This is a genomic window from Propylenella binzhouense (genome assembly GCF_009866965.1).
Lineage (GTDB): Bacteria > Pseudomonadota > Alphaproteobacteria > Rhizobiales > Afifellaceae > Propylenella > Propylenella binzhouense.
Genome location: NZ_SPKJ01000011.1, coordinates 1 through 56942, shown reverse-complemented (window position 1 = coordinate 56942; position 56942 = coordinate 1). Strand labels below are relative to the sequence as shown.

The following is a 56942-nucleotide window of genomic DNA, read 5'->3' as shown; positions in this document are numbered from 1 at the left end:
TCGACGAGCCCGACGATCCGGTCCGTCTCGTCCTGGATGATGCGGGTGAGCGCGCGGTCGCCGGGGTCGGCATCCGCCTCGAGGAGCTCGGCGGCGCCTCTTATGCCGGAGAGCGGGTTCTTGATCTCGTGGGCGAGCATCGCGGCGAGGCCGGTGACCGTGCGCGCGGCGCCGCGATGGGTGAGCTGGCGGTCGATCTTCTCGGTGACCGAGCGCGGCAGGAACATCATGGCGACGTGGCCCGGATGCTCCGCGACGGGCGAAGCGTAGATGTCCACCACGCGGTCCGAGCCGATGCGCGGCGAGCTGATGTCGACGCGGTACTCGGAGACCGCCGCGCCGCGCTCGCGCACCTGGTCGAGAAGGTTGAGGAGCGGACTGCCGAACGGCGCATAGCGCTCGAGATCGTGCCGGGAGAGCACCGCCGCACTGGCCTGGAAGAAGTCCTCGGCGGCCTGGTTCGCGCCCACGATCCGGCCGGCCGGATCGACGAGCAGCACCGGATGAGGCAGCGCATCGAGAACCGCCGGCGCCGTCTCCTCCCAAACGGAGCGGCCCGTTCCCGCCAGCGATTGCGAGGAGGGCTTGGACTGGGCCATCAGGCTGCCTCCAGGTAGCTCGTGCCGAGCGCGTCGGCGAGGATCCGGGCAACCTCGTCCCCGCACTCCGAGGTGAGCGCGGCGCGGCGCATGTCCGGCGCGACCGGCTGCGGCAGGCGGTCGAAGTACCAGCCGATATGCTTGCGTGCCGCCCGGACGCCGACGCGCGCGCCGTAATGCGACAGGATCGCCCGATAATGTCCGACCACGAGATCCGCGCGTTCCGGCCCGGTCGGAGCGGGGCGCGGCGGCCGGCCGGCGAGCGCCGCGCCGATCTGCCCGACGATCCAGGGCCGGCCGCAGGCGCCGCGGCCGATCATCACGCCGTCCGCCCCGGACGCCGCGATCATCGCCTTGGCGTCGACGAGGCTCGCGGCATCGCCGTTCGCGATCACCGGGATCGAGACTGCCTCCTTGACGGCCCTTATCGCCCGCCAGTCCGCCCTGCCCTCGTAGAACTGGCAGCGGGTCCGGCCGTGCACCGTCACCAGCGCGATGCCGGCGGCCTCGGCGCGGGCCGCGAGTTCCGGCGCGTTGATGCTCGCCTCGTCCCATCCGAGCCGCATCTTCAGGGTCACCGGCACGGAGGCGGCGCCGACCACGGCGTCGATGATCCGGAGAGCGCGGTCCATGTCGCGCATCAGCGCCGACCCGGCGTAGCCGGTCGTCACCCGCTTGGCCGGGCAGCCCATGTTGATGTCGACGATCCGGGCGCCGGAAGCCTCCGCCACCCGCACCCCCTCGGCCATCGCCTCGGGCTCGCGGCCGGAGAGCTGCACCACGTGGACCGCAATTCCCTCGCCTTCGGCGCGCAAACGTGCTTCCTCCGTGAGGCGGCCGGATGCCTCGCAAGCCACCATCTCCGAAATGACGAGGCCGGCCCCGTACCGCGCCGCAATCCGCCGGAGCGGGAGGTCCGTCACGCCGGACATCGGCGCGAGGAAGGCTCGGTTTGGCACCTCGACCGTGCCGATCCGAAGCGGTTCCTTAAAGTTCGATGGGCCCACTGAACAAAACTTCATCAACTACCGTTCTGCTCATATTATCATCAGTCGCGCTGTTCAAGCCACCGCGACGATCTTCCTTGCATATGGTATCGGGGCGCCGTGTCGCAGATGCCCTCCCCTGATCGCGAATCCGACGTCGTGGCCCTGGTCGTCGCGGCGGGGCGCGGCCTGCGCTCGGGCCAGCCGGTCCCCAAGCAATACGCGCAGCTCGCCGGCACGACGGTGCTTCGGCGGACCTTGCAGGCGCTTTCGGCGACCGGCCGGTTCTCGCGGATCGCGGTGGTCATCCATCCCGACGACCGGCTCGTCTACGAGGAGGCCGCGTCGGGTCTTCCCGGAATGACGCCGCCGGTCGAGGGCGGGCCGACCAGGCAGGATTCCGTTCGCCTGGGCCTCGAGGCGCTGGCGAGCGACCCGCCCGGGCTCGTTTTCATCCACGATGCCGCGCGGCCGCTGGTCTCCGCCGCCCTCGTCGCCCGGATCCTCAACGCCGCAGGGCCGTCTCACGGCGTCGTTCCGGCGCTTCCCGTCTCCGAGACCCTCAAGCGGGTACACTCGAACACGATTGCGGAGGACGTCGCGCGCGAGGGGATCTGGGCCGTCCAGACACCGCAGGCATTTCCGTTCGGCGCGATCCTCGAGGCCCATCGCGAAGCGCAGGCCTTCGGCCGCTCGAACCTCACCGACGATGCCGCGGTCGCCGATCTCGCGGGCCTGCCCACCCACGTGGTCGCCGGCGACAGGCTCAACATCAAGCTGACCACGCCGGCAGACTTCCGGATGGCGGAGCTGCTCCTGGAGAGACTGATGGAGACCCGGATCGGGCACGGCTACGACGTCCACGCCTTTGCGGTCGGAAGCGCCGTCACGCTGTGCGGGATCAGCATTTCCCACGAGGCGAAGCTGCACGGTCATTCCGACGCGGATGTCGGCCTGCACGCGCTCACGGATGCCGTGCTCGGCGCGGTCGCCGAGGGCGACATCGGCGACCATTTTCCCCCGAGCGACCCGCGATGGAAGGACGCGCCATCCGCGCAGTTCCTCGCCTTTGCGGTCGAGCGGGTGCGCAGCCGCGGGGCGCGGCTCGTCAACCTCGACCTCACCATCGTGTGCGAGGCGCCGAAGATCGCGCCGCATCGCGCCGCGATGCGGCAGAGGGTCGCCGAGATCGCGGGGCTCTGCACCGACCGCGTCAGCGTGAAGGCGACGACGAGCGAGCGCCTCGGCTTCACGGGACGAAGAGAGGGGATCGCCGCCTTCGCGACCGCGACGGTGCAGGTGCCCGCAGGCGAACCTCCGGAGGTTCCCGCATGACCTACGACGAGATCGTCTCGCAGGCCGCCGAGTTCCTCGGCGAGCTCCGCAGCAGGACGCTCCGGATCGTCACCGCCGAATCCTGCACCGGCGGCCTGATCGCAGCCGCCCTGACGGAGACCGCCGGTTCGTCCGACGTCTTCGAGCGCGGCTTCGTCACTTATTCCAACGAGGCGAAGACGGAGCTTCTCGGGGTTCCGGCCGCTCTCGTCGCGCGCGAAGGGGCCGTCAGCGAAGCGGTTGCCCGCGCCATGGCGGAAGGCGCGCTCGCGCATTCGCGCGCGGATCTTTCCGTGGCCGTGACGGGAGTGGCGGGCCCGGGCGGCGGGACGGCGGCGAAGCCCGTCGGTCTCGTCCATATCGCGGCGGCGCGGAGCGGGGGAGCGACCGTCCACCGGGAATGCCGGTTCGGGGATATCGGCCGCCGCCCCGTCCGGCTCGCGACCGCAGAGGCCGCGCTCGCGCTCGTGCGGCGGCTGGCCGGCTGACCGGCGGTTCGCATCAGGCGCCGCTCGCCGCGGACGCGCCGCCATAGACGGCATCCGCCCGTGCCTCGAAGGCATGCGCGAAGGTGCGGAACACGCGCTCGAACATCGTGCCCATCAGGAGCGCCAGCGTGCGGCTGCGGAACTCGTACTCGATGCAGAAACTGATCAGCGATCCGCCCTCGGGATGCGGCTCGAAGGTCCACCGGTTCTCCATGGACCGGAACGGGCCGTCCAGATAGTCGGCCCTGATCTGGAGGGCGGGCCGGTCGAGCGTGACCTTGCTCGTGAAGGTCTCGCGGACGAGCTTGTAGCCCACCGTCATGTCGGCGACGAGGATCTCGCACCCGCCGTCGCGGCGCCGCGCCCGCACGTCGAGCCGCTCGCAGAAGGGCACGAATTCCGGATAGCGCTCGACGTCGGCGACGAGCTCGAACATCTGCTCGGGCGGATGCGGGACACGGCGGGTCGTCCTGAACTCGGGCACGGGATCAGCCGCGGCTCGCGCGCGCGGCCTTCAGCCGGGCGAAATCCTCGCCGGCATGGTGCGACGAGCGTGTGAGCGGGCTCGCGGAGACGAGGGAAAAGCCCTTGGCGTAGGCGATCGTCTCGTAGGACTTGAAGGCCTCCGGCGTCACGAATTCCCGCACGGGATGGTGCTTGCGGGTCGGCTGCAGGTACTGCCCGATGGTCAGGAAGTCGACATCGGCGGTCCTGAGATCGTCCATGAGCTGCAGCACCTCGTTCCGCGCCTCACCCAGGCCGACCATGATCCCGGACTTCGTGAACATCTGCGGATCGAGTTCCTTCACCCGCTGGAGCAGGCGGAGCGAATGGAAGTAGCGGGCGCCGGGCCGGACCGTCAGGTAGAGCGAGGGGACCGTCTCCAGATTGTGGTTGAAGACGTCCGGCCGCGCCTCCACGACGGTTTCGAGCGCGCCGGGCTTGCGCAGGAAGTCCGGCGTGAGCACCTCGACCGTCGTTGCCGGCGCGCGGGCGCGGATCGCCCGGATGACGGCCGCGAAATGCCCTGCCCCGCCGTCCGGCAGGTCGTCGCGATCGACCGAGGTCACCACCACATGGGCGAGCCCCATCTTCGCCACCGCTTCGGCGACATGCTCCGGCTCGGCCTCGTCGACCGCGCCGGGAAGGCCCGTGCGCACGTTGCAGAAGGCGCAGGCCCGCGTGCAGGTATCGCCGAGGATCATGAAGGAGGCATGCTTCTTCGACCAGCACTCGCCGATATTCGGGCAGCCGGCCTCCTCGCACACGGTCACGAGCTTGTTCTCGCGGACGATGTCGCGCGTCTCGCGCCATTCCGGAGAGCCCGGAGCCCGAACGCGGATCCAGGCAGGCTTGCGGAGGACCTCCGTGTCCGGTCGGTGCGCCTTTTCGGGATGGCGTGGCCGGCTCTCGCCGGCCACCGGGCGAAGCGTGTCGATCAGCGTGACCAGGACAATCTCCTTATGCGCGGCCCCGGATCGCCCGCCATGCGAAGATGAGTATGCAGGCGCCGATGATGGCGATGATGCTCTGGGCGATCCAGCCGCCGGGCGGGATCACGTTCAGGGCCCGCAGGATCCAGTTGAGGACCACGGCGCCCAGGATGCCTAGGATGATGTTCGTGAGAAGGCCGTGTTCGGCCCGCATGATCTTCTCTGCGACCCACCCGGCGAGTCCGCCGAGGATGATCGTCATGATCCAGCCCACACCTTCCATTCACCCGCTCCTAAGCTGAGCCCCGCGCGACCCCCCGATCGCAGTTGAGAACGTGGATAAGGCGGCGAGGACCGTCAAGGAGAGTCTGGCCGGGCGCAGGTGGACCTTCGCGCCGGCGAGGTCAAGCGGCAGCCCGCATGGCAGGGCCGACGCGCCGGCATGCCTCCTCAAGCCCGCGCCTCGATCGCGGCGGTCGGCCGGAGCCGCCGCTTGGCGGCGAGCACCAGCGCGCCCGTGCCGAAGACGAGCGCGATCGCGACGAGCCAGCCGCCGGCGACCGGAACGAGCGACAGCAGGGCGAGGATCAGCGCGCCGAGCACGAGCCGCAGCACGGCCCCGCCGGCTCCGATTCCGTCGCCGAAGGAGCTGCCGCCGATGGCGATCGCGGCCGCGGCGAGCCCTCCGGCGAGGAGGAACGGCAGGAGGAGCAGGACGCCGAAACCGACCGGCAGCCCGACGATGGTCGCCATCAGGATCGCGCCAAGGATCGGCAGGAGCACCAAGGTCGCGATGCCGGCACCGAGACTCGCGAGCGGGCGGGCCCGCACGGCCGCCGCCGCCTGCTTCGCCGTCCCGTTCGCAAAGAGCATGAGGGCTAACCCGCTGAGGAGGACCGACCCGGCGAGCAGGGCAGCGAAGCCTATGCGCCGTGCCCAGGGCGGCAGGCGTCGCCAGCCGTGCGGCTCCGCAACCCTGACCGTGCCGGCCACCTGCGCACCGGGCCGGATCTCCGGCTCGGGACCCGCTTGAACCACGATGTCGCCGGAGACGATGGCGCCCGGAGCGAGCACGGTGCGACGGGTGGAGAGGATGAGGTCGCCGTCGATCCGGCCGGTGATGGTGGCGGTTCCCGCCATGAGGGAGGCGTTGCGCGCGACATGGCCCGCAACCTCGACCACGACGCCGCCCACCCAGAGCGATCCGCCGACATCCGTGCCCGGCGCGACCGTCACCGTGGCGCCGGCCGCCCGGAGATTGCCGCCGGTCGCCACGCTCGCGGTCACGACCGCGCCCGCGAGGCTGGCATCGCCGCCGATCCGGGCCGTGACGTCGATCGTCGCGCCGGCAGCGCGGAGCGCCCGACCGATGGCGCCCGCGACCGAGACCTTCGCTCCGGCGACCCGGACGCTCCGTTCCACCTCGCCGCGGACGCTCACCAGGGCGCCGGCGGCGCGGACATCGCGCGCCCGACCGGTGATCGCCACGCTCGCCGCCGTGACGGAGGCGTCGCCGCCCTGCGGATCGAAATCGAGGACCTGGCCGGACCGCGCCCGGTTCTCCTCCGGGCCGGGCATGTCCGACTGGGCGGGGGCCGCAGAGGCGCCAAAGACCAGCATCGCCGCAATGGCGAAGCCGATCGCGCGCCGCAGCAACGCATGGGGTTTGTCCATCGGCCCCCTCTCCCTCTCACGGAGACGCACAGGCGCGGCTCTCGCCCCCAATCCGGCCAAGAGCGTCCTAGACGTGGATCACCCGGCCGTAGGCATCGAGCACGCTCTCGTGCATCGTCTCGGAGAGCGTCGGATGGGGGAAGACCGCCTGGATCAGCTCCTCCTCCGTCGTCTCCAGATTCATCGCGATCACGAAGCCCTGGACGAGTTCCGTCACCTCCGCCCCGACCATGTGGGCGCCGAGAAGCTGGCCCGTCTTCGCGTCGAACACCGTCTTCACCAGGCCCTCCGGCTCCCCGAGGGCGATCGCCTTGCCGTTTCCGACGAACGGGAAGCGGCCGACCTTCACCTCGTGGCCCGCCTCCCTGGCCTTGGCCTCGGTGAGGCCGACGGAGGCGATCTGCGGGTTGCAATAGGTGCAGCCCGGGATCTTCGCCTTGTCCATGGCATGCGGATGGAGGCCCTTGATCGCCTCGACGCAGACGACGCCCTCGTGCTCGGCCTTGTGCGCGAGCATCGGCGGACCGGCGACGTCGCCGATCGCATAGACGCCTTCCACGCTGGTCCGGCCGAACGGATCGGCCAGGATGATCCCGCGTTCGGTCCTGACGCCGAGTTCCTCGAGGCCGAGCCCCTCGACATTGCCGACCACCCCGACGGCCGAGATGACGCGGTCGACCTTCAGCGCCTCGGTCTTGCCGTCCTTCAGCTCGATCGTCGCGGTGACGTCGTTCGCGCCCTTGTCGAGCTTCGCGACCTTCGCCTCGGTCAGGATGCGGATGCCCTGCTTCTCGAAGCGCTTGCGGGCATGCGCCGCGATCTCGGCATCCTCGACCGGGAGGATCTGCGGCAGGATCTCGACCACCGTCACCTCGGCGCCGAGCGTGCGGTAGAAGGATGCGAACTCGATCCCGATCGCGCCGGAGCCGATGACAAGCAGCGATTTCGGCATCGCGTCGGGCGCCATCGCCTCGAAATAGGTCCAGACGAGCTTCCCGTCGGGCTCGAGCCCGGGCAGCGCGCGCGGCCGCGCTCCGGTGGCGAGGATGACGTGCTTCGCCTCGTAATCGCCGCCGCCGAGCGCACCCTTCGGCGCGTTCTCCGCCGCGGCGACCTGCACCCGGCCCTTGCCGGCGAGCCTGGCGGTGCCCCAGATCACGTCGATCTTGTTCTTCCGCATGAGGAAGCCGACGCCCTGGCTGAGCTGGCCGGCGACGCCGCGCGACCGCTTCACGACCGCGCCGATGTCGAAGCCGATCCCGGAGGCGGAAAGGCCGAATTCCTTCGCGTGGCTCATCAGGCCGTAGACTTCGGCGGAGCGCAGCAGGGCCTTGGTCGGGATGCAGCCCCAATTGAGGCAGATGCCGCCGAGATGCGACTTCTCGACGATGGCGGTGCGAAACCCGAGCTGCGCCGACCGGATGGCCGTCACATAGCCGCCCGGGCCGGCTCCGATCACGATGACGTCGTAGCCCCTTTCGGCCATGCGCTTCCCCCGCTTGTCTGCTGGCGGTCTCTTACCGCGATCGCAGGTCCGGCGCTACCGAAGCGGCGCACATGCCAGCCATGACGGGGCGAAATCGGCGGGACCGGCCCGCGCCAGGAGCGCGGGCCGGCTCTCGTCTGCCCCTCCGGGCGGAGGTCAGGTCGAGGCGGGCTCCGCCTCGCCCGGAGCGAAGCGCAGGGCGACGCCGTTCAGGCAGTGGCGCTTGCCGGTCGGCGGCGGACCGTCGTCGAAGATGTGGCCGAAATGGCCTCCGCAGCGGCGGCAATGGACCTCGGTCCGGCGCATGAAGAAGCTGTTGTCCTCCTTCGTGCCGATCGCGTTCGGCAGCGATTCCCAGAAGCTCGGCCAGCCGGTGCCGCTCTCGTATTTCGTCTTCGAGGAATAGACCGGAAGGTCGCAGCCGGCGCAGTGGAAGATGCCGGCACGCTTTTCGTTGTTGAGCGGGCTGGTGCCGGCGCGCTCCGTTCCTTCCTCGCGCAGCACGTAATATTGCTCGGGCGTCAGAAGGCGCTTCCATTCCGCGTCGGATCTCGCGATCTCGAAGGTCTCGGCCGACGCGCTGTCGGCGATCCGGCCGCGGCCGATAAGGCCGGCGGCAGCGGCGCCGAGGCCGGCGAGACCCGCTCCCAGGAACAGGCGCTTGCTCATCATGGTCCCCTCCATCGGAGATTTCGGCTCATCGACTACGCCCCATATGGTGGCCGGGTCGAGGCCCGTTGAGCGGACTCACGCACATGTCACCGATTGGGAAGTCGCGCTCCGCGATCCGTGAGGGCGGAAGGGCACGCGTGCGGCCGCGGCAGCGCCGATCCGGTTCCGCCGCGAAGCGGAAATTCTCCCCTGCGGTCCGCATTGGCGGCAGGAACACTTGCGTATGCGCGGCATTGTGCTTGAACTTTGGCCAATTGACCAAGGGCGAGGCCGAGATGGGTCTGGCGATAGCGCCGTCGCAGGTTCACGGCGACGGATGTTTCAGCACGCGGTGCGCGGACCCGGGCGAGTTGATCGCCGAGTGTCCCATCCTGATCCTGTCGCCGGACGAGATGGAGATCGTCCGGCGCACCTCCATGAAGGATTACGTCTTCTATCTTCGCGACGACGAAGCCGGATCCCAGGTGCCGTGGTGCGCGCTCGCGATCGGGCCCATCTCCTTCATCAACCACGACAGCGATCCGACCTGCGACTTCGCCCTCGACGAAGCGCGCGGTACCATCCGGCTCTTCGCCCGCCGCCCGATCCGGGCGCGCGAGGAGCTGACGATCGACTACGGCGACTACGCAGACGAGATCATCTAGGCCGCGGCGGCCGCGAAGCAGCGCCGCCTGCCGGCCGCGGCCGGTGCCAGCTCGGCAGGCCTCGCTCAGGCCGTCCGGCGCGCCCGTGCCAGCCCGTGCTCCACCAGCCGGTCGATGATCTCGGCATAGCCGACGCCGCTCGCCGCCATCGCCTTCGGATACATGCTGATATCGGTGAAACCGGGAATCGTGTTGATCTCGTTGACGAGGACCCGCATGTCGGCCGTCACGAAGAAGTCGACGCGCGCCATGCCGTCGCAGCCGGCCGCCCTGAAGGCCCTTCCGGCCATCTCCCTGACCAGGCCCTCGACCGCCTCCGGCAGATCGGCCGGGACTTTCAGGGCCGCGCCGGCCGCATCGACATATTTCGCATCGTAGCTGTAGAAGCCGTGGCTCTCGGCGGGGACGATCTCGCCGGGGCGCGAAACGAACAGGCCGCCCGCAACGTCCTCGAGCACGGCGCATTCGATCTCGCGGCCGCGGACAAACTCTTCGGCGAGCAGCTTGCGGTCGTGCCTGAAGCCTTCCGCGAGCGCCTTCCGGAATTCGCCGGGCCCGGCGACCTTGCTGACCCCGACTGAGGAGCCTTGCCGCGCCGGCTTGATGAAGACCGGCAGCCCGAGCGCCCGCTCGACCTCGGCGAAGCCGGGCGGGCTCGCCGCCTCGATGGTCACGGAGCGCGCGGTGGCGAGGCCCGCCTCCCTGAGGAGCCGCTTCGCAATGTCCTTGTCGAGCGCCACGGCCGAGCCGAGGATCCCGCATCCGGCGAGCGGCACGCGCGCGACCTCGGCCAGCCCCTGGACCGATCCGTCCTCGCCGTGGAGCCCGTGCAGCACGGGAAACAGCATGTCGATCTTCGGCAGGTCGCGGGCCGGCGCGCCTTCCGGAAGGGCAAGCATCCGGCCGCGCCCGCCGGGCACCAGGCAGACCTCCGTTCCGCGCTCCGGCCTCGACAGCGCCCCGCCCTCGAACGAGCTCAGGAGCCAGACGCCCTCGCGCGTGATGTAGACCGGCACCGCGTCGTAGCGCGCCGGCGCCAGCGCGCGCATCACGTTCGTCGCCGACATCAGCGAAACGTCATGCTCGGCCGAGCGTCCGCCGAAGAGCACGGCGACGCGCAGCTTCGTCTTCACTGGGGCGCGGGTCATGCGGGCTCCGGGGCGGTGCCGCGTCGGCACATCGTTGACGCCGAAGGCTCTACCGCGATTCGCTTGCCGGCGCGCATGCGCGTCCGGTCTCTAAAGGTCCATGGCGGTCGACACGTCGGACCGCATTTCCGGCTCCTCGCCGCCGGCCCAGCCGCCGAAGGCGGCGGAGAGCAAAGCCCGCGTATAGCCGTCGCGCGGATGCTCGAAGATGTCGTCGGCCGGCCCGTGCTCGACCACCCGCCCGTTCCGCATCACGATCACGTCGTCGGCAAGGGCGCGCACGACGGCGAGATCGTGGCTGATGAAGAGGTAGGAAAGGTCGTGCACGCGCTGGAGCTCCCGCAGCAGGTCGACGATCTCCTTCTGCACCGAGCGGTCGAGCGCGGAGGTCGGCTCGTCGAGCACCACGACGCGCGGCTTCAGGATCATCGTCCGGGCAATGGCGATCCGCTGCCTCTGACCGCCCGAAAATTCGTGCGGATAGCGGTCGCGCATCGCCGGATCGAGGCGCACCTCCTCGAGCGCCGCGATGGCGCGCCTGTCGCGCTCCGCCCGCGAGAGGCCGGGCTCGTGGACGAGGAGCCCCTCCGTCACGATCTGCCCGACCGTCAGTCGCGGCGAAAGGGAGCCGTAGGGATCCTGGAACACGATCTGGAGCTCGCGGCGGATCTCCGGATTTCGCCTGAGGTCGATCGACCGGAGGTCGCGGCCTTCGAACCGGATCGTTCCTTCGGACTCCATCAGGCGGAGAAGCGCACGGCCGAGGGTGGACTTGCCCGACCCCGATTCCCCGACGATCCCGATCGTCTGGCCCTGGCGGAGGGCGAGCGTCACCCGGTCGACCGCCTTGAGCTCGAAGGCCGAGCGGCCGAACCAGCCGGCCGGGATATGGAACGAGACGGCGAGGTTGCGCGCCTCGAGGAGGATGGGCGCGCCGGGCGGCACGGGATTCTTGCGTCCCGTCGGCTCGGCCGCCAGAAGCATCTTCGTATAGGCCGCCTTCGGGTCGGCGAAGATCGGCTCGACCCGGCCCGTCTCCACCACCTCGCCCGCCCGCATCACGCAGACGCGGTCCGCGAAGCGCCGGACGATCCCGAGATCGTGGGTGATGAAGACGATCGCCATGCCGAGCCTGGCCTGGAGATCCTTGAGGAGTTCGAGGATCTGCGCCTGGATCGTCACGTCGAGCGCGGTCGTGGGCTCGTCGGCGATCAATATGTCCGGGTCGTTCGCGAGCGCCATCGCGATCATCACCCGCTGGCGCTGCCCGCCCGAAAGCTCGTGCGGATAGGCATCGATGCGCCGTTCCGGATGCGGCATCCTGACGAGACGGAGAAGCTCGATCGCCCGCGCGCGAGCCGCCCTTGCGCCGAGGCCGCGGTGATGGATCATCGGCTCGGCGATCTGCCGCCCGATCCTGTAGAGCGGATCGAGCGAGGTCATCGGCTCCTGGAAGATCATCGTGATCCGGTCGCCTCGGATGCGGTCGAGCCGGCGCGGACCGAGCTTCAGGAGGTCCTCGCCGCGATAGAGGATGCGGCCGGCCGCCTTTCCGTTTGATGCGAGAAGCCCCATCGCGGCCATCGCCGTCTGGCTCTTGCCTGAGCCGGACTCCCCCACGATCGCGACCGTCTCGCCCGCTTGCACGTCGAGATCGACGCCGCGCACGGCATGAACCTCGCCGCTCGCCAGCGCGAACCTGACATGCAGGTCGCGCACCGACAGGATCGGGTCGCCGCTCATCTCAGCGTTCCTTCGGGTCGAGCGCGTCGCGCAGGCCGTCGCCGATGAAGTTGAGCGCGAAGAGGATGAGCGCGAGCGCGACCGAGGGATAGAGAAGCAGCCAGCGGGCGCCCTGGATGTTGCGGGCTCCTTCCGCAATGAGCACGCCGAGGCTCGTGAGCGGCTCCTGGACCCCGAGGCCGAGAAAGGAGAGGAAGCTCTCGAGCAGGATCACCTTCGGAACGAGCAGCGTCATGTAGACGGCGACCGGTCCGAGCGTGTTCGGAATGATGTGGCGCAGGACGATCGCCCGGTTGGAGACGCCGAGCGCCTCCGCCGCCTGGACGAATTCCCGGCGCTTCAGCGAAAGCGTCTGCCCGCGCACGATGCGCGCCATGTCGAGCCATTCGATCGCGCCGACGGCGATGAACATCAGCACGAAGTTCCGGCCGAAGAACACGACGAGGAGGATCACGAAGAAGATGAACGGGAGCGAATAGAGGATGTCGACCACGCGCATCATCACGTTGTCGACGCGGCCGCCGAGAAAGCCCGCCGTCGCGCCGTAGGCGACGCCGATGAGAAGCGCGACGAAGGTCGCGAGCAGCCCGATCGTGAGCGAGATGCGGATCGCGATGAGGATCCGGGCGAAGAGGTCCCGCCCGTTCGCGTCGGTGCCGGCGATGAAGCGCAGCCGGGCGACATCCGCCTCGATCACTGCGGACTTGCCGTCGGCGCTCGTCCCGGCGATCCGGGGATTCGAGAAGAGGTCGTTGCGCGCCACGTAGCGGGTGATGCGCGGGTCGATGCCGCGCTCGGAGGCGATCTCCGCGCGCACCCCGCTATCGGTCATCTCGACGGCGATGACGTCGACGCGGCCGCGCTTCAGGGTCTGCTCCAGCTCGGGCAGGACCCGCTCCTCGCGCGGATAGGGTTCGAGGCTCGCCGGCATCCGCACATATTGCGGGTAGACCCGGTCGTAGGGATGCGGCCACAGCCACGGTCCGACGATGCTCGCGAGCGCCATCACGAGAAGGATGGCGGCGCTCCCGACGGCGGCCTTGTTCCGCTTGAGCCTCGCCCAGGCGTCCTGCCAGAGCGAGCGGCCCCGGACCGGGGCGTCGAGCGGAATGGGCTCGAGAGCGATCGACACCGGCTTCAGTCGTAGCGGACACGCGGGTCGAGCACCGCATAGAGGAGATCGACCAGCAGGTTGAAGAGGACGACGAAGATGGAGACGACCACGACAGTGCCCATCACGAGCGTATAGTCGCGGTTGAGCGCCGCCTGCACGAAATAGCGGCCGATGCCGGGAATGCCGAAGATCGTCTCCACCACGATCGAGCCCGTCAGCAGGGCCGCCGCCGCCGGACCGAGATAGGACACGACCGGCAGGACGGCCGCGCGGAGCGCATGCACGACCACGACGACGCGGGTCGGCAGCCCGTAGGCCCGCGCGGTGCGGACATGGTCGGAGCGGAGCGCCTCGATCGTGGCGCCGCGGATGAGCCGCGCCACGATCGCGATCTGCGGCAGCGCGAGCGTGATGACCGGCAGCACCTTGTTCGCGAGCGCGCCGTTGCCCCAGCCGCCCGCCGGCAGCCAGCCGAGCATCACGCCGAAGACCAGCGAGAGGATCGGCGCGACCACGAAGGGCGGAATCGTGATCCCGAACGTGGCGACGCCGACGACGAGATAATCGAGCGGCGAGTTCTGCCTGAGCGCCGCGAAGGCGCCGAGCGCGGTGCCGACGAGGAGCGCGAGCAGGAGGGCGGCGGCGCCGATCTGGATCGAGACGGGAAGGCCGTTCGCGAAGAGGTCGCCGACCGAGAAGTCGCGGTAGACGAAGCTCGGGCCGAGATCGCCGCGGGCGAGATTGCGCAGATAGAGCAGGTATTGCTGCCAGAGCGGCTTGTCGAGATTGTAGATGCGGTTGAGGTTCTCCATCACCTTCGCCTCGAGCGGCCGCTCGAGATTGAACGGGCCGCCCGGCGCGATGCGCATGAGGAAGAACGAGACGGTGATGATGATGAAGAGCGTGGGGACCGCACTTCCCATCCGGCGGAGGACATAGCGGAGCATCAGCCGCCCTCGCCCCGCCCCGCCGCAGCGGGTCCGCCGATCCGCGATGCTGTCCGCTTTCCGTCCATCGCAGGAGGCCGGGAGGGCGAGCCTCCCGGCGCGGCCGCTACTGCGAGAGGCTCATCCAGCGTGTGGCATGCGCGTTCTGGATGTTGTCCTCCCACCCCGTCAGCCTGTCGGAGACGAGGCTCAGCGAGGAATAATAGAGGAGGGGGATATAGGGCAGGTCGCGCATGAAGATCGCTTCCGCCTGCTTCAGGATCCCGGCGCGCTTCTGCAAATCGGTGGTGGTCGCCGCCTCGTCCATCAGCTTGTCGTATTCGGGGTTCTTGTAGTTCGCGTAGTTGAAGCCGGTATTGTCGCTCTCGACCAGGAACAGGAAGTTCTGCGGGTCGGAATAGTCGCCGATCCACCCGGCGCGCGCGATGTCGAAATCGCCCTTGTCGCGCAGATAGGCGTAATGGGTGGCGCCGTCCACGTTGACGAAGCTGGTCTCGACGCCGATCGTCTTCCACATGTCGGCGATCGCGGTCGCCGTGTTCTTGTGGTTCTCGCCGGTATTGTAGCGGATCTCGACCCGGAGCGGCTTGCCGGGGCCGTAGCCGGCCTCCTCGAGCAGCTTCTTCGCCTCGTCCTCGCGGTCGAGCTGGTCCATGTCCTTGTAGTCGGCATAGGCCGGCTCGCCGTAATTGCCGATGCCGGGCGGGACGAAGGAATAGGCCGGCAGCATGGCGCCCGCCCAGATCTCGTCGGCGACGAACTCGCGGTCGATCGCCATGGAGAGCGCCCGGCGCACCCGCAGGTCGCTGAACTTATCCTTGTCCGCCTTGATCGCGTAGTAATACGTGCCGAGATAGGGCGCGATGTGCACCTGGTCGCCGAGCTTCTCCTTCACGTAGTCCATCTGCTCGGCCGGAATGTCGGAGCAGGACTGCACCTCGCCCGCCTCGAAGCGGCGGAGGCAGGCCGAGCGGTCCTCGAACGGGATGAAGACGACCTTGTCGATCTTGACGTCCGCCGCGTCGTGGAATTCCTTGTTCTTCACGAGCACGATCTTGTCGTTCGGCGTGAACTCCTGGAGCGTGTAGGCGCCGTTCGTGACGATGTTCCCGGCCTTCACGAAGTCCGTGCCGAACTTCTCGACCGCCGCCTTGTTCACCGGCAGCCCGGTCTGGTGCGTCAGGAGTTCCAGGAAGTAGGGCGTCGGGTTCTCGAGCACGATCTCGAGCGTGTGGTCGTCGACCGCCCTCACCCCGAGTTCCTCAGGCTTCGCCTCGCCCTTGTTCAGCTTCTCCGCATTCTTGATGGGATAGAGGATGTTGGCGTACTTGGCGCCGGTCTCAGCGTTCATGATCCGCTGCAGCGAGAAGACGAAGTCCCCGGCGGTGACCGGATCGCCGTTCGACCATTTGGCGTCGGTGCGGAGCTTGAAGGTATAGGTGAGGCCGTCATCCGATACGGTCCAGCTCTCCGCGACCCCCGGCACCACCTTCGCCTTCGCGTCGTAGACCACGAGCCCCTCGTACATGTCCCTGAGGACGTTCGCCTCCGAGATGGTCGAGGTCTTGTGCTGGTCGAGGGTTTCGGGATCGGCGTCGTTGCCCCGCGTGTAGACCACCTCCGCGGAGGCGGCCGACGTCATCAGGACCGCCAAAGCGAGCCCGGCGAGCGGCTTCAGAAGATGGTGTCGCATGAGGACCTCCTTGCTCCGCCGGGTCACGACCGGACCGGCGTGCCAAACCGCAGAGTAGTTCGGCCTTTCCGCATTGCGCAATCACTTCGCACGCCGGCGTTCCGCCCGGCGCGACCGGAAGAATTTCGGAACCGCCGGGCGGCAAGCCAGTTGAATCCCGCCCTGGCTTCGCTCATCTAGGTGCACTGACGCGACCGTATCGGCTTGGTTCGCCTCCCCGGGTGGCCGCAGTAAGCGCTTACCTCCACTACCGAAAGTCTTCCCGGCGCTGCAGCCCGAAATGGTCGACCAATCCCCCATCCTGAGGACCGGAACGGCGGCGGATCTCGATTCGCTCGAGGCGATCGAGACGGCCGCCTTCCAGTCCGACCGGCTTTCCCGCAGAAGCCTGAAGCGCCATCTGGCGAACCGAAGCGCACGGCTTGTGGTCGCCGAAGACGACGGCGTCATAGCCGGTTACGCGCTCATCCTGACACGGCGCACGAGCCCGCTTGCGCGGCTGCACTCGATCGCAGTCGGGCCCGGCCACGCCGGCCGCGGGATCGGCGGACTTCTCCTCGCGGCGGCCGAGCATGCCGCGCGCCACGCGGGCAAGGCGGGCCTCCGGCTCGAGGTGCGGCCGGACAATCCGCGCGCCATCGGCCTCTACGAGCGCCGAGGCTACCAGCGGACGGGCGTCCGGCCCGCGTTCTACGCCGACGGGGCTCCGGCGTTGCTCTACCGGCGTGCCTTCGGCGAGGATGCCCTCCCCGCCTCATCGCCGATCGCGGCCTGAGATGGACAGCTGGGTCATCGTCCTCGGTCAGCGGCGCGATCTCGCCGCGCGCGACGTCCAGCACGTCGTCATCTCGACCGAGGACTACGTGACGCGCCCCTTCATGTTCGCCGGCGCGCGGCAGAAGGTGATCAATCTCGCCCGTTCCTACAATTATCAGACCGAGGGCTATTATTGCTCGCTGCTCGCCGAGGCGCGCGGCCATCGCGTGCTCCCGAGCGTGGAGACGATCCTCGACCTGCGCAGCCGGACGCACTACGCCCATGCGATCCCGGAGCTCGAGGAGTGCCTCAACCAGGCTTTGAGGAATGCCGGCGAAGACGTTCCGAAAGCTCTGTTCGTCGCCTTCGGCCGAACGGAGGATCCACGCCTCTCCGCCTTCGGGCAGCTGATCTTCGACTGGTTCCGCGCGCCCGCGCTGACGGTCACACTGAAACCCGGCGAATGGCAGCGGATCCAGAAGATCGAGCTGACGCCGGTCGGCAAGTTCAAGGCGGAGCAGAAGGCGCTCTTCAGCGACGCGCTCAAGACCTACACGGCGCGCAAGTGGCGGGCGCCGAAGGCGCGCAACACGCCACGCTATTCCGTCGCGGTCCTCTACGACCCGAAGGAGCAGCTGCCGCCCAGCAATGCGGAGACGCTGCGCTATTGGGCCAAGGTCGCGGCGCCGCTCGGCGTGGAGGTCGAGCCGATCACGCGGAAGGATCTCGCGAGGATCGCCGAGTTCGACGCCCTCTTCATCCGCGAGACGACCTCGATCCGCAACCACACCTACCGCTTTGCCCGGCGCGCCGCACAGGAGGGCATGCCGGTCATCGACGATCCCGTCTCGATGATCCGCTGCACCAACAAGGTCTATCTGTGGGAACGCCTCACCCATGCGGGATTGCCCGTCCCGGAAACCATGGTGATCCAGGAGGACGGCGACCTCGAGCAGGTCGCGGACCAGATGGGCTTCCCGGTCGTCGTGAAGATCCCGGACGGCTCGTTCAGCCGCGGCGTCCGCAAGGCGGATTCCATGGCGGAGCTGCGCGCCATCGTCTCGGAATTCTTCAAGGAGACCGATCTCCTGCTCGCGCAGAAATTCGTCCCCACCCAGTTCGACTGGCGCGTCGGCGTGCTCGCCGGGCAGCCGCTCTTCGTCTGCCAGTACAAGATGGCGAAGAAGCACTGGCAGATCGTCCACCACCGCGCCGACGGCACCGCGGAGGAAGGCCGGTTCCGGACCTTCGCGCTCGACAAGGTGCCGCCGGAGGTGCTCGATGCCGGCGTGCGCGCTGCGAGCCTCATCGGCGACGGCCTCTATGGCGTCGATCTCAAGGAGACCGAGAACGGCGTCTACGTCATCGAGATCAACGACAATCCCAATCTCGAGCACGGCATCGAAGACCAGGTCGGGAAGAACGACGTGTGGAACCGCCTGACGCGCTGGTTCACGAGCCGGATCGACCGCTAGCGGCACGGCACCCGGGACAGGCCGCATTCCCCGGCCCGTGCGACGTCCGCCAAGAAGCGAGGGTCCGAGCCGATACGGATCGCGAATGTCACCAACGCCGGCCCTTTCGCGCGCCGCCTCGGGAGCGGAGGATTCCGCGCATCATGATGCGCTTGACGGCCGCTCCGATCCGCGTAGACTCAAGTCATTCCGATGAAAGGAGGTCTACGAAAATGAATCCTCCGGAGGAGATCGGGCCGATTGGGTAGAGTTCGAGTCGGGCTCGCTCGATCGGCCAGACACGGCACCACAATCGAATACCAATTCTGCCTGCAGAACGTCGAACGAAGTGCTGCGAGCAAGAGGAGGTTTGAGCGCTCTCTTCGAGAGCTCAGCGCTGAATTCTGCGGACTGCGGATGTTTGATTTGAACCCGCACGGGTCGTGACCGACTCTTTGAATGGGCCCAGAAGCCACCGGGCTCCTTGCAATGGTGGGAGTCGAACAAACCCGAAGACCCGTATAGAGGCGGCTCGAAAGCATCGACCAGGCTTTGGAGCCGCCTTCTTGCGTCCCGGACCCGCCCTGCCGTCAAGCTCTGGCCCCCCGCTCCTGGCCGACCGCCCTCCGCATGTCGGCCGCCGATTTGCGCCTCCGGGTGGACCTTCATCCCTGCAGCCTCTATGCATCACGCGGCGCCGGCCTGGAACAAAGGCCGAACCACGGTCGTCTTCCGAGCGCCGGCATGTCACACTGAACCTCTGATTCGGACTTCCCACCTGGGCCCGATGGACAGATCGGACGACCTCTTCTCGGCCCCCGAGGCCGCATCGCAACCGGCCCGCAGCAAGCCGGCACGCCGCGCCGAGCGGGCGTCCGCGCCCGCGGCCGAGGCTTACACGGCGGCGGACATCGAGGTTCTCGAAGGGCTGGAGCCGGTGCGGCGCCGGCCCGGAATGTACATAGGCGGCACCGACGAGAAGGCGCTCCACCATCTCTTCGCCGAGGTGATCGACAATTCGATGGACGAGGCGGTGGCCGGCCACGCCTCGTGGATCGAGGTCGAGCTCGAAGGGGACGGCACGCTCTCGGTGACCGACAACGGGCGCGGCATCCCGGTCGACCCGCATCCGAAGTTCAAGGACAAGTCCGCCCTGGAGGTCATCATGACCACCCTCCATGCCGGCGGAAAGTTCGATTCCAAGGTCTACGAGACCTCCGGCGGCCTCCACGGCGTCGGCGTCTCGGTGGTGAACGCGCTCTCCGAATGGCTCGAGGTGGAAGTGGCGCGCGACCGCAAGCTCTACCGGCAGGTCTTCTCGCGCGGCAAGCCGGCCTCCGGGCTCGAACTGGCGGGCGAGGTGCAGAACCGCCGCGGCACGCGCATCCGCTTCAGGCCCGATGCCGCGATCTTCGGCGAAGGCGCGGCCTTCGATCCGGAGCGCCTGTTCCGCGCGGCGCGTTCCAAGGCCTATCTCTTCGGCGGCGTCGAGATCCGCTGGTCGTGCGCGCCGACGCTCGTCCAGGGCAAGCCGGCCGTGCCGCAGAAGGCCGTGTTCCGCTTTCCGGGCGGCCTCAAGGACTATCTCGAGGCGGAGCTCGCCGGCGAGACGCTGATCGGAAGCGAGATCTTCGCCGGCCGCACCAAGCAGCAGAGCGGGCACGGCGCCGTCGAATGGGCGATCGCCTGGTATCCCGGCGACGGCTTCCTCCGCTCCTATTGCAACACCATCCCGACGCCGGACGGCGGCACGCACGAAGCGGGGCTGCGGAGCGCGCTCCTGCGCGGCTTCAAGACCTATGCCGAGATGATCGGCAACAAGCGGGCCGCCCAGATCACCTCCGACGACATCCTGGTCGCCTGCGCCGGCATGCTCTCCGTCTTCATCCGGGAGCCGGAGTTCGTCGGCCAGACGAAGGACCGGCTCGCGACAGGCGAGGCCGGCCGCATCGTGGAGAATGCCATCCGCGATTCCTTCGAGCACTGGCTCACCGCCTCGCCGAGCCAGGCCGGCCAGCTGCTCGACTGGGTCATCGAGCGCGCGGACGAGCGGCTGGCCCGGCGCCGCGAAAAGGAGGTCGCCCGCAAGACCGCGACGCAGAAGCTCCGGCTTCCGGGCAAGCTCGCCGATTGCAGCGCGAGCGCGCGCGACGAAACCGAGCTCTTCATCGTGGAAGGCGATTCCGCCGGCGGCTCGGCGAAGCAGGCGCGCGACCGGCGCACGCAGGCGGTGCTGCCGCTGCGCGGCAAGATCCTCAATGTCGCGAATGCCGGCCGCGACAAGGTGGTCCAGAACCAGCAGCTCGCGGATCTCGTCCAGGCGCTCGGCTGCGGAACCGGCTCCCGCTACCGGGAGGGCGACCTCCGCTACGGCAAGGTCGTCATCATGACCGACGCCGATGTCGACGGCGCCCACATCGCCTCGCTCCTCATCACGTTCTTCTACCGCGAGATGCCGGAGCTCGTCCGCGAGGGCCATCTCTTCCTCGCCGTCCCGCCGCTCTTCCGGATCGCGCAGGGCGCGAAGGTGCTCTATGCCCGCGACGACGCCCACCGCGATGCGCTGATCGCGAACGAATTCGACGGCCGCGGCAAGATCGAGATCAGCCGCTTCAAGGGTCTCGGCGAGATGCCGATGCAGCAGCTCAAGGACACGACGATGGATCCGAAGAAGCGCACGCTGCTCCGGGTCGACATCGTGGACGGCGAGATCCAGCTGACGAAGGACACCGTGACCCGGCTGATGGGCAACAAGCCCGAAGACCGCTTCGCCTTCATCCAGGAGCGCGCGGCTTTCGCCCACGACCTCGACATCTGAAGTTCGGAGCGGGAAAAGGCCGGGACGGCTGGCCGAACCGGCACATTTTCGTGCCGGATCGGGCGGAATGCGGTCGGTGCGCCTTGACTCGGCGCCTTCCGTCCCTATTTTCCGCGCAAGTTCGAACTCGCGCCGCGGCGATGATCTTCCGCCCGCGCCAACCCATCTTCAGATGAGCTTCGACGATCTAGGATTAAGCGACAAGGTCGTATCGGCCGTCAAGGCGGTCGGCTACACCACCCCCACTCCCATCCAGGAGCAGGCGATCCCGCACGTGCTCGCACGGCGCGACGTGCTCGGGCTGGCGCAGACGGGGACCGGCAAGACGGCCTCCTTCACGCTGCCGATGCTCACGATCCTCGAGCAGGGGCGTGCCCGCGCGCGCATGCCGCGCACCCTGGTGCTGGAGCCGACCCGCGAGCTCGCCGCCCAGGTGCAGGAGAGCTTCGACCGCTACGGCGTGAACCACAAGCTCAACGTGGCGCTCCTCATCGGCGGCGTCTCGTTCGATGAGCAGGACAAGAAGATCACGCGCGGCGCGGACGTCCTGATTGCGACGCCGGGCCGGCTGCTCGACCATTTCGAGCGTGGGCGGCTGCTCCTGACCGGGGTCGAGTTCCTCGTCATCGACGAGGCGGACCGCATGCTCGACATGGGCTTCATCCCGGATATCGAGCGGATCGTGAAGCTGCTGCCGCCGACGCGCCAGACCATGCTGTTCTCCGCGACCATGCCGGCGGCGATCGGCGAACTCGCCGCCAAGTTCCTGCGTGATCCGGTTCGCATCGAGGTCTCCAAGGCGTCCTCCACGGCCGAGAACATCACGCAGAAGCTCATCGCTTCGGGCTCCAAGCCGCACGACAAGCGGGCGACGCTCCGCCGCCTCATCGACGGCGCCGAGAACCTCAAGAACGCGATCGTCTTCTGCAACCGCAAGCGCGACGTGGCGACGCTCCACCGCTCGCTCGAGCGCCATGGCTACTCGGCCGGGGCGCTGCACGGCGACATGGACCAGCACGCCCGCCTGAGGACGCTCGACGCCTTCCGCGACGGCCAGATCGCGATCCTCGTCGCAAGCGATGTCGCCGCGCGCGGGCTCGACATCCCGGCCGTGAGCCACGTCTTCAACTTCGACGTCCCCACGCATGCCGAGGACTATGTCCACCGCATCGGCCGCACCGGGCGCGCCGGACGCTCCGGCGAGTCGCTGACGATCGTCACGAAGCCCGAGACGAAATATGTCCAGGCCATCGAGAAGCTGATCGGGCAGGAAATCCCCTGGGGCGAAACGGACTTCTCCGGGTCGGCCGGGGAAGAGGAGGACGTGCCGCGCGGTCGTGGCCGCAGCCGCGGCAAGCCCGCCGGGGACGAACTCTCGGCCGACGGCGAGGGGCGGAAGTCCCGCCGCCGCCGCAGGAGCGGCAAGTCCGAGGCGGGCGAGGACGAAGCAGCGGTCGCAACGGCTGCGGAGCCGAAGGCGGAGAAGCCGCGCGCGCGCTCCGACGAGAAGCCGAGCCGGAATCGGCGCGGCGAGCGCCGGCGCGAGCGCGAGGAGGATCTCGAGGATGCCTCGCGGGCCGTTGGCTTCGCCGACCACGTGCCGGCCTTCCTGCTGCGCCCGGTGAAGCTGCCGCGCAACGTGGAGACGACAGAGGACGCCTGAAGGCGCAGGCGCCTTTCCGCCTCCTCTTACACCTCACGCTTCGGCTTGCGCCCCTTCCCTGCCTGCGCCCGCAGCGCGGCCTCGAGGCCGAGGCCGGCATAGCGCGCCATCGCGTCCGGATCGTCGAGCGCCTCTGCCGGCAGGAGCCAGTAGGACGTCTCGACCCGGCGCTCCTTCGCCATATAGGCGAACGGGTACGAGCCCGCCGCCTCGAAGATCGCGCGGCTCGCCGCATCGGCCTTCACATAGATCTCGCCGCCTGTTGCCAGCGCGAACATGAGGCCGTCCCGGTAGACGCCGAAGCCGCCGAACATCCGGCGGACGGAAACGTCGGCGAAGGGGGCGAACAGGTCCCTGATGAAGTCGCGGTCCATGGTGGTTCAGTCCGCACCCGTGAGGCCCATCTGCCAGAAGTCGGCCTCGAGCCGGCAAGCCTGGCCGAAGAGCTTCAGGAGGTCGGGGAACCGGGCCTCGGTCAGCGCGCGCTCGGCCAGACGGTCGAGATCGGCACGCGCGGCGGCCGCGACATCCTGGTAAGCCGGCCCGGCATATTCGTCGATCCAGACGCGGTAGGGATTGCCCTCCCCGCTCGCCGAGCCCGCCAGATCGCGCGCGATCTCCGCATAGCCGACCACGCAGGGCGCAAGCGCAACGTGAAGGTCCAGGAGATCGCCGCGCAACCCCGCCTCCAGCACGAAGCGCGTATAGGCCATCGTCGCGCGCGCCTCTGGCGCGGCCTCGAGATCTCCCGCAGTGATGCCCCAGGAGGCCGCAAGCCGGACATGGAGGCCCATCTCCACGTCGAGAATGGCCTTCAGCCCCTCATGCGCCCCGCGCATCTCCGCGAGCGAGCGACCCTTGTAGACGGCCAGCGCGTAGGCGCGCGCGAAATGGATCAGGAACAGATAGTCCTGCACGAGATAGTGGCGGAACGCGCTTTCCGGCAGCGTGCCGGTCCCCATCCCGCGGACGAATTCGTGCCGTGTATAGGCCCGCCACTCGGCTTCGGCCCCCGTGCGCAGCCGATCGAAGAGATCCATCCGGCCGGGCGAGCCGCGCGCCTAGGCCTGCTGCGCCTGGAGCGCGGATGGATCGGCCGCCCTCAGCGTCACCGATTCGCCGCAGCCGCAGGCCGAGACCTGGTTCGGATTGTTGAAGACGAAGCCCGACCGGAGCTTGGTCTCCTCGTAATCCATCTCGGTGCCGAGCAGGAACAAGGTGGCGGCGGGATCGACGAACACCTTGGCGGTGCCGAGGTCGACGACATCGTCGCCCTTGGCGGCCTCTTCGGCGAGCTTGACCGTGTATTCCATGCCGGCGCAGCCGCCGTTCTTCACGCCGATGCGGATGCCGGCCGTCGCACCGCCCGCGTTGGCGACGATCTCTCGCACGCGCACGGCCGCCGCGTCGGTGAGGCGTATGACCTGGAATCTGCCTGGAAGTGCCATGGCGGAAATCTATGAACTGAGCGACAGGAAATCCAGTACGGCGGAAGGGTGCGTCGTCACCACCATCCGATCGCCGTCTTCGCCTCCTCGGACATGCGGTCCGGCGACCAGGGGGGATCGAAGACGATGTTCGCCCTGACGCCCGAGACGCCGGCGACGGCACCGACCGCGTCTTCGACCCAGCTCGGCATCTCGCCCGCGACGGGGCAGCCCGGCGCGGTCAGCGTCATGTCGATGTTGACCTGGCGGTCGTCGTCGATGTCGACCTTGTAGATGAGCCCGAGCTCGTAGATGTCGGCCGGAATCTCCGGATCGTAGACGGTCTTCAGCGCGCCCACGATGTCGGAGGTGAGCCGTTCCAGCTCGTCGGTCGGAATGCTGCCGCCCTCGACCGCGATCGCGTTCGGTGCAGCTTCCTCGGCCTCGGGGGCCGCGGTCGTCTCGGTGCTGTCGATCATGCCGTTCTCGTCACGCGAAGAAAGAATGGGCCTTGCTCAGCCCCTTCACAAGGGTATCGACTTCTTCCCGGGTATTATAGAGCCCGAACGAGGCGCGGCAGGTCGAGGTCACGCCGAAGCGGGCGAGGAGCGGCTGAGCGCAATGCGTGCCGGCGCGCACCGCGATTCCTTCCCGATCGATGATCGTCGCGACGTCATGGGCGTGCGCGCCCTGCATCTCGAAGGCGATGATCGCTCCCTTCCCCGGCGCATGGCCGAAGATGCGGATGAAGTTCATCGCCTCGAGCCGCTCGTGGGCATAGCGCGCAAGGTCCGCCTCGTGCGCCGCGATCGCCTCGCGACCGACCGATTCCATGTACTGCAGCGCCGCGCCCAGCCCGATCGCCTGCACGATCGGCGGCGTTCCGGCCTCGAATTTTTGCGGAGGATCGCCGTAGGTGACCCAGTCCTCGGTCACGTCGCGGATCATCTCGCCGCCGCCGAGAAAGGGCGGCATCGCCTCGAGATGCTCCCGCCTGGCCCACAGCACGCCGATGCCGGTCGGGCCGTAGGTCTTGTGCCCGGTGAAGACGAAGAAGTCGCAGCCGAGCGCCTGCACGTCGATCGGCAGGTGGACCGCCGACTGGCTGCCGTCGACGAGGACCGGGATGCCGCGCTCATGCGCGAGCCGGCAGATCTCCGCCACGGGCACGATCGTCCCGGTCACGTTCGACATGTGCGTCACCGCGACCATTCTGGTGCGCGGCCCGAGGAGGCGCTCGAACGCCTCCATGTCGAGCGAGCCGTCGTCGTGGACGGGGATCCACCTGATGACGGCGCCGCGGCGCTCCCGGAAGAAGTGCCAGGGCACGATGTTGGAATGGTGCTCGAGGAGCGAGATCACGATCTCGTCGCCCTCGCCGATCCGCATGCCCCCGAAGGACTGCGCGACGAGGTTGATCGCCTCGGTCGAGGAGCGCGTGAAGACGATCTCGTCGGCGGACGGCGCGTTCAGGAAGCCGCGCACGATTCCGCGCGCGTTCTCATAGGCTTCCGTCGCGGCGTTCGAAAGGAAATGGAGCCCGCGATGGACGTTCGCATATTCCTGCGTGTAGGCGCGGGTGACCGCATCGAGCACCGCCAGCGGCTTCTGGGCCGACGCGCCGCTGTCGAGATAGACGAGCGGCTTGCCGTAGACCGTGCGCGACAGGATCGGAAAGTCGCGGCGGATCGCCTCGACGTCGTAGGCGCCGTTCGGGGTCACGCTGAGAGAACCTCCTGCTCGGCCCCGAGCCAGTGCCGGGTGCGGGCCTCGAGCGCCGAGACCACGGCCTCCTCGCCGATCTCCTCGATCGCCTCCGCCAGGAACGCCTGGATCAGCAGGCGTTCCGCCTCGGATTTGTCGATGCCGCGCGAGCGCAGGAAGAAGAGCATGTCCTCGTCGATCTGCCCGCAGGTGGCGCCGTGGCCGCAGATGACGTCGTCGGCGAAGATCTCGAGCTCGGGCTTGTTGGAGAACTCCGCCCCGTCGGAGAGGAGCAGCGCCTGGCTCATCATCTGGCCGTCCGTCTTCTGCGCATCGGGCCTGACGATGATCTTGCCCTGGAAGACGCCCTTCGCCTCGCCGCCTATGGCCGCCTTGAAGAGTTCCTTGCTCGTGCAGTTCGGCAGTGCGTGGTCGACGATCAGCGTCGCGTCGAGGTGCTGGCGGCCGCGCGCGACCGCAATGCCGCGAATCCCTGCGGAGGCGGCCTCCCCCTCGAAGGCGAGCCGGATTTCCGCCCGGGCCACCCTGGCGCCGGTCGCGAAGTTGAACGGGTCGAACACCGCCCGGTCGGCGATCCGCGGGATCAGCATGTGGAGGTGGATGGCCTCGGCGCCCTCCTCCTGCGCGACGACCCAGCGGACCCTGGCGTCGGCGTCGACCTGGACCTCGGTCACCGCGTTGGTCTGGTAGGCCACGCCGTCGGGGCCGGAGAAGGTCTCCAGGATGGTGGCCTCCGCGCCCCGGCCGATCCGGACCTGGTGGCGCATCGTCTGGAGCCCCGGCTTCCCCCCGGCGAAGACGTTCGCGATCTCGACGGCGCGGGAGAGCTTCGCGCCGTCCTTCACGCGCAGGATCGCGCCGTCGCGGACGAAGGCGCTGTTGAGCGCGAGGATCGGCGACTCGCCCGGATCGGTTCCCGCGAAGCGATCGAGGACCGCGCCGCCGCGGGCGAGAAAGGCGTTGAGCGACGCGAACTCGATGTCGCCAGCGACCCCCGCCATGTCGGAGAGGCTCGGCATGAAGACGCCGTTCACGAACACGAGGCGCGCACGGTCGACGCCATCGAAGACGTCCGCTCCGGCGAGCGCCGCCCTGGCGTCGTCGATGCCGGCCGGAACGGCCGGTCCCGGCGCCTCGCGCATGAGGTTGCGCAGGTCCGTATACTTCCAGTCCTCGATCCGCCGGTGCGGCAGGCCCTTCGAAAGGAACGCGTCGAACGCGGTCGCCCGGATCTCCCGGATCGGGTCGTCGCCGTCGAGCGCGGCGAAATGGTTCGCCAGCGCCTCTTCGGCCTTGGTGCGGATGCGGGTCGGCTCGGCCATCAGGCAGCCTCCTCCACATAGTCGGCATAGCCCTTCTCCTCGAGCTCGAGGGCGAGCTCGGGACCGCCGGTCCGCACGATCCGGCCGCGCGACATCACGTGCACCACGTCCGGCACGATGTGGTTGAGGAGGCGCTGGTAGTGCGTGATGACGACGAAGGAGCGGTTCGGCGCGCGCAGCGCGTTGACCCCTTCGGCGACGATCCTGAGCGCATCGATGTCGAGGCCGGAATCGGTCTCGTCCATGACGCAGAGGGTCGGCGCGAGGAGCGCCATCTGCAGGATCTCGTTGCGCTTCTTCTCGCCGCCGGAGAATCCGACATTGAGCGGCCGCTTCAGCATCTCGGAGGAGATGTTGAGCCGCTGGGCGGCCTCGCGCACGAGCCGCATGAATTCCGGCGTCGAGAGTTCGCCCTCGCCGCGCGCCTTGCGCTGCGCATTGAGCGCGGTGCGCAGGAAGGTCATCGTGCCGACGCCCGGGATCTCGATCGGATACTGGAAGGCCAGGAACACGCCCGCCGCGGCCCGCTCGTCCGGCTCCATCTCGAGGAGGTTCCGTCCGTTGAAGAGCACCTCGCCGGCCGTCACCTCGTACTCCTCCTTGCCGGCGAGCACGTAGGAGAGCGTCGACTTGCCCGAGCCGTTCGGGCCCATGATGGCGTGCACCGTGCCGTCCTCGACGGAGAGGTCGATCCCGCGGAGGATCTCCTTGCCCTCGACTTCGACGTGCAGGTTCTTGATCTCGAGCATCTTTTCCAATCCTTGGCGGCCGCCGCGCGGCCGGTTCGTCAACAGGCGCGGCTTCCGCGCGATTCGTGAACTTGCGAGCGCGCCTTCAGGCGGTTCGGCACTGCGCGGAGGCGCCGCTCATGGTCCCGTTCCGGTCCGCCGTCCCGCCCGCGCGGCCGCGCACGGCCCGAAGACGCCCCGGAACCGGTTCCTCCGGTTCCGCCGTCACCCGACGCTGCCCTCGAGGCTGATGCCGATCAGCTTCTGCGTCTCGGCCATGAACTCCATCGGCAGCTGCTGCAGCACGTCGCGGACGAAGCCATTGACGATGAGCGCCACCGCCTCCTCCTCGCTCATGCCGCGCTGCAGGCAGTAGAACATCTGGTCGTCGGAGATCTTGGAGGTCGTCGCCTCGTGCTCGAAGACCGCGCTCGCGTTCTTCGATTCGATGTAGGGCACGGTATGGGCGCCGCACTTGTCGCCGATGAGAAGCGAGTCGCACTGCGTGAAGTTGCGCGCGTTGGACGCCTTGCGGTGCGCCGAGACGAGCCCGCGATAGGTGTTGTCGGAGCGGCCGGCGGCGATGCCCTTCGAGATGATGCGGCTCGACGTGTTCTTGCCGAGATGGATCATCTTGGTGCCGGAATCGACCTGCTGGCGGCCGTTTGAGATCGCGATCGAGTAGAACTCGCCGCGCGACCCGTCGCCGCGCAGGATGCAGGATGGATATTTCCAGGTGATGGCGGAGCCGGTTTCGACCTGCGTCCACGAGATCTTGGCGTTCCTGCCGCGGCAGTCGCCGCGCTTCGTCACGAAATTGTAGACGCCGCCCCGGCCCTCGGCGTCGCCCGGATACCAGTTCTGGACGGTGGAATACTTGATCTCCGCGTCGTCGAGCGCGACGAGCTCGACGACCGCCGCATGCAGCTGGTGCTCGTCCCGGACGGGCGCCGTGCAGCCTTCCAGGTAGCTCACATAGGAGCCCTCGTCGGCGATGATCAGCGTGCGCTCGAACTGGCCGGTCTTCCGCTCGTTGATGCGGAAATAGGTCGAGAGCTCCATCGGGCAGCGGACGCCCTTCGGGATGTAGACGAACGAGCCGTCGGAGAAGACCGCGGAGTTCAGCGTCGCGAAGAAATTGTCGCTGACCGGGACCACCGAGCCGAGATATTTCCGCACGAGCTCGGGATGCTCGCGGATCGCCTCCGAGATCGGCATGAAGATGACGCCGGCCTTGGCGAGCTCCTTCTTGAAGGTGGTCACCACGGAGACGGAATCGAACACGGCATCGACCGCGACGCGCCCGCTGCCATATTCCCCGCCGCCTTCGCCGTCGAGGCCGTCGCCCGTCTCGGCGTTGCGGACGCCCGCCAGAATCTCCTGCTCCTTCAGCGGAATTCCGAGCTTCTCGTAGGTGGCGAGGATCTCGGGGTCGACCTCGTCAAGGCTCCTCGGCCCGCTCATCGACTTCGGCGCCGCGTAATAGTGCAACTCCTGGTAGTCGATCTTCGGGTAGTGGACGCGCGCCCATTGCGGCTCCGACATGGTCTGCCAGCGCCGGAACGCCTCGAGCCGCCAGTCCGTCATCCATTCCGGCTCGCCCTTCTTGGCCGAGATAAGACGGACGGTCTCCTCGTTCAGGCCCTTCGGCGCGAGGTCGGATTCGATCTGCGTCTCGAAGCCGTACTTGTACTTGTCGACATCGAGCGCGCGGACCTGCTCGATGGTTTCCTGAACGGCTGGCATACGCCTCTCCTTGTATTCCTCTCAAGCGGCCCGGACGGGCCGCAGGCGCGCATGGATCGCGCCCCAGATTCCAACGAATTCATCCACCTCCGCCTGGCCCGCCGCAAATGGCAGGCTGACGCGGATGCCGGCCCGCGCAAGCTCCGGGTCGAAGCCCATGGCGCGGAGAACATGGCTCTCGGCGACCTTGCCCGAAGAGCATGCGGCGCCCGCCGACACCGCGACCCCTTCGAGGTCGAACGCGATCACCGCCGTCTCGGCCGCGATCCCCGGAACCGCGAAGAGGGTGGTGTTCGGGATGCGCTCGGCAGTCTCGCCCATGATCAGCGCGCCCGGCGCGACGGTCCGCAGCCCGGCCTCGAGCCTGCTCCTCAGTGAAGCGATGCGACCGGCCTCCGAGATGTGGTGTCGCGCGTGCTGCGCCGCAACGCCGAAGCCGGCGACCGCGGCGACATTTTCCGTACCGGCGCGGCGCCGCCGCTCCTGCCCGCCGCCGCTCAGGAGCGGCGCGGGGCGCACTGCCTCGTCGGCGAGCACGAGCGCGCCCGCGCCCTGCGGACCGCCGATCTTGTGGGCCGAGATCGTCAGGAAATCGGCGCCGAGCGCGCGGATGTCGAGGTGCAGGCGGCCGGCCCCCTGCACCGCGTCGCAGAGGAGATAGCCGCCGTACCGCTTCACGATCGCAGCCGCCTCCGCGATGGGATGCACGACCCCGGTCTCGTTGTTGGCGAGCATCAGGGCGACGAGCGGCACGCCCGCTTCCGCGCCATGGTCGCGGAGCATCGCCTCGAGCGCGGCGAGATCCGCCACACCCGACCGGTCGACGGGAACGGTCCGGGTGGCGCCGCGCGCGATACGGCCGCCGGCAAGGACGCAAGGGTGCTCCGTGGCGCCGACATAGAGCGCGCCGACCCGGGACTCCCGGCTGCCGTCGAGAATGACCGGTGCAAGCGCATGGACGGCGGCCTCCGTCGCACCGCTCGTGAAGGTCACCGCGTCGGGCCGGGCGCCCGCGAGCGCGGCCACCGCCGACCGCGCCTGCTCCACCAGGTGGCGCGCACTGCGCCCCTCGGCATGGACGGACGACGGATTGCAGACACCGAGCGCAGCAATCACGGCCGAGCGCGCCTCCTCGGTGAGAGGCACCCCGGCATTCGCGTCGAAATAGATGCGCGCCTCACGCATGCCAGCTCTCTCGCCACCCGAAAAACTTGAATCCGCTCCGCGCTTTGGTGTTTACATAGCGGCCTTGCGGCGCCGGCCGGGCGAACCCACCTAGTTTTGAACAATTCCAAACTGGGTGTAGGCGCGAGGCCGAGGCGTGTCAAGGAATCCCCCGACGCGCGCGCAGTTCGTTAGACAGGATCGAAGATATGCCAGAGGTCATCTTCGCCGGACCGGAAGGCCGGCTTGAAGGCCGATACCAGCCCGCAAAGAAGAAGACTGCGCCGATCGCACTGATTCTTCATCCGCATCCCCGCTTCGGCGGCACGATGAACAATCAGATCGTCTACCGGCTCTTCTACATGTTCCAGGAGCGTGGCTTCACGACGCTCCGGTTCAACTTCCGGGGAGTCGGCCGCAGCCAGGGCTATTTTGATCATGGCGTGGGTGAGCTTTCGGACGCGGCCTCCGCGCTCGACTGGGTGCAGAGCCTGCACCCGGATTCGCGCGGCGTCTGGATCGCCGGCTTCTCGTTCGGCGCCTGGATCGGCATGCAGCTGCTGATGCGCCGGCCCGAGGTCGAGGGATTCATGTCGATCGCGCCGCAGCCGAACCTCTACGACTTCTCGTTCCTTGCCCCCTGCCCGTCCTCGGGCCTCATCATTGCGGGCGATCAGGACAAGGTCGCGCCCGCCGACGCGGTGCAGGGTCTCGTCGACAAGCTGAAGGCGCAGAAGGGCATCGTGATCGACCACGCCGTGGTTCCGGGCGCGAACCATTTCTTCGAAAGCAAGACGGACGAGCTGATCGAGACCTGCTCGCACTATCTCGACATGCGGCTCGCCAAGATCGCCGCGGCGGTCTGACGCGAACGGCCAGGCTCAGGCCGGGCGCGGATCGCTGCGGACGCCGCCCGGCATCGGCCGTGGCACGCCGGTGGTCTGCGGAAACGTGATCGGCTCGCCCCGCGCCGCCCGCACTGCGAGGAAGCCGAAGGCCTGCGCCTCGACGGCATCGCCGTCGAAGCCGATCGCCTCGGCGGGGCTGACCGGGCATGCGAGGCGCTCGCCGAGCGCGCGCATGAGGTAGGGGTTGCGGCGTCCGCCGCCGCAGACGATCCAGGCGCGCGGTGGTTCCGGAAGGTGAATCGTCGCGGCCGCCAGCGCGGCGGCGGTGACATGGGCGAGCGTCGCAGCGCCGTCCGCCGTCTCGAGATCGCCGAGAGCCGCAAGGTCGAAATGAGCGCGGTCGAGCGACTTCGGCGGTGCGAGGGCGAAGAACGGGTCGGTCAGGAAGAGCCGGACGAGCTCCTCGTGCGGCGTGCCGCCCGCGGCCACCCTGCCGTCGCGGTCGACCGGCTCGCCGGTCCGCGCCAGCATCCAGTCGTCGATGAGCGCGTTGCCCGGGCCCGCGTCGAAGGCGAGGAGCGTGCCGTCGCCGCCCACGAACGTGACGTTCGAGACGCCGCCGATATTCGCCACCACGACCGGGCCTGCGAGGCCCGAACGCGCGACCAGCGCGCGGTGGAAGACCGGCACGAGCGGCGCCCCCTGCCCGCCCGCCGCGACGTCCGCCGCGCGCATGTCCCAGACCACGGGGATCCGGGTGCGATCGGCGAGTGCCTGCCCGTCGCCGATCTGGATCGTGAGGCCGCGGCCCGGATCGTGCAGCACGGTCTGGCCGTGGAAGCCGATGATGTCGACCCGGCCCTTTCGCCCGGATTCCGCGAGGAAGGCGGCGACCGCTTCGGCGTGCCGGTCCGTGACGAGCCGTTCGGCCTCGGCAAGCTCCGGAGGACGATCGTTCCGGTCCGTCGCGCCCGGAGCGGCGTCGAGCGCCCGCTTCAGGCATGCCCGATCGGAAGCGGAATAGGGATAGGTTCGCGCGGGACCGAGCTCGGCGATCCGCTCTCCGTCGGTCGCGATCAGCGCCACGTCGACGCCGTCGAGCGAGGTGCCGCTCATCAGTCCGATCGCGGTTTGCATTTCCGCCATGTGCCTAAGCCAGTGCCGTGCCGCCTTGGCCGTGGTAAGAGCCCGCCCGAACGTGCGCTGGGCACGACCAGAAACGCAAGCGTCTCGCCATGGCTTTCCGATCCGAATTTCTCACGATCCTGCAGGAGCGCGGCTTCATCCACCAGTGCTCCGAGCCGGACGATCTCGACGCCCTCCTGTCGCGGGGCTCGGTGACCGCCTATGTCGGCTTCGACTGTACGGGCCCCAGCCTCCATGTCGGCCACCTGCTCTCGATCATGATGCTGCGCTGGTTCCAGAGATGCGGCCATCGGCCGATCGCGCTGATGGGCGGCGGAACCACGCGTGTGGGCGATCCGTCAGGGCGCGACGAGACCCGTCAGATCCTGACGCCCGAGACGATCGAAGCGAACAAGGAGAGCATACGGCGCGTCTTCGCGCGGTTCCTCACCTTCGGCGAGGGCGAAAGCGACGCCGTCATGGTCGACAACGCCGAATGGCTGCTCGGCCTCAACTACATCGCGTTCCTGCGCGATGTCGGCCGCCATTTCTCGGTGAACCGGATGCTCTCGATGGACTCGGTGAAACTCCGGCTCGAGCGCGAGCAGCCGCTTTCGTTCCTCGAGTTCAACTACATGATCCTGCAGGCCTACGACTTCGTCGAGCTCCACCGGCGCTACGGCTGCCGGCTGCAGATGGGCGGTTCCGACCAGTGGGGCAACATCGTCAACGGCATCGATCTCGGCCGGCGCATGGACGACGCCCAGCTCTTCGCGCTGACGACGCCGCTGCTGACGACCGCGGCCGGGACGAAGATGGGCAAGACGGCCTCGGGAGCCGTCTGGCTCAACCCGGATCTGTTGTCGCCGTTCGAGTACTGGCAGTTCTGGCGGAACACGGCCGACGCCGATGTCGGCCGCTTCCTGCGCCTCTTCACCGAGCTTCCGATGGCGGAGATCGCGCGTCTGGAGGCGCTCGACGGCCAGGAAATCAACGAGGCGAAGAAGGTCCTGGCGACGGAGGCCACCGCCCTTCTCCACGGACGCGAAGCTGCCGTCGAGGCGGCCGAGACGGCCCGGCGCACCTTCGAGGAAGGGGCTGCGGGCGACGCGCTGCCCAGCTTCGAGATCCCGGCTTCGGAGCTCGGCGATCTCGGCGTGCTCTCCGCCTTCGTGCGGGCCGGCCTCGCCGCTTCGAACGGCGAGGTCCGCCGGCAGCTGAAGAGCGGTGCGGTGCGCGTGAACGGCGACGTGATCTCGGACGAGCGGATGATCCTCGGCGCCGGCCAGGTCGGGGCGGACGGGACCATCAAGCTCTCGCTCGGGCGCAAGAAGCACGCCTTGGTCCGCGTCGGCTACTGATAGGCGAACAGCTTCCGCAGGATTCCCGGCGCGATCGCTGACATCGGATTCACCGACATGGTGGGCGCGTCCAGGGGGCCGTCCAGCTTGAACGTGATCCCGACCAGGCCCTCGTTGCGGCCGCCTCCGAGGATCGCCCCGATGATCGGGAGCGCTCCGGCGATGTTGTTGAGCCCGAACGCCGGCACCAGGGTCCCGGTGATCGTGAGCTTCCGGCCGTCGATGTCGATCGTGCCGGCCCCCGTTCCGCCGAGCGAGGGGCCGCGGAGATAGGCGTCGTCGATCAGGATGTCGCCGCGGCTCGTCCGGAACGGCACGTGGAGCTCGGTGAAGCTCATCGCGCCGGGCTGCACGCCCTGGGCGGCGCCCCGGCGGCCGGGTCCGGCGGGATGCTTGATGACCTCGGCCAGCGCCTTCTCGTTCAGAACCCGGAAATCGACGAGCCGGAGGAGCCCGCTGCCCGGCGCCTCTCCCGCCCCGCCCAGAAAATCGAGGCTGAGTTCGCCGCCGGACAGCTTCTCGTAGATCCCGGCAAAGCGCAGCAGCGCCCCCCCGTTCGTCGAATGGAGCGTCCAGCGGCGCTTCGCACCATCGGGCGTTACCGATCCGGTGACCTTGTTTCCGCCGCTGAGACCCGCCTCGAGCGACATCGAGCTGATCCCCTGGCCCGAGAGTTTCAGTCTGGCGTCGAGGTCCTCCAGCGAGGTCCCGCTCTGGCCGACCACGCGGTCGAAGGCGAGGTTCAGCGTGATCGGGGTCTCGGATTTCGAGCCGCCCCCGCTCCCGAAGGCGAGCAGTGCCCGCGCATCGAAGCTTTCGCCGGAGGCCTCGACCAGATACCCGCTGCCCGTCGCCTTCGCCGTCACGGCGAAATCGTCCTCCGGGCGCAGCTTCACGTGCTTCAATGCGAGCGAGGACAGCCGGCCGCCGGAAATGACGGCTTCGCCGTCTGCGCCGAAGCCCTCGCCGTCGACCTTGAAGTCGGAGAGGACGATCTCGTCGTCGTGCCGGTCGAGCCGCATCGTCGCCTTGGCCGGGACGCCCGGCCCCTTCTCCCAGCCCAGCGCCGAAATGCGGATGCGCGCCTTCGTGAGGTCGAGCTTCACCGCCTGCCGGGTCTCGTCGACGCGGGTCACGACGGCCTCGACCGGACCCTTGAGCAGCTCGCCGAGATCGATGCCGAGCCTGCGGCGTGCGGCGTCGTCGAGCGTCAGCGTGATGTCGTTGGTGCCCGTCGCGCCGTCCCCGAGGGTGAGGTCGAGCGACGCCTTCATGCCCTCGATCCGGGCCTCGCCGGTCAAGGTATAGACGTTCTGCGCCCCCTTCAGGACGAGATCGCCGTCCTCGATCATCTTGCCTTCGATCGGCTCCGCGCCGGCGAAGTCCTTGAGCGACAGCGCGAGCTCGGGCACGACCTCGTCGAGGAGACCGCCCTCGAGATGCGCGACCGCGCGGAGCTCCAGCTTCGCCGTGCCGGAGAGCGTGTCGGGCGGGATGCCGCGGCGCGCCAGGATGTCGAAGGGAGGCGTGTCGGCGAGCGTGGCAAGGGCCCGGACGGGACCGGCCGACTTGAGCGACACGATGCCGATCGCGCCGGGCCTGCCGAGCTCCGGGATGCTGAGCTCCGTGCCCGTGATGTCGATCTCGCCGCGCCCCGGCACCGCGATCTGCCCGCCTTCCGCCCGGATCGTCGCCGTCGCATTGGCGAGTTCCACCTCGCCGCGGCCGCCGGAAACCGGCGGAAAATAATCGAGCGGCGTGAAGACGGCGTCCCGGAACGGGATCTTCGAGACGATGCCGTAGCTCGGCAGCACCTTGTCCCGCCCGTTCTCGCCGAGATGGTCGAGCGGCAGCGCAACGCTGATCGTGGCCGGTCCTGCCACCCCGGAGATGACGTGCTGCGCCACCCAGTCGCGCGCCTTCGGCGAAACGAAGGGCGGCCAGAGCGCACGCAGCGTCTCGGCCGGCATCTCGCTCGCCGAAACCGCCAGAGACAGACCGGCGGCCGGGCCATCGAGGCTGAGCTGTCCCACCACCGACGCATTCCCCTTCTCGGCGATCACCTCGAGCTTTTCGATCGCGAGCGTCTTCTTTGCGGCGTCGAGGACGAGGGCGAGCGAGCCGCCCGCGAGGTTCACCCGGCCGGCGGTGCCGCCGGGCTCGACGAAGCCGCTGCCGAGCCGGCCGGCGACCCTGATCCGGTCGCCCGTGCCCCCGGCCGTGAGGCCGCCCGCGAAGACGAACCCGGCCCCGCCGGTCCGAATCTCGCCGCGGCGAAGGGCGACCGTGTCGCCCGCTGCCGGGATCGCAAGCTCGAACGAAGCGTGCTCGAGCGCGATCTTGTCCTTCTCCGAGAGCCGCACCTCGCCGGCGCCGAGAAGCAGGTCGGCGGTAGCGCCGAGAAGGTCTCCGCTCTCGCCGATCGCGATCGTCGCGCGCAGGTCGGCGGGGGCGGTCAGGCCGGGAGCGGCGTCCGCATCGCCGAGCTCCGGGACGACCATGCCGGCGGTGAGATCCGAGATGGCGAGTTCGGCAATGCTCGACCCTTCCGCCCCGGGGCCGTATTCGAGCGTCACGCTGGAGGACGGGCCGGCTTCTCCCGCGAGCGCGAGCCAGACCTTGCTCCGCCCGCCCTGGAACGGCATCCAGCTCGCATCCGAGATGGCGAGCCGGTTCGGCAGGTAAGCGGGCGCGCCGGCGAAGCGCAACGTCGCATCGGCGACAGCGAGATCCTCGAGCCCGGCCTTGCGGAGGGTGCGATCGGCCGCCGCGATCTGCGAGCCGACGAGGCGCGCCACCCGCCGGACCTCGTCGACGTAGTTCTCGACCGGCGCCGTCTCGCCGGGTATCGGCACGGTCAGCTCAAGGCCGGCAACCTTGATGGAATTGAGGTCGATCCGCCCGGAAACGATCGCCCGCACATCGGCGAGCGTGGAGATCGAGGTTGCGCGGAGCCGCAGCCCGTCGGGGATGGCGATCGCGATGTCGCCGGCGTCGACGGCGAGCCCCTCCCCACGCCGGACGCCGATCGTCGTCCGCCCGACGCTCAGCTGCGAGCCCGCCGGCAGCCTGGCGGCGATGGCCGCCGCGATCCGGTCGCGGAGGAAGGACGATTCGATCGTGCCGGCACTGATCTGGTAGACGAGGATTCCGACGCCGACGAAGGCGGCCACGATGAGGATGGCGACGGAAAGACAGGCGCGCTTCGCCCATCTGAACCGTCTCCTCAGCGGCGGCACCGGCCCGGTCTCGGATGAACGCAATCTCGTCAGCGGCAGCATGGTCTCCGCGCGGCGCACCTGGGCACGGAGCTCGCCGAGGCTTGCAAATCAAGTTGATACACGATTCAGCTTCGCCGAGCAGCGGCGATGATCGGCGAGCCTGCTTGGCGGAGAAAGGGGTCAAAACGATGACGACGGAAACCACCGTTTCGGAGGGGGACGCAGCCCCCGATTTCGCGCTCGCGACGGATGGCGGCGGCCGCTTCGAGCTGGCGGAGCAGAAGGGGAAGCCCGTGGTGGTCTACTTCTACCCCAAGGACGACACGAGCGGCTGCACGCTCGAGGCGCAGGCCTTCAGCGAGAGCAAGCCGGAATTCGACAGGCTGGGCGTGGTGCTGGTGGGCGTCTCCCCGGACTCCGCCGAGAGCCACGACAAGTTCAAGGCCAAATACGACCTGAAGATCGCGCTCGCCTCGGACGAGAGCAAGGACATGCTCAACGCCTACGGCGTGTGGAAGCAGAAGTCGATGTATGGCCGCACCTATATGGGCGTGGAGCGGTCCACCTTCCTGATCGGCAAGGACGGCAGGATCGCCCGCATCTGGCGGAACGTTAAGGTTCCCGGCCACGTCGACGAGGTCCTGGCGGCGGCGCGCGCGATCGCCTGACCCGGAGAGGCGGAGGCGCGAGAGCCTTCGGGCGCGCCTCCCGCCCGGCGTCCGGCGGCGGAATTTCCTCATCCTTTGCCGCCTCGGAGAACCTTCCATTAACCTTGATTGATCATGGTCGGACCGCATTCTCTCAGAGCGCGGCCCCCGGCGAATGATCCATCCGACCCAGCAGACCAGACCGTTCGGACGACGCAAGGAACTGCCGCGAGTCAGCATAACGCGAGGGGGCAAGACCGCCACCTACGTGCTCCGCCCCTGGGTGTTCGGCACGGTGGTGGGCACCTTCCTGATGTTCGGCGTCGGCTATGTCGGTGCCACGGCCTACCTGCTCTACCGCGACGACCTGCTCGGGACCGCGGCCGCGCGTCAGCACGAGCTCGAGGACGAGTACGAGGAGCGCATCGCGCGGCTCCGGTCGGAGATCGACCGCGTCACGAGCAAGCATCTCGTCGAATCGCAGGGCGTGGAGGAGCAGATCGGCTTCCTGATCGACCGCCAGGAGGTCATGGAGCACCGGCAGGCCGTGCTCGACCAGATCATCGGCAAGGCGCGCCGCGCGGGGCTCGGCATCACCGCCGGCACGGCGCCGAAGCCCGTCCCGAAGCCGAACCTTGCGGCAAGTACCGCGCCTGAACCCCGCGCGGCGGCGCCGATGGCCTATGTCCCGTCGGACCAGCCGGCTGCCGACATCATCACCGGCACCGTGCTGCGCAAGGCGCCGGCCGACGCGCTTCCGGCCTCGCGCGAAGGCGCGCGCCGCATGCTGAAGGACGTGCAGTCCAAGATCGACCGCTCGGAAAGTCTCCAGGTCGCCACGATCGAGGCCCTCGGCGCCGCATCGGAGGCGGAGATCGAGCGGCTCTCCGGCGTTCTCACGAAGGTCGGACTTCCCGGGACGAGCACCGATATGGGCGGCCCCTTCGTTCCCGCGAAGCTCCATTTCGTGGACCGGCTGCAGATGCTCGGCCGCACGCTTGATGAAATCACGAAGCTCCGGAGCCGGGTGGCTTCCGTCCCGCTCAGCGCGCCGATCCCGGGCGCGGAGGTGACGAGCGGGTTCGGCTACAGGGACGACCCGTTCCTGCGCCGGCCGGCGATGCACGCGGGCATCGACTTCCGAGCCGGCGTCGGCACGGAAGTCCACGCCACCGCGCCCGGCAAGGTCATTTTCGCCGGCTGGAACGGCGGCTACGGGCGCTGCATCGAGATCCAGCACACCAACGGGATAACGACCCGGTACGGGCACCTTTCGGCGATCCTCGTCGAGAAGGGCGACCAGGTGGAGACGGGATCGGTGATCGGGCGGGTCGGATCGACCGGCCGCTCGACCGGTCCGCATCTCCATTATGAGACGAGGCGCAGCGGCGACGCCGTCGATCCGCGCATCTATCTCGCGGCCGGCGGCGCGATCTGAGCGGCGTCCTCGTCCCTATTGCGCGGCGTCGGCGGCTTCCGCGCCGCCGATGATGCGCTGGGCGAGCGCCGCTTCCATGAACGGGTCTAGGTCGCCGTCGAGCACCTCGGACGGCGTCGTGCTCTCCATGCTGGTCCGGAGATCCTTCACGAGCTGATAGGGCTGCAGCACGTAGGAGCGGATCTGGTGGCCCCAGCCGATCTCGCTCTTGGTGGCCTCCTGCGCCATCGCCGCCTCTTCCCGCTTCTTGAGCTCCGCCTCGTAGAGGCGCGCCTTCAGCATCGACCAGGCGGTCGCCCTGTTCTTGTGCTGCGAGCGCTCGCTCTGGCAGGCGACGACGATCCCGGACGGGATATGCGTGAGGCGGACAGCCGAATCGGTCGTGTTGATGTGCTGGCCGCCGGCGCCGGACGCGCGGTAGGTGTCGACGCGCACCTCGCTCTCATTGATCTGGATGTCGATCGAATCGTCGACGACGGGATAGACCCAGACGCTTGCGAAGCTCGTGTGCCGGCGCGCCTGGCTGTCATAGGGCGAAATGCGGACGAGCCGGTGCACGCCCGATTCCGTCTTCAGCCAACCATAGGCGTTCTCGCCCTTGACGAGGAGCGTCGCCGACTTGATGCCGGCCTCCTCGCCGGCGTGGTATTCCAGCACCTCGACCTTGTAGCCGCGCCGCTCCGCCCAGCGCGTGTACATGCGCAGGAGCATCTCGGCCCAGTCCTGGCTCTCCGTTCCGCCCGCGCCTGCATGGACTTCGAGGTAGGTGTCGTTGCCGTCAGCCTCCCCGGACAGGAGCGTCTCGACCTGGCGCCGGGCGGCGGATTGCGCAAGCTCCGCGATTGCCCCCTCGGCATCCGCGACGACGGTCTCGTCACCCTCCTCGGTGCCGAGCTCGATCAGTTCGATATTCTCGTCGAGCTCGCGCTCCATCGCCCTGACGGCACCGATCGCGCTGTCGAGCTTCTGGCGCTCCCGCATGACGCCCTGGGCTTCCTCGGCGTCGTTCCAGAGGTTGGGATCCTCGACCCGGGCGTTCAGTTCGGCGAGGCGTCGTTCCGCGACATCCCAGTCAAAGATGCCTCCGTATGAGGTTCATGGCGTCCCGGATCTCGGCGATTCTGGCTTCGGTTTCAGCGCGCATGATTCCAATCCCGAATGGCAAAGGGGCGCGGACCGCAGCCCGCGCCCCTCTCGAACTAGGTGCGATCAGTAGAGGCCGCCAGTGCCAGTGGCAACCGCCTTGTCGGCCTCCGGCGAGACCGCCGCAGGCCGCCCCATGGAATCCTGGTAGCCGATGATCGAATAGCTCGTCGGCGGCGCCGTCCCCGGCTTGAAGGCTTCCAGGATGACGCCGTTGCCCTTGCCGGCCGTCTGCATCCCGGTGCGGATGTCGATCGGGATGAGCTGGATTCCCGGCGGCACCTGGAACGGCTTTGCCGGCTTGTCGGCGAGCGCCGCCGTCATGAATTCCGTGAAGATCGGCGCCGCGAGCACGCCGCCGGTGGAGCCGTGGCCCATCGGACGCGGCTTGTCGTAGCCGATATAGACGCCTGCCACGAGATCCGGCGAGAAGCCGACGAACCAGGCGTCCTTCTCGTCGTTGGTGGTGCCGGTCTTGCCGGCGATCGGCTTGCCGACGGCCTTCACCACGGTGCCCGTCCCGCGCTGCACGACGCCCTCCATCATCGACGTGATCTGGTAGGCGGTCATCGGGTCGAGCACCTGCTCGCGCTCGTCGACGAGCTGCGGCTCGGGCTGGTCGTGCCAGTCCTCGGCGTTGCAGCCGTCGCACTTGCGCTGGTCGTGCTGGTAGATGGTCCGGCCGAAGCGGTCCTGGATGCGGTCGATCAGGGTCGGCGTGATCCGGCGCCCGCCATTCGCGATCATCGAATAGCCCGTCACCATCCTCAGCACCGTGGTCTCGCCCGCGCCGAGCGCCATCGGCAAATAGAGCCCGAGCTTGTCGTAGATGCCGAACCGCTTCGCGTACTCGGCCACGAGCGGCATGCCCATGTCCTTGGCGAGGCGCACGGTCATCACGTTCCGCGACTTCTCGATTCCGACCCGGAGCGTCGAAGGGCCGTAGAACTTGCCGCCATAGTTTTCCGGCCTCCAGACGTCGTTGCCGGACCGGATCTCGATCGGCGCGTCGAGCACGACCGAGGACGGCGTGTAGCCGTTGTCGAGGGCGGCGGAATAGACGAACGGCTTGAACGAGGAGCCCGGCTGCCGCCAGGCCTGGGTCGCCCGGTTGAACTCGGTCTCCGCGAAGGAGAAGCCGCCGACCATCGCCAGCACGCGCCCGGTATAGGGGTCCATTGCGACGAGCGCGCCCTCCACCTCCGGGGGCTGGCGCAGCATATAGGTGCCGCGCTCGTCCGGGACGGCCTCGACATAGACGACGTCGCCGGGGCTCAGAACGCTCGCGACCGACTTGGCGCCGCGCTTCGCCCATTTCATCTCGGAGAGCGGGATGACGCCGGTCGCGCGCTCCTTGGAGAGCCGCCCGGACGGGAGGCGATCGGGCTGGAGCCCGATCTCGGCCTCGCCGCTGCCGCTCGCCAGCACCACCGCGAGGCGCCATTCGGGAACGTCGGAAAGGGCCGGGACCTCGCCGAGCTTCTCCCCCCAGTCGCCGGCGATGTCGATGGTCTTCACCGGGCCCCGGAAGCCGCGCGCCTGGTCGAACTTGATGAGGCCGTGCTGGAGCGCCTTCCGGGCCAGCCGCTGCAGCTTCGGGTCGAGGCTGGTGCGAACCGAGAGACCGCCCTCGTAGAGCTTCTCGGCGCCGAACATGTCGATGAGGTTGCGCCGGGTCTCCTCGGCGAAGAACTCCGACGCGAAGAGATAAGTGCCGCGCGGCCGGGGCGTCACGTCGAGGTCCTCGGCCTTTGCCGCCTCGCCGTCCGAGGCGCGGATGTAGCCGTTCTCGACGAGGCGGTCGATCACCCAGTTCCGCCGTTCGATCGCGCGCTCCTTGGCGCGGAACGGGTTGTAGTTCTCGGGGGCCTTGGGCAGGGCGGCGAGATAGGCCGCCTCGGCGATGGTGAGCTCGTTCACCGACTTGTCGAAATAGTTGAGGGCCGCCGCCGCGATGCCGTAGGAGCCGAGACCGAGATAGATCTCGTTCAGGTAGAGCTCGAAAATGCGGTCCTTGGAATAGGCCTGCTCGATCCGGAGCGCCAGCAGCGCTTCCTTGATCTTCCGCTCGTAGCTGACCTCGTTCGAAAGCAGGAAGTTCTTCGCCACCTGCTGCGTGATCGTGGAGGCGCCGACCGGACGCCGGCCGGAGCCGCGGTTGCGGAGATTGGTCGCAACGGCGCGGACGACGCCCTCGAAATCGATCCCGCCATGGTCGTAGAAGTTCTTGTCCTCGGCCGAGAGGAACGCCGCCTTGACGAGATCCGGCACGGCCTGGATCGGCAGATAGAGGCGGCGCTCGCGCGCATATTCGGCGACGAGCTGCCCGTCCGCGGCGTGGATCCGGGTCATGACGGGCGGCTCGTACTTCGCCAGCACGTCGAAATCGGGCAGTTCCTGGTCGTACTTGTGCAGCACCAGGGCGACGCCGCCGGCGACGAGCAGCACCAGGAAGACCCCGATGCCGAAGATGTAGCCGAAGATGCGCAGCAGCATTAGCGGGAAAGCCTCATGTTCGGTCGCGGACGAACCGACTTACGCCGGCATCGGGCAGGTTTGTGATGAAACTTGGGCGTCGGGAGAATTCGTTCCTTCCCGCCCGCGAGCGTCGCCATCTTACCACACCCGGCGCGTCCATCACTGGCCGGATGCGATGCTGCCGGTCATGAAGCGCTCGATCGCACGCGCCACCCTTTCCGCCGTCTTCTCCCGCCATTCCGGCGAGGTCAGCAGCGCCTCGTCGTCCTGATTGGAGAGGTATCCGAGCTCCAGCAGGACGGACGGCACGTCGGGGGCGCGCAGGACACGGAATGCGGCGCGGCGCCAGGGGCTCTTGTTGAGCGGAACGTCGCTCCTGAGATCGTCGACGAGCACCCTGGCGAACCGCACCGAGACGTTCTTGGTCTCGCGCCTGGCGAGATCGAACAGAATCGTGGCGACTTCGTCGGGCTGGTCCTCGATCGACAGGCCGGCGAGGATGTCGGACTTGTTCTCGCGCTCGGCCACTGCCGCGGCGAGCGCGTCCGACGCCTCTTCCGAGACGGTGTAGACCGTCGCCCCGCGCACATAGTCCTGCCGCACCGTATCGGCGTGGATCGAGACGAAGAGGCTGGCGTGGTGCGCCCGCGCGACTTCCACGCGCTCGTTGAGGGAGAGGAACTCGTCCTTGTCGCGCGTCATGAACGCTTGCACGTGCCCGCCCTCGCGCAGCTTGTCCGCCACGGCGCGGGCGAAGGCGAGCGTCACGTCCTTCTCGAGCAGGCCCTTGTCGCCGGTCGCGCCGGAATCGATGCCGCCGTGGCCCGGATCGATGACGACCACGGGGCGGGAGCGCGGCGCGGCCTGTTCCGTGACGACCGCCTCCGACGGCTCGGCCTCCGCCACCTTCTCCTTGTCCGCCTCGGCCGCTTCCGCATAGGCGCCGGCCTCGGCCGGGACGAGGTCGACGACGAGCCGCGCCGGCTGCGGACCGGCGGGCGGGAGGACGAAGCTCCGCGCGACCGAGACCGGGCCCGTGAGGTCGAGCACGATCCGCCCCTTGCCCGCCTCGATGAGGCCGTAGCGGAAGTCGGCAACAAGCCCCCGTCCCTCCCCGGCTCCGGAAGCGACCGCGAACTCGACGTCCGGCAGGTCGACGATCAGCCGATAGGGATCGGTGAGGCGGAGCAGCGCGAACTCGGGCTCGTTCGACACGTCGACCACCAGGCGCGTGCGCCCGGCATCCCCGATCAGGCGCAGATCGGAGACGGTGGCCGCGGATGCCTGCGCGACGAGCGAGGCAGCCGCGAACAGGATGGAAAGAACGAGTCGGATCATGCCGGAGCGAGCGAGCTTCCCTTCACTGTTCGCGCAGCTATGCGGCGGAGGCAAGGCGGACCCGGCACGCTTTACTCGGAACTCACGCTTGCAATGCGCTGCCACCGTTCCTAAAACCTACGCGACGGATTCTTCCTAGGCCGTCCAACGGCGCGGCGCGACGCAGCACATGCCAGCCGAGTTCTGTCGGAACGGCCCGGGGTGAATACGGGCCGGTGCCATTCCGCGCAACGGCCGAGTAATCCGGGGCCTCGCCCCGAACCTGCCCGAAAGGTCGGCCGATGATCGTCCGGCGAGCACATGATGGAACCGAACGGGAAACGGCGGATGCCGGCTCCCGCGGCGGGGCCGTCGGCGCTCGCGCGGCGCAAAGGTCGAAATCCCTTTCGCGCTCCACAATTGTTCGATCCGGCGCGGCGCGCGAGCTTTCGCGCATGCCATCGGCTTGGCCGCGCGGATCCGGAGTCAGCCTTCAATGTCCAACAAGATGCTTATCGATGCCGCGCATCCGGAGGAGACCCGCGTGGTCGTCCTGCGCGGAAACAAGGTCGAGGAATTCGATTTCGAGGCCGCGAACCGGCAGCAGCTGCGCGGCAATATCTATCTCGCCAAGGTAACCCGCGTCGAACCGTCCCTGCAGGCGGCCTTCGTCGAATATGGCGGCAACCGGCACGGTTTCCTCGCCTTCTCGGAAATCCATCCCGACTATTATCAGATCCCCTTCGCCGACCGGCAGGCGCTGATCGACCAGCAGGCGGCCGAAGAGGCCGAGGCCCGCAGGGCGGAGAACGAGGAGGAGGCCGCGCCGAAGCGGCGCCGGGGCAAGCGCGCCGCCGCTGCCGAGGCCGAAGCGGCTCCGGAGGCGAGCGAGCCGGCGGTCGAGGACGCCGAGGTCGAGGCCGAAGCGGAGGGCGGCGAGGAGCCCGACGAGGCAGAGGCGGTCGAGAGCGTCGGCGCCGAGGACGCCCTCGAGGAGGTGCCGGAGCGGCGCAAGCCCCGGCCCCGCCAGTACAAGATCCAGGAGGTCATCAAGCGCCGGCAGGTGCTCCTCGTCCAGGTCGTGAAGGAGGAGCGCGGCAACAAGGGCGCGGCGCTCACCACCTATCTCTCGCTCGCGGGCCGCTATTCGGTGCTGATGCCGAACACCGGGCGCGGCGGCGGCATCTCGCGCAAGATCACCAACGCGGCGGACCGCAAGCGGCTGAAGGAGATCGCCTCTGATCTCGAGGTGCCGGAGGGGATGGGCGTCATCCTGCGGACCGCGGGCGCGAACCGCACGAAGACCGAGATCAAGCGCGATTTCGAGTATCTGCTGCGGCTGTGGGAGAATGTGCGCGAGCTGACGCTGCGCTCGAGTGCGCCGACCCTCGTCTATGAGGAGGGCAGCCTCATCAAGCGGTCGATCCGCGATCTCTACTCGCGCGAGATCGACCAGGTGCTCGTTGCCGGCGACGACGCCTACCGCGAGGCCAAGGACTTCATGCGCATGCTGACGCCCAGCCATGCCAAGAACGTCCAGGCCTATCGTGAGCCGGTGCCGATCTTCTCGCGCTACGGCGTGGAGTCCCAGCTCGACGCGATGTTCTCGCCGCAGGTGACGCTGAAGTCCGGCGGCTACATCGTGCTGAACCAGACCGAGGCGCTCGTCTCGATCGACGTCAATTCCGGCCGCTCCACGCGCGAGCACTCGATCGAGGACACGGCGCTCAGCACGAATCTCGAGGCGGCCGAGGAGATCGCGCGCCAGCTACGGCTCCGCGATCTCGCCGGCCTCATCGTGATCGACTTCATCGACATGGAGGAGAGCCGGAACAACCGCTCCGTGGAGCGGAAGCTGAAGGAATGCCTGCGGCTCGACCGGGCGCGCATCCAGGTCGGACGCATATCCCATTTCGGGCTCCTCGAGATGTCGCGCCAGCGCATCCGCACGGGCGTCCTGGAAAGTTCCTCGGAGCCCTGCTCGCACTGCCACGGCACCGGGCAGGTCCGGTCGATGTCGTCGCTCGCCCTGCAGATCCTGCGCGCGCTCGAAGACTACCTGATCCGTTCGACCGGCCATAACCTTCTGGTTCGCACCCGGCCGGACGTGGCCCTCTACGTGCTCAACCAGAAGCGGTCGCATCTCGCCGAGCTCGAGGCGCGGTTCGGTCTCTCGATCACCGTCTCCGGCGAAGGCCTGCCGACCGGCTCCGGCTTCGTCATCGAGCGCGGTGCCGCGGTGACCGAGCGGGCGGAGCGTTCGGGCGCCGTCGCGATGCTGGACGTCGCCGAATCGCTCGAAGAGCCGGCCGAGGAAGAGGAAGAGGCGCCGAAGCGCGAGGAAGGCCGGCGCGAAGGACGTCCGTCCCGCCGCCGGCGGCGCGGCGATCGCCCCGACCGGACCGAGGAAGCGCCCTCCGACGAGCAGGTCGCGGAGGCTTCCGGCGAAGAGGCCGAGGCTGACGAGGCTTCGGAAGCGGCGGAGGAGGACGAGACCGGGGCCAACGGGCAGAAGCGCCGCCGCAGGGGCCGCCGAGGCGGGCGCCGGCGGGGCCGCGGGCGCGAGAACGGTCACGAGGCGCGCGAGGATCAGGCCGCGGAAGTGTCGGAGGACCTTGCCGAACCCGCCGCCGAGGGCGCCGAGGCGGCGGCCGCGGAGCCGATCCCGGATTCCGTGGAGGTGAGCGCCGAAGCGCCGGCGGCCGAACCGGCGACGGCTTCGGAGGACGCTGCCCCGGCGGCGGAGCCGGAATCCGAGGCCTCCGCTGCGGCGGCCGCGGAGCCCGTGCCGGCCGGCGACGCCCATGCCGAGGAGATCGAAGCCCTCAGCGAGGCGGCGGAGCGGCACGAGGAATCCGGATCTGCTCCGGAAGCGGCATCCGACCAGGACAACGAAAGGCAGGCCGAGCCGGCGGAAACGGCGGCTGACGCCGAGCCGGCGCAGCCCGAGCCCGAGCCCCAGCCGGAGGACAACCGTCCGAAGCGCACCGGGTGGTGGAGCCGCCGCTCCTTCTTCTGAAGAGCCTCAATCGCGAATCGGATCCGGGCGGCCGCGGCCGCCCGGCATCCCGGCCGCCCGGCGTCTACGGAAAGAGCGGCAGCTGCAGAAGTCCCGCCGTCTCGTCGAGGCCGAAGGCGACGTTCATGTTCTGGATCGCCTGGCCCGCCGACCCCTTCACCAAATTGTCGAGCACCGAGACGACGATGGCCCGGCCGGGGATCCGGTCCTCGAACACGCCGATCTGCACGTAGTTCGACCCGCGGACGTTCTGCGTCTGGGGAATGACGCCCCGGCCAACCACCCGCACGAATTCTTCGCCGGCATAGGCGGCCGCAAGCGCGTCGCGGAGGTCGTCCGGGCTCGCATCCCCGGAGAGCCGCAGATAGGACGTGCAGAGCTCGCCGCGGCTCATCGGAATGAGATGCGGCGTGAAGTTGACGATCACCGGGCCGCCGGCCTTCGCGCCGATCTCCTGCTCGATCTCCGGCGCGTGCCGGTGCTTGCCGATCGAATAGGGCGAAAGCCCTTCCCCGGCCTCGCAGAAGAGGGTGTTCTGCTTGAGCGAACGCCCGGCGCCTGAAACGCCGGACTTGGCGTCGATGATGATGTCCGAGGCCTCGACCAGCCCGTTCTGCACGATTGGCAGCAACGCCAGCAGCGCCGCGGTCGGATAGCAGCCGGGACAGGCGATGAGCCGGGCGCTCCCGATCGCTTCGCGATAGTGCTCCGTGAGCCCGTAGACCGCCTCGACCTGGAGGCCGGGGGCCTTGTGCTCGTGGCCGTACCACTCGGCGTAGACGTCGAGGTTGCGCAACCGGAAATCGGCCGACATGTCGATCATCCTGAGCGCCGGGTTCTCGCCCAGCACCGCCGCGGTGATCTCCTGCGTCGTGCCGTGCGGCAGGCCGCAGAACGCCGCGTCGAGGCGCGTCCAGTCGACATCCTCCCAGCGCGCGAGATCCGGCAGGCGCAGCATCCCGAGATGCGGGAACACCTCGCCCAGCGGCTTGCCGGCGTGGGTGTTCGCCGTCAGCGCGACGATCTCGACATTCGGGTGCCGGGCGGCGAGGCGCACGAGATCGGCGCCCGTGTAGCCAGAGGCCCCGAGAACGGCGATCCTGATCCTATCCATGACGTCTCCCGATGTCGGCGCGCGGGAAATACCGCCTCGGCCCGTCGGAGTAAACGTCAGCCGGCGAGGCCGATCCCGGTCTCGCGCTGGAAAAAGACGAGATCGAGCTCCGGACCCGCCTGGCGTCCGCCGAGCCCGGTAAGCGCCGCATGGACCTGGCCGCGATGGTGGGTCTGGTGATTGAAGAAATGCGCAAGCGCCGGTGCGAGCGGCTGCGTGATCGGCTCCGGCGCGCTCACCCGCACATAGCTGAAGGTGCCCGACAGGCGCTCCGGCGTCAGGCCCGCCACATAGGAGACGATGCGGTCGTCCTCGTTCTCTCGGGCTTCGCGCAGCGGCTCGAGCGCCTCGAAGAGGACGAGGTCCAGCCGGTCGTAGGCGCTCGGCTCCCCGAGGAAGCGCGACATCCAGATCCGGTCCGTGACGAGGAGATGGTTGAGCGTGCCGAGGACCGAGCCGAAGAAAAGCCCGCGATCGGCGCGGAGCGCATCGGCCGCGAGGCCTTGCACCGAACCGTAAAGCCTGCGATTGGCCCACCTGTTGTAGGCGGCGAACATTTCGTAATGGGCCTTCATTTCCGTCCTCGCGATTTCGCCCGCCGCCCCTAGCATATCGGTCCGGGAAGGGCATCGGCATGGTGGTGAGACTCTATGATCTCTGCGGACGCGACAGGGATCTCCGGTTCAGTCCCTATTGCTGGCGCGCCCGGTTCGCGCTCGCGCACAAGGGCGTCGTGCCGGAGACGGTCCCGACGCCGTTCGGAGCGATCCGCGAGATCGAGGGGGGCGCCTTCCGGACGGTGCCGGTGCTGGTCGACAACGGCGAGCGCATCGGCGATTCCTTCGAGATCGCGCTCCATCTCGAGGCGACGCGGCCCGGGGCCCCGACCCTGTTCGGCAGCGAGGGCATCGTCGCGGCGGCGCGTTTCCTCGAGGGCTGGGCGGTGGCGCACCTGCACCCGGTGATAGGCCGGATCATCATCATGCCCATCCACGATCTGATCGACGTCGCGGACCAGGCCTATTTCCGCCAGAGCCGGGAGGCGCGCTACGGGGTGACGCTCGAGGCCTTCACGACGGGCGCAGACGCCGAGCGCGAGGCCCTCGCCAGGGCGCTGGCACCGCTCCGGCACGCACTTGCGCGGCACGAATGGCTGGGCGGCCCCTCCCCGCTCTTCACGGACTATATCGTCCTCGGTTCGCTGATGTGGCTCTACACGATCCACGGAGAACTGCCGCTCGCGCCGGACGATCCCGTCCTCAACTGGTTCGAGCGCGGCCTCGACCTGCATGGCGGGCTGGCGCGGCAGGCGACGAGCGCGGGAGCGCGCTGATCCCTTCCCCGCTTCTGCCGGCGGGAGGCGCGACCGCATCCACGCCGGCCGGCAGATTTTCCCGGATAGTTTCGGCGATCGCTTCGAAGTGCGGACGGCGCGGATCGGTGGCGCGATAGGCGAGCCCGATCCGCCGCCGGGCCCGGCTGTCCGCGATGGGCGTGTAGCGCACCAGCCCGCCGAAGGTTTCCTCGGGGTCGACCGCAAGCGCCGGCAGGAGCGAGTAGCCGGCGCCCGCCGCAACCATGTGGCAGAGGGTCTCGAGGCTCGTGGCATGGACCGCGACCCGGCTCTCCCCGGCGGAGCAGAGCGCGAGCGCCTGGTCGCGCAGGCAGTGCCCCTCTTCGAGGAGGAGGAGACCCGCACGGTCGAGCCTGTCGATATCGGCCGTGGCGCCGGAGGCGATGTCGCGGCCGGCCGCATGGACGGCGACGAACGGCTCGTCGAAGAGCGGGATGGTCGCAAGCCCCTCCTCCCGGAGCGGCAGCGACACGAGGCCGATATCCGATTCGCCGCGCACCAGCGCGTTCAGGATCGTCTCCGTCCGGCTTTCCCGCAGGACGAGGTCGACCTCGGGAAGGCGGTCGCGGAGCGGGCGCAGGATGTACGGGAAGAGATAGGGGCCGAGCGTGGCGATGGCGTCGATACGCAGCGCGCCCTGCAGCCTGTCGCAGCCGGCCGCGAGATCGAGGAAGCGCCGCGCCGCCAGAACCAGTTCCCGCGCATGCGGAACGAGCCGCTCGCCCTGGCTGGTCACGAGCACGCCCCGCGCCGTGCGCTCGAAGAGCGCGTGCCCCAGCATGTCCTCCAGCTTCCGCACCTGCGCGGAAAGCGCCGGCTGGGAAACGTGGCACTTCTCCGCGGCCCGGCCGAAATGGCGTTCGTCGGCGACCGCCACGATATATTCCAGGTCGCGGAGGGAGAGGCGCTGGAGCGACACGGCTAGCGCCCTGAACAGACGGCGCGGCCCGGTGAGCGCCGGCCCGTCACAGCAGCCCCAGTTCCGCCAGTTCCCGGCCGAGCGCGGCCGGCAGATCGGCGAAGCCGCCGCCTTCCGCGCCCGCATCCGACGGCGCGTCCGCAGCCGGGAGGTACCGCCAGCCCTGGAAGGCGCGGCGCGGCTGCCAGGCGGTCTGGACCAGGACGGGCTCGAGCACGAGGTGGCAGCGCGGGGTCCCCTCTCCGTCGGTAAAGGGGCGGATGTCGAGCAGGCGCTGCCTGACCTGGATGTTGCCCCGGATCACCCAATAGAGCGATCCGCCGTCGAGAAGCTCCTCCGCCCGCTTCGGCGCCATCCGGGTCGTGTGCCGCTGCTCGGCCGCCTCGCCGTTCCGGCGCATCTCCGCCAGGCGCCGCTCCACCCAGTCCTGCAGGTCCTCGACGGAGTCGCAGCCGACGCAGAGCTTCACGAGATGGAGTGCCATCCGACCTAGGTAATGCCGCCGCGCCGCGCTGAAAACAGGCTCGAGGTCGCACTACCCGCCATTCACAGGCTCCGCGCGCTCCGGGGAGGCCGCCGGCCCGGCCGGCCCGATCCGCACCGCCAGCCGGCCTTCCTCGACCTGCTCGCCGAGCCGGACATGGAGCGCCTCCACCGATCCGGCGGCCGACGCGGCAAGCACGTGTTCCATCTTCATCGCCTCGACGGTGACGAGCGGGTCGCCCTTCTCCACCCGGTCGCCCTCCGCGACCGAGACCTGCACGATCCTCCCATGCATCGGAACGTAGACCGAGCCGTCCTCCCGCTCCTCGTCCGGCGAACGATCGAGCGGATCGGGAAACGCGACCGCGAGCTGCGCGCCCGCCGCCAGCAGGAAGGCGCGGCTGCCGGCCCAGACGATGTCGACCGGGGCGGCATCGGGCGGCGGTGCCTCGCCGCCCAGGCTGGCGACGGCCGGCGCACCGCCGCGCCAGACCACCTCGGCAACGGTTTGGACGCCCTCGAGATCGAAGACGAGCGTCTGCCGGCGCTCGTACCCGCCGAGCTCGAATCCGTCCGTCCGGGCCCAGGGCCCCGCCATGCCGCGGGCGCTCTCCGCCGCGGCGGCCGCGAGATGCGCCTCGATTGCGCCGGCGGCCGCGGCCGGGGGGAGATCCGGAATTCGAAGGTCCGGGAGAGCGCGATCGAGGAAGCCGGTATCGATGCCGCCTTTCGCGAATTCAGGCTCGGCGAGGATCGCGCCGAGGAATGCGAGATTCGTCTTGGGCCCGGCGATTCGCGTCTGCGCCACCGCGCTGCGCAACCGGTCGAGAGCCTCGGCCCGGTCGCGGCCATGTGCCACGACCTTCGCGAGCATGGAATCGTAGAAGGGGCCGACGACGCTGCCCGCCTCCGCGCCGGCGTCGACCCGGACACCCTCGCCCGCCGGGTAATCCGCCACCTGGACGGTGCCGGTCGACGGCCGGAACCCGGCCTTCGGGTCCTCCGCATAGACGCGCGTCTCGACCGCATGGCCGGCAAGCTCAACATCCTCCTGGCGCAGCGGAAGCCGCTCGCCGGAAGCGATCCGGATCTGCCATTCCACGAGGTCGAGGCCGGTCACCATCTCCGTCACGGGATGCTCGACCTGGAGGCGCGTGTTCATCTCGAGGAAGAAGAAGCCCCCCTCCCGGGTCTCCGCCTCCTTGCCGACGACGAACTCGACCGTGCCGGCGCCCTGGTAGCCCACCGCCTCGGCCGCCGCCACGGCGGCGCGCCCCATCGCGCTGCGGACCGCTTCGGCGAGGCCGGGCGCCGGCGCCTCCTCGACGATCTTCTGGTGCCGCCGCTGGAGCGAGCAGTCCCGGTCGCCGAGATGGATCGTCGCGCCGTGCGAATCGGCGAGCACCTGGACCTCGACATGGCGCGGGTCGCGGACATAGCGCTCGAGGAGCACCCGGTCATCGCCGAACGCGGCGAGCGCCTCGCGCCGGGCCGATTCGAGCGCGGCGTCGAAGTCCACCGCCCGATCGACCCGCCGCATGCCGCGGCCGCCGCCGCCGGCAACCGCCTTGACGAGGAGCGGACAGCCGATCTCGTAGGCCTTCTGCCGGAGAAATCCCGGCTCCTGGCGCTCCCCGTGATAGCCCGGCACGACCGGAACGCCGGCCTGCACCATCAGGCGCTTGGCTTCGGACTTCGAGCCCATCGCGCGGATCGCGGGGGCCGGCGGCCCGATGAAGAGGATGCCCGAGGCGCGACAGGCCTCCGCGAAGGCGGCGTTCTCGGCAAGGAAGCCGTAGCCCGGGTGGATGGCATCGGCGCCCGCGCCGCGCGCCGCCTCGAGAATGCGCTCGATGGAGAGATAGCTTTCGGCGGCAGGGCCGGCGCCGAGGAGCACCGCCTCGTCGGCCTCCCGCCAGTGCGGCCAGGAGCGGTCGGCCTCCGTGAAGACCGCAACCGTCCTGAGCCCCATCCGCCGGGCCGTCCGAACGATCCGGCGGGCGATTTCGCCGCGATTGGCGACGAGGAGCGAAGAGACCATGCGCCCTTTGTCGGCCGGGCGGGCGCAAACCGCAAGCGCCGACCCGATCCCGCCGACGCGTGCAAGTGTCTTCAAACTCGGCTAAAACCCGATCTGAAAGCCGGGGAAGAACGGTTTCCGCCCGTACGATCTGTTGAAGCGGGTCCCGCCTTGCGCGACAAGGCGAGGGGGCAAGGCCGAGAGGAGAACGGGAAGCACCATGCGGACCACCCAGCGCGACGACTTGGAGACGACGCTCGCCCCCTATCTGAGCGCGGGGCCTGCGATCCCGCTTGCGATCACCACCTGCCTCATTGCCGTCTGCGTCGTCCTCGTCGTGGGCATGGGCCTCCGCTAGGCAGGCCTTCGCGCAGGCCCGCCCAGTGGCCTCTCAGGCGGCCTCGCGCACCCGCTTCAGCGCCGCCTCCAGCCGCTCCTGGTCGGAGGCATAGCCGGCGCGCTTCTCGCGTTCCGCTTCCACCACCTCCTCCGGCGCGCGCGCCACGAAATTCTCGTTGGCGAGCTTCTTGTCGAGGCGGTCGATCTCCTGCCGCACCTTGGCGATCTCCTTCTCGAGCCGGATGCGCTCGGCCGAGAGGTCGACGATGCCGGCAAGCGGCAGCGCCGCCGTCGCCTCGCCGATGAGGAGCTGTGCGGAGCCGGACGGAACCGCATCGCCGAGTCGGATCTCGGCGAGCCGGGCCAGCCGCTCCAGTGCGGCGGCATGGCGGGAAAGCCGGTCATGCGTCTCGGGCGAACCGCCGACCATCACGAGCGGGATGCGCGCGCCGGGCGGCACGTTCATCTCGGAGCGGGCCGAACGGATCTCGCTCACGAGCGCGATGAGCCAGTTCACGTCGTCCGCCGCCTCGGAATCCTCGTAGGCCCCGTCCGGCCAGGGCGCGAGCGCCAGCAAGCCGCGATCGGCGCCGTGGAGCGATTCCCAGAGCGCCTCGGTGACGTAGGGCATGAAGGGGTGGAGGAGCTTCAGCGCAGTCCCGAGCACGTGCCCCGCGGTCGCGCGGAGCTCCGCCTTGGCGGCCTCGTCGTCGCCGGCGAGGATCGGCTTGGCGAGCTCGAGATACCAGTCGCAGAAGGTGTTCCAGACGAACTGGTAGGCCGCCTCGGCCGCCTCGTTGAAGCGGTAGCCCTCGATCGCCTCGGTCACGCGGCCGGCGGCCTTCGCGGTCTCGGTCAGGATCCAGCGGTTGAGCGGGTCGAGCGCGGCGGGAGGGTCGAAGTCGTCGCGCGGCCGGCACCCGTTCATCTCGCAGAAGCGCGCCGCGTTCCAGAGCTTGGTCGCGAAGTTGCGGTAGCCGGCGATGCGCGCGGTCGAGAGCTTGATGTCCCGGCCCTGCGCCGCCATCGCGGCGAGCGTGAAGCGCAGCGCGTCGGCGCCGTATTCGTCGATGAGCTGGAGCGGATCGACGACGTTGCCTTTCGACTTCGACATCTTGGCGCCGTGCTCGTCACGCACCAGCGCGTGGATGTAGACGGTGTGGAAGGGCTCCTCCTCCATGAAGTGGAGCCCCATCATCATCATCCGCGCGACCCAGAAGAAGATGATGTCGAAGCCGGTGACGAGCACGCTGGTCGGATAATAGCGGCGGAGCTCGGGCGTCTCGTCCGGCCAGCCCAGCGTGGAGAACGGCCACAGCGCGGAGGAGAACCAGGTATCGAGCACATCCTCGTCGCGGCGGAGCTTCACCCGGGTCTCGTAGTGGCGGAACGCAGCCGCCTCGGCTTCCTCCTCGCTCTCCTCGACGAAGATCTCGCCGTCCGGCCCGTACCAGGCGGGGATCCGGTGCCCCCACCAGAGCTGCCGCGAGATGCACCAGGGCTGGATGTTCTCCATCCACTCGAAGTAGGTCTTCTCCCAGCTCTTCGGGACGAAGTCGGTGCGGCCTTCCCGCACGCTCGCGATCGCCGGCGCCGCCAGCGTCTTGGCGTCGACATACCACTGGTCGGTCAGGAACGGTTCGATCGGGACGCCGCTGCGGTCGCCGTGCGGGACCGAATGCGGGTGGTCCTCGATCCTGTCGAGAAGGCCGCGCGCTTCCATCATCGCCACGATCCGCTCGCGCGCGGCGAAACGGTCCTGCCCGTCGAGCGCGGGGACCGTCTCGGCGAGCTCGTCCGTCTCCGGAACGCCGGAGAGAAAGTCGCTGTTGCCGCGGAGGACGACCTTCGCCTCGACGTCGAAGACGTTGACGAGCGGCAGGCCGTGCCGGCGGCCCACTTCGAAATCGTTGAAGTCGTGGGCCGGCGTGATCTTGACCGCGCCTGACCCGGCCTCCGGATCCGCATATTCGTCCGCCACGATCGGAATGCGCCGGCCGACGAGCGGCAGGACGACCTCTCCGCCGACCAGGCCGCGATAGCGCTCGTCGTCCGGGTGGACGGCGACGGCCGTGTCGCCGAGCATCGTCTCGGGCCGCGTCGTGGCGACCACGATATAGTTCCGCTCCTCCCATTCGACGGCCCTGCCGCTCTCGTCGAAGGCGGTCGGGAAGCGGTAGGAGCGGCCGTCGGCGAGCGGATAGCGGAAGTGCCAGAGCTTGCCCTTGACCTCGACCTGCTGGACCTCGAGATCGGAGATCGCGGTCAGAAGCTTCGGGTCCCAGTTCACGAGCCGCTTGTCGCGATAGATCAGGCCCTCCTTGTAGAGCCGGACGAACACCTTGAGCACGGCCCGCGACAGGCCTTCGTCCATCGTGAACCGCTCGCGCGACCAGTCGCACGATGCGCCGAGCCGCTTCAGCTGGTTCACGATCATTCCGCCGGATTCGGCCTTCCACGCCCAGACCTTCTCGATGAAGGCCTCGCGCCCGATCGAGCGGCGGTCGGGCTCCTGGCGCTCCATCATCTGGCGCTCGACGACCATCTGCGTCGCGATGCCGGCATGGTCCATGCCGGGCTGCCACAGCACGTCCTTGCCGCGCATGCGCGCGAATCGGACCAGCACGTCCTGCAGCGTGTTGTTGAGCGCGTGGCCCATGTGAAGCGAGCCGGTGACGTTCGGCGGCGGGATCACGATCGTGAACGTCTCGGCGCCCGGCGCCGCACCCGCACCGGCCCGGAAGGCTTCGGCGGCCTCCCATTTGTCGCGGATCTTCGGCTCGACGCTCGCGGCGTCGTAGGTCTTGTCGAGCATGGACGTCTTGGTCTTTCGGGAACTGCCCGGTGCTTAAACTGACCGGCCCGAGACCTGTCAACATGAAGCCGGGGCGCCCGTTCCCGGAGCGCCCCGCCGAATCTCGCTTGCGTGGCCGCTCAGCCGCGTCCGCGCGATACCCGCTCGATCTCCTGGCGAACGAGCCGCTCGACGAGCGGCGGAAGATTCTCGTCCAGCCAGTCCTTCAGCATCGGCTTCAGCAGGTCGGTCACGAGATCCTCGAGCGTACGCGCATTCTGGGCGAGGATCGTATGGGCGAGCGCCGAGAATGCGCCCGAGACCGCGGCTCCCGCATCGCTCGACAGAAGCCGGCCCTCCGACCCGCCGAAGGCTCCGACGGCCACGTCGGGCGCCTCGGGAGCCGGCTGCCGGTGTCCCGCTTCGCCCGCCGGACGGATCTGGCGGGCCGCCTCGATGCGGGCAGGCGCCGAAGGCGCGCCGGGTGGCCGGTGTGCCGAAGCCGCCGGCTCCCCGGCCGTCTCCGGCCGCACCGCCGGCGAGGCCGCGGACGGAGG

At 68.9% G+C, this 56942-nt stretch carries 48 protein-coding genes (1 of these 48 running past the window's edge); 14 read left to right on the top strand and 34 right to left on the bottom strand.

Features of this window, described 5'->3' with window-relative positions; genetic code table 11:
* A protein-coding gene (locus tag E4O86_RS05770) for a two-component system sensor histidine kinase NtrB (RefSeq protein WP_161139570.1) crosses the window boundary here: on the bottom strand, positions 1-599 show its 5' portion. The gene continues 556 nt to the left of window position 1, outside the view; 599 of the gene's 1155 nt are visible here — the first part of the coding sequence; its start codon is at positions 597-599; the stop codon falls past the left edge of the window.
* Positions 599-1621, bottom strand: a complete 1023-nt coding sequence (dusB, locus tag E4O86_RS05765) for a tRNA dihydrouridine synthase DusB (RefSeq protein WP_161139569.1) — start codon at positions 1619-1621, stop codon at positions 599-601. Before dusB ends, E4O86_RS05770 begins: the two co-directional genes overlap by 1 nt.
* Positions 1622-1714: 93 nt before the next feature.
* Between dusB and E4O86_RS05760 the strand changes: the two genes are divergently transcribed.
* Both E4O86_RS05760 and E4O86_RS05755 read left to right on the top strand, forming a co-directional pair.
* Positions 1715-2920, top strand: coding sequence for a bifunctional 2-C-methyl-D-erythritol 4-phosphate cytidylyltransferase/2-C-methyl-D-erythritol 2,4-cyclodiphosphate synthase (locus E4O86_RS05760; protein ID WP_161139568.1), 1206 nt, complete (start codon positions 1715-1717; stop codon positions 2918-2920).
* A complete protein-coding gene (locus E4O86_RS05755; RefSeq protein ID WP_161139567.1) occupies positions 2917-3408 on the top strand; it encodes a CinA family protein in 492 nt (163 codons plus the stop codon). The genes E4O86_RS05760 and E4O86_RS05755 overlap by 4 nt, the downstream gene beginning before the upstream one ends.
* A 13-nt stretch (positions 3409-3421) precedes the next feature.
* Here the strand turns inward: E4O86_RS05755 and E4O86_RS05750 are convergent, their stop codons facing one another.
* The 6 genes from E4O86_RS05750 to msrB all read right to left on the bottom strand — a co-directional run bounded on the left by E4O86_RS05750 (position 3422) and on the right by msrB (position 8673).
* On the bottom strand, positions 3422-3892 hold the full coding sequence (locus tag E4O86_RS05750; RefSeq protein WP_161139566.1) for an SRPBCC family protein: 471 nt from the start codon (positions 3890-3892) through the stop codon (positions 3422-3424).
* Positions 3893-3896: 4 nt separating this feature from the next.
* Positions 3897-4859, bottom strand: coding sequence for a lipoyl synthase (gene lipA, locus E4O86_RS05745; protein ID WP_161139586.1), 963 nt, complete (start codon positions 4857-4859; stop codon positions 3897-3899).
* 10 nt (positions 4860-4869) lie between these two features.
* The gene (locus tag E4O86_RS05740; RefSeq protein WP_161139565.1) at positions 4870-5124 is read right to left on the bottom strand and encodes a GlsB/YeaQ/YmgE family stress response membrane protein; all 255 of its coding nucleotides are present in this window, start codon (positions 5122-5124) and stop codon (positions 4870-4872) included.
* Between the two features lie 167 nt (positions 5125-5291).
* The gene (locus tag E4O86_RS05735; protein ID WP_161139564.1) at positions 5292-6515 is read right to left on the bottom strand and encodes a DUF8173 domain-containing protein; all 1224 of its coding nucleotides are present in this window, start codon (positions 6513-6515) and stop codon (positions 5292-5294) included.
* Positions 6516-6582: 67 nt separating this feature from the next.
* Positions 6583-8001: a dihydrolipoyl dehydrogenase gene (gene lpdA, locus E4O86_RS05730; protein ID WP_161139563.1), complete on the bottom strand. Its 1419-nt coding sequence runs from the start codon at positions 7999-8001 to the stop codon at positions 6583-6585.
* 156 nt (positions 8002-8157) lie between these two features.
* Positions 8158-8673 (bottom strand): peptide-methionine (R)-S-oxide reductase MsrB, encoded by a 516-nt coding sequence (msrB, locus tag E4O86_RS05725; RefSeq protein WP_425500113.1) that lies wholly within the window; start codon positions 8671-8673, stop codon positions 8158-8160.
* An 83-nt stretch (positions 8674-8756) separates the two neighbouring features.
* Between msrB and E4O86_RS23915 the strand changes: the two genes are divergently transcribed.
* Positions 8757-9317 carry an SET domain-containing protein gene (locus E4O86_RS23915; RefSeq protein ID WP_343039104.1) on the top strand — a complete coding sequence of 187 codons (561 nt, stop codon included), beginning with the start codon at positions 8757-8759 and terminating at the stop codon, positions 9315-9317.
* A 65-nt stretch (positions 9318-9382) separates the two neighbouring features.
* Here the strand turns inward: E4O86_RS23915 and E4O86_RS05715 are convergent, their stop codons facing one another.
* The 5 genes from E4O86_RS05715 to E4O86_RS05695 all read right to left on the bottom strand — a co-directional run bounded on the left by E4O86_RS05715 (position 9383) and on the right by E4O86_RS05695 (position 15962).
* Positions 9383-10465, bottom strand: a complete 1083-nt coding sequence (locus tag E4O86_RS05715; RefSeq protein ID WP_161139561.1) for a D-alanine--D-alanine ligase family protein — start codon at positions 10463-10465, stop codon at positions 9383-9385.
* Positions 10466-10555: 90 nt separating this feature from the next.
* Positions 10556-12208, bottom strand: coding sequence for an ABC transporter ATP-binding protein (locus E4O86_RS05710; RefSeq protein WP_161139560.1), 1653 nt, complete (start codon positions 12206-12208; stop codon positions 10556-10558).
* A gap of 1 nt (position 12209) precedes the next feature.
* Entirely contained in the window at positions 12210-13340 is a 1131-nt protein-coding gene (locus tag E4O86_RS05705) for an ABC transporter permease subunit (protein WP_161139559.1), read from the bottom strand.
* A gap of 5 nt (positions 13341-13345) precedes the next feature.
* The gene (gene oppB / locus E4O86_RS05700; protein ID WP_161139558.1) at positions 13346-14269 is read right to left on the bottom strand and encodes an oligopeptide ABC transporter permease OppB; all 924 of its coding nucleotides are present in this window, start codon (positions 14267-14269) and stop codon (positions 13346-13348) included.
* A gap of 106 nt (positions 14270-14375) precedes the next feature.
* Positions 14376-15962 carry a peptide ABC transporter substrate-binding protein gene (locus E4O86_RS05695; protein WP_161139557.1) on the bottom strand — a complete coding sequence of 529 codons (1587 nt, stop codon included), beginning with the start codon at positions 15960-15962 and terminating at the stop codon, positions 14376-14378.
* Between the two features lie 280 nt (positions 15963-16242).
* On the opposite strand from E4O86_RS05695, the gene E4O86_RS05690 reads away from it, so the two are divergent.
* From E4O86_RS05690 to E4O86_RS05675, 4 genes are all read left to right on the top strand, one after another.
* Positions 16243-16737: a GNAT family N-acetyltransferase gene (locus E4O86_RS05690; RefSeq protein ID WP_161139556.1), complete on the top strand. Its 495-nt coding sequence runs from the start codon at positions 16243-16245 to the stop codon at positions 16735-16737.
* A 1-nt stretch (position 16738) separates the two neighbouring features.
* Positions 16739-18193 (top strand): RimK family protein, encoded by a 1455-nt coding sequence (locus E4O86_RS05685; protein WP_161139555.1) that lies wholly within the window; start codon positions 16739-16741, stop codon positions 18191-18193.
* 766 nt (positions 18194-18959) lie between these two features.
* The gene (gene parE / locus E4O86_RS05680) at positions 18960-20990 is read left to right on the top strand and encodes a DNA topoisomerase IV subunit B (protein ID WP_161139554.1); all 2031 of its coding nucleotides are present in this window, start codon (positions 18960-18962) and stop codon (positions 20988-20990) included.
* Positions 20991-21162: 172 nt separating this feature from the next.
* Positions 21163-22653, top strand: a complete 1491-nt coding sequence (locus E4O86_RS05675; protein ID WP_161139553.1) for a DEAD/DEAH box helicase — start codon at positions 21163-21165, stop codon at positions 22651-22653.
* Between the two features lie 26 nt (positions 22654-22679).
* On the opposite strand, the gene E4O86_RS05670 is transcribed toward E4O86_RS05675, so the two are convergent.
* The 9 genes from E4O86_RS05670 to E4O86_RS05630 form a co-directional block, all read right to left on the bottom strand.
* Positions 22680-23027, bottom strand: a complete 348-nt coding sequence (locus E4O86_RS05670; protein WP_161139552.1) for a TfoX/Sxy family protein — start codon at positions 23025-23027, stop codon at positions 22680-22682.
* Positions 23028-23033: 6 nt separating this feature from the next.
* Positions 23034-23693, bottom strand: coding sequence for a thiaminase II (tenA, locus tag E4O86_RS05665; protein WP_161139551.1), 660 nt, complete (start codon positions 23691-23693; stop codon positions 23034-23036).
* Positions 23694-23714: 21 nt separating this feature from the next.
* Complete coding sequence (sufA, locus tag E4O86_RS05660) at positions 23715-24101, bottom strand: Fe-S cluster assembly scaffold SufA (protein ID WP_161139550.1); 387 nt, start codon at positions 24099-24101, stop codon at positions 23715-23717.
* 56 nt (positions 24102-24157) lie between these two features.
* The gene (locus E4O86_RS05655) at positions 24158-24559 is read right to left on the bottom strand and encodes an SUF system Fe-S cluster assembly protein (RefSeq protein WP_161139549.1); all 402 of its coding nucleotides are present in this window, start codon (positions 24557-24559) and stop codon (positions 24158-24160) included.
* 10 nt (positions 24560-24569) lie between these two features.
* Positions 24570-25802 carry a SufS family cysteine desulfurase gene (locus E4O86_RS05650; RefSeq protein WP_161139548.1) on the bottom strand — a complete coding sequence of 411 codons (1233 nt, stop codon included), beginning with the start codon at positions 25800-25802 and terminating at the stop codon, positions 24570-24572.
* Positions 25799-27127, bottom strand: coding sequence for a Fe-S cluster assembly protein SufD (gene sufD, locus E4O86_RS05645; protein ID WP_161139547.1), 1329 nt, complete (start codon positions 27125-27127; stop codon positions 25799-25801). The genes E4O86_RS05650 and sufD overlap by 4 nt, the downstream gene beginning before the upstream one ends.
* On the bottom strand, positions 27127-27876 hold the full coding sequence (gene sufC, locus E4O86_RS05640; protein ID WP_161139546.1) for a Fe-S cluster assembly ATPase SufC: 750 nt from the start codon (positions 27874-27876) through the stop codon (positions 27127-27129). Before sufC ends, sufD begins: the two co-directional genes overlap by 1 nt.
* A gap of 204 nt (positions 27877-28080) precedes the next feature.
* Complete coding sequence (gene sufB / locus E4O86_RS05635; RefSeq protein ID WP_161139545.1) at positions 28081-29601, bottom strand: Fe-S cluster assembly protein SufB; 1521 nt, start codon at positions 29599-29601, stop codon at positions 28081-28083.
* Between the two features lie 21 nt (positions 29602-29622).
* Positions 29623-30786: a cysteine desulfurase family protein gene (locus tag E4O86_RS05630; protein WP_161139544.1), complete on the bottom strand. Its 1164-nt coding sequence runs from the start codon at positions 30784-30786 to the stop codon at positions 29623-29625.
* 188 nt (positions 30787-30974) lie between these two features.
* On the opposite strand from E4O86_RS05630, the gene E4O86_RS05625 reads away from it, so the two are divergent.
* Entirely contained in the window at positions 30975-31631 is a 657-nt protein-coding gene (locus E4O86_RS05625) for an alpha/beta hydrolase (protein WP_161139543.1), read from the top strand.
* Between the two features lie 15 nt (positions 31632-31646).
* Here the strand turns inward: E4O86_RS05625 and E4O86_RS05620 are convergent, their stop codons facing one another.
* Positions 31647-32750: an anhydro-N-acetylmuramic acid kinase gene (locus E4O86_RS05620; RefSeq protein ID WP_161139584.1), complete on the bottom strand. Its 1104-nt coding sequence runs from the start codon at positions 32748-32750 to the stop codon at positions 31647-31649.
* A 98-nt stretch (positions 32751-32848) separates the two neighbouring features.
* Between E4O86_RS05620 and tyrS the strand changes: the two genes are divergently transcribed.
* On the top strand, positions 32849-34099 hold the full coding sequence (tyrS, locus tag E4O86_RS05615) for a tyrosine--tRNA ligase (RefSeq protein ID WP_161139542.1): 1251 nt from the start codon (positions 32849-32851) through the stop codon (positions 34097-34099).
* Here the strand turns inward: tyrS and E4O86_RS05610 are convergent.
* Positions 34093-37380, bottom strand: a complete 3288-nt coding sequence (locus tag E4O86_RS05610; protein ID WP_161139541.1) for an AsmA-like C-terminal region-containing protein — start codon at positions 37378-37380, stop codon at positions 34093-34095. The two genes, tyrS and E4O86_RS05610, sit on opposite strands and share 7 nt — an antisense overlap.
* 128 nt (positions 37381-37508) lie before the next feature.
* On the opposite strand from E4O86_RS05610, the gene E4O86_RS05605 reads away from it, so the two are divergent.
* Positions 37509-37988, top strand: coding sequence for a peroxiredoxin (locus E4O86_RS05605; protein WP_161139540.1), 480 nt, complete (start codon positions 37509-37511; stop codon positions 37986-37988).
* A gap of 154 nt (positions 37989-38142) precedes the next feature.
* Complete coding sequence (locus E4O86_RS05600) at positions 38143-39405, top strand: M23 family metallopeptidase (RefSeq protein WP_161139539.1); 1263 nt, start codon at positions 38143-38145, stop codon at positions 39403-39405.
* Between the two features lie 15 nt (positions 39406-39420).
* Here E4O86_RS05600 and prfB read toward each other — a convergent pair.
* From prfB to E4O86_RS05585, 3 genes are all read right to left on the bottom strand, one after another.
* Positions 39421-40549 (bottom strand): peptide chain release factor 2 gene (gene prfB, locus E4O86_RS05595; RefSeq protein ID WP_161139538.1). Its coding sequence is split into 2 segments (ribosomal slippage): positions 39421-40479 and positions 40481-40549, totalling 1128 coding nucleotides; the frame shifts between segments, so codons are not numbered across the junction.
* Positions 40550-40614: 65 nt separating this feature from the next.
* Positions 40615-43044, bottom strand: a complete 2430-nt coding sequence (locus tag E4O86_RS05590) for a penicillin-binding protein 1A (RefSeq protein ID WP_246206235.1) — start codon at positions 43042-43044, stop codon at positions 40615-40617.
* A gap of 141 nt (positions 43045-43185) precedes the next feature.
* Positions 43186-44364 carry an N-acetylmuramoyl-L-alanine amidase gene (locus tag E4O86_RS05585; protein ID WP_161139537.1) on the bottom strand — a complete coding sequence of 393 codons (1179 nt, stop codon included), beginning with the start codon at positions 44362-44364 and terminating at the stop codon, positions 43186-43188.
* A 475-nt stretch (positions 44365-44839) separates the two neighbouring features.
* Between E4O86_RS05585 and E4O86_RS05580 the strand changes: the two genes are divergently transcribed.
* Positions 44840-47362 carry an Rne/Rng family ribonuclease gene (locus E4O86_RS05580; RefSeq protein ID WP_161139536.1) on the top strand — a complete coding sequence of 841 codons (2523 nt, stop codon included), beginning with the start codon at positions 44840-44842 and terminating at the stop codon, positions 47360-47362.
* Positions 47363-47426: 64 nt separating this feature from the next.
* Here the strand turns inward: E4O86_RS05580 and argC are convergent, their stop codons facing one another.
* Positions 47427-48476 (bottom strand): N-acetyl-gamma-glutamyl-phosphate reductase, encoded by a 1050-nt coding sequence (gene argC, locus E4O86_RS05575; protein ID WP_161139535.1) that lies wholly within the window; start codon positions 48474-48476, stop codon positions 47427-47429.
* A gap of 56 nt (positions 48477-48532) precedes the next feature.
* Positions 48533-49051, bottom strand: coding sequence for a DinB family protein (locus E4O86_RS05570; RefSeq protein ID WP_161139534.1), 519 nt, complete (start codon positions 49049-49051; stop codon positions 48533-48535).
* A 59-nt stretch (positions 49052-49110) separates the two neighbouring features.
* On the opposite strand from E4O86_RS05570, the gene E4O86_RS05565 reads away from it, so the two are divergent.
* Positions 49111-49809, top strand: a complete 699-nt coding sequence (locus E4O86_RS05565; protein WP_161139533.1) for a glutathione S-transferase N-terminal domain-containing protein — start codon at positions 49111-49113, stop codon at positions 49807-49809.
* Here the strand turns inward: E4O86_RS05565 and E4O86_RS05560 are convergent.
* Genes E4O86_RS05560 through E4O86_RS05550 form a run of 3 tightly spaced genes read right to left on the bottom strand, consistent with a single transcriptional unit; the run spans position 49736 to position 53273 of the window.
* Complete coding sequence (locus E4O86_RS05560) at positions 49736-50749, bottom strand: LysR substrate-binding domain-containing protein (RefSeq protein ID WP_205520727.1); 1014 nt, start codon at positions 50747-50749, stop codon at positions 49736-49738. The two genes, E4O86_RS05565 and E4O86_RS05560, sit on opposite strands and share 74 nt — an antisense overlap.
* 46 nt (positions 50750-50795) lie before the next feature.
* Positions 50796-51233, bottom strand: a complete 438-nt coding sequence (locus tag E4O86_RS05555) for a DUF1489 family protein (protein WP_161139531.1) — start codon at positions 51231-51233, stop codon at positions 50796-50798.
* A gap of 51 nt (positions 51234-51284) precedes the next feature.
* Entirely contained in the window at positions 51285-53273 is a 1989-nt protein-coding gene (locus tag E4O86_RS05550; RefSeq protein ID WP_161139530.1) for an ATP-binding protein, read from the bottom strand.
* Between the two features lie 199 nt (positions 53274-53472).
* Between E4O86_RS05550 and E4O86_RS05545 the strand changes: the two genes are divergently transcribed.
* Positions 53473-53610 carry a hypothetical protein gene (locus tag E4O86_RS05545; protein ID WP_161139529.1) on the top strand — a complete coding sequence of 46 codons (138 nt, stop codon included), beginning with the start codon at positions 53473-53475 and terminating at the stop codon, positions 53608-53610.
* Positions 53611-53643: 33 nt separating this feature from the next.
* Here E4O86_RS05545 and E4O86_RS05540 read toward each other — a convergent pair whose 3' ends face one another.
* Both E4O86_RS05540 and E4O86_RS05535 read right to left on the bottom strand, forming a co-directional pair.
* On the bottom strand, positions 53644-56406 hold the full coding sequence (locus E4O86_RS05540; protein WP_161139528.1) for a valine--tRNA ligase: 2763 nt from the start codon (positions 56404-56406) through the stop codon (positions 53644-53646).
* A gap of 119 nt (positions 56407-56525) precedes the next feature.
* Positions 56526-56942, bottom strand: a 417-nt coding sequence (locus tag E4O86_RS05535; protein ID WP_161139527.1) for a PopZ family protein, incomplete at its 5' end; no start/stop codon positions are given.

Bases quoted from the DNA above. Each gene is read 5' to 3' on its own strand.
- E4O86_RS05580 (WP_161139536.1), top strand. From the start codon at position 44,840: ATGTCCAACAAGATGCTTATCGATGCCGCGCATCCGGAGGAGACCCGC.
- tyrS (WP_161139542.1), top strand. From the start codon at position 32,849: ATGGCTTTCCGATCCGAATTTCTCACGATCCTGCAGGAGCGCGGCTTC.
- E4O86_RS05585 (WP_161139537.1), bottom strand. From the start codon at position 44,364: ATGATCCGACTCGTTCTTTCCATCCTGTTCGCGGCTGCCTCGCTCGTC.
- E4O86_RS05760 (WP_161139568.1), top strand. From the start codon at position 1,715: ATGCCCTCCCCTGATCGCGAATCCGACGTCGTGGCCCTGGTCGTCGCG.
- E4O86_RS05740 (WP_161139565.1), bottom strand. From the start codon at position 5,124: ATGGAAGGTGTGGGCTGGATCATGACGATCATCCTCGGCGGACTCGCC.
- E4O86_RS05620 (WP_161139584.1), bottom strand. From the start codon at position 32,750: ATGCAAACCGCGATCGGACTGATGAGCGGCACCTCGCTCGACGGCGTC.
- E4O86_RS05590 (WP_246206235.1), bottom strand. From the start codon at position 43,044: ATGCTGCTGCGCATCTTCGGCTACATCTTCGGCATCGGGGTCTTCCTG.
- E4O86_RS05540 (WP_161139528.1), bottom strand. From the start codon at position 56,406: ATGCTCGACAAGACCTACGACGCCGCGAGCGTCGAGCCGAAGATCCGC.
- E4O86_RS05605 (WP_161139540.1), top strand. From the start codon at position 37,509: ATGACGACGGAAACCACCGTTTCGGAGGGGGACGCAGCCCCCGATTTC.
- E4O86_RS05710 (WP_161139560.1), bottom strand. From the start codon at position 12,208: ATGAGCGGCGACCCGATCCTGTCGGTGCGCGACCTGCATGTCAGGTTC.
- sufB (WP_161139545.1), bottom strand. From the start codon at position 29,601: ATGCCAGCCGTTCAGGAAACCATCGAGCAGGTCCGCGCGCTCGATGTC.
- E4O86_RS05675 (WP_161139553.1), top strand. From the start codon at position 21,163: ATGAGCTTCGACGATCTAGGATTAAGCGACAAGGTCGTATCGGCCGTC.
- tenA (WP_161139551.1), bottom strand. From the start codon at position 23,693: ATGGATCTCTTCGATCGGCTGCGCACGGGGGCCGAAGCCGAGTGGCGG.
- E4O86_RS05545 (WP_161139529.1), top strand. From the start codon at position 53,473: ATGCGGACCACCCAGCGCGACGACTTGGAGACGACGCTCGCCCCCTAT.
- E4O86_RS05555 (WP_161139531.1), bottom strand. From the start codon at position 51,233: ATGGCACTCCATCTCGTGAAGCTCTGCGTCGGCTGCGACTCCGTCGAG.
- E4O86_RS05625 (WP_161139543.1), top strand. From the start codon at position 30,975: ATGCCAGAGGTCATCTTCGCCGGACCGGAAGGCCGGCTTGAAGGCCGA.
- sufC (WP_161139546.1), bottom strand. From the start codon at position 27,876: ATGCTCGAGATCAAGAACCTGCACGTCGAAGTCGAGGGCAAGGAGATC.
- E4O86_RS05695 (WP_161139557.1), bottom strand. From the start codon at position 15,962: ATGCGACACCATCTTCTGAAGCCGCTCGCCGGGCTCGCTTTGGCGGTC.
- parE (WP_161139554.1), top strand. From the start codon at position 18,960: ATGGACAGATCGGACGACCTCTTCTCGGCCCCCGAGGCCGCATCGCAA.
- E4O86_RS05655 (WP_161139549.1), bottom strand. From the start codon at position 24,559: ATGATCGACAGCACCGAGACGACCGCGGCCCCCGAGGCCGAGGAAGCT.
- argC (WP_161139535.1), bottom strand. From the start codon at position 48,476: ATGGATAGGATCAGGATCGCCGTTCTCGGGGCCTCTGGCTACACGGGC.
- E4O86_RS05735 (WP_161139564.1), bottom strand. From the start codon at position 6,515: ATGGACAAACCCCATGCGTTGCTGCGGCGCGCGATCGGCTTCGCCATT.
- sufD (WP_161139547.1), bottom strand. From the start codon at position 27,127: ATGGCCGAGCCGACCCGCATCCGCACCAAGGCCGAAGAGGCGCTGGCG.
- E4O86_RS05685 (WP_161139555.1), top strand. From the start codon at position 16,739: ATGGACAGCTGGGTCATCGTCCTCGGTCAGCGGCGCGATCTCGCCGCG.
- dusB (WP_161139569.1), bottom strand. From the start codon at position 1,621: ATGAAGTTTTGTTCAGTGGGCCCATCGAACTTTAAGGAACCGCTTCGG.
- E4O86_RS05610 (WP_161139541.1), bottom strand. From the start codon at position 37,380: ATGCTGCCGCTGACGAGATTGCGTTCATCCGAGACCGGGCCGGTGCCG.
- E4O86_RS05670 (WP_161139552.1), bottom strand. From the start codon at position 23,027: ATGGACCGCGACTTCATCAGGGACCTGTTCGCCCCCTTCGCCGACGTT.
- lpdA (WP_161139563.1), bottom strand. From the start codon at position 8,001: ATGGCCGAAAGGGGCTACGACGTCATCGTGATCGGAGCCGGCCCGGGC.
- E4O86_RS23915 (WP_343039104.1), top strand. From the start codon at position 8,757: ATGTCACCGATTGGGAAGTCGCGCTCCGCGATCCGTGAGGGCGGAAGG.
- E4O86_RS05630 (WP_161139544.1), bottom strand. From the start codon at position 30,786: ATGCGTGAGGCGCGCATCTATTTCGACGCGAATGCCGGGGTGCCTCTC.
- sufA (WP_161139550.1), bottom strand. From the start codon at position 24,101: ATGGCACTTCCAGGCAGATTCCAGGTCATACGCCTCACCGACGCGGCG.
- E4O86_RS05715 (WP_161139561.1), bottom strand. From the start codon at position 10,465: ATGACCCGCGCCCCAGTGAAGACGAAGCTGCGCGTCGCCGTGCTCTTC.
- msrB (WP_425500113.1), bottom strand. From the start codon at position 8,673: ATGATGAGCAAGCGCCTGTTCCTGGGAGCGGGTCTCGCCGGCCTCGGC.
- E4O86_RS05755 (WP_161139567.1), top strand. From the start codon at position 2,917: ATGACCTACGACGAGATCGTCTCGCAGGCCGCCGAGTTCCTCGGCGAG.
- oppB (WP_161139558.1), bottom strand. From the start codon at position 14,269: ATGCTCCGCTATGTCCTCCGCCGGATGGGAAGTGCGGTCCCCACGCTC.
- E4O86_RS05565 (WP_161139533.1), top strand. From the start codon at position 49,111: ATGGTGGTGAGACTCTATGATCTCTGCGGACGCGACAGGGATCTCCGG.
- E4O86_RS05600 (WP_161139539.1), top strand. From the start codon at position 38,143: ATGATCCATCCGACCCAGCAGACCAGACCGTTCGGACGACGCAAGGAA.
- E4O86_RS05550 (WP_161139530.1), bottom strand. From the start codon at position 53,273: ATGGTCTCTTCGCTCCTCGTCGCCAATCGCGGCGAAATCGCCCGCCGG.
- E4O86_RS05570 (WP_161139534.1), bottom strand. From the start codon at position 49,051: ATGAAGGCCCATTACGAAATGTTCGCCGCCTACAACAGGTGGGCCAAT.
- E4O86_RS05690 (WP_161139556.1), top strand. From the start codon at position 16,243: ATGGTCGACCAATCCCCCATCCTGAGGACCGGAACGGCGGCGGATCTC.